This window comes from Cupriavidus sp. FW306-01-F10A (genome assembly GCF_058782785.1).
This window is the reverse complement of sequence record NZ_JBYSYA010000021.1, coordinates 1-55,068: the sequence shown is the minus strand read 5'-3', so window position 1 is coordinate 55,068 and position 55,068 is coordinate 1. Positions and strand designations below refer to the sequence as shown.

The following is a 55,068-nucleotide window of genomic DNA, read 5'->3' as shown; positions in this document are numbered from 1 at the left end:
CTGCGCGGCATCGCCTCGGGCATCGAGAACAGCAATTTCTTCCTTACCACGGAGCACGATGGCCAGACGCGCCAGTATGTGCTGACCATTTTCGAGCGGCTCACGTTCGCGCAGCTGCCGTACTACCTGCACCTGATGGCGCACCTGGCCGAGCGCGGCATCCGCGTGCCCGCGCCGATCCCGGCGCGCGACGGCGAGATCCTGCGCCCGCTCAAGGGCAAGCCCGCCACCATCGTCACGCGCCTGCCCGGAGCATCGCAACTGGCGCCCGACGCGCAGCACTGCGCTGAAGTGGGCGACATGCTGGCACGCATGCACCTGGCCGGCCAGGACTATCCGCGCCAGCAGCCCAACCTGCGCAGCCTGCCCTGGTGGCGGCAGACCGAGCCTGAGATCCTGCCCTTCCTGGATGCCGGCCAGCGCGCGCTGCTGCAGCAGGAGATCGCCCACCAGGCCGCCTTCTTCGCCAGCGCGGACTACGCCGGCCTGGGCTCGGGCCCGTGCCACTGCGACCTGTTCCGCGACAACGCGCTGTTCGAGGAAGACGGCAGCGGACGCCACCGCCTGGGCGGATTCTTCGACTTCTACTTCGCCGGCAACGACAAGTGGCTGTTCGATGTGGCGGTCACCGTCAACGACTGGTGCATCGACCTGGCCAGCGGCGAACTCGACCCCGCGCGCACGCAGGCCTTGCTGCGGGCTTATCATGCCGTGAGGCCGCTGACCGCCACCGAGGCCGCGCACTGGCAGGACATGCTGCGCGCGGGTGCGCTGCGCTTCTGGGTATCGCGACTGTGGGACTTCTACCTGCCGCGCGAGGCCGACATGCTGCAACCGCACGACCCGACCCATTTCGAACGCATCCTGCGCCGGCGCATCGGCGCGGACCCTGCAAGCGCCCCGCTCCCCTGGATCTGATCCGTATGCAACTACTGGAAGTCCCTGCCAAGGAAGGCTACACCTGGTTCCGCCAGGGCATCTGGCTGTTCCGCAAGAACCCGCTGACCTTCCTGATGCTGCTGTTCGTCTACCTGATCGCCGCGCAGCTGGCCATCGTGGTGCCGCTGATCGGCATTATCGCGCTGCTGGTGGTCACCCCCGGCCTGTCGGTCGGCGTGATGACCGCATGCCGCGACGTGATCCAGAACAAGCGGGTGATGCCCACCGTGCTGCTGGCGGGCTTCCGCGCCAACGGCAAGGAAGCCACGCGCAACCTGCTGGTGCTGGGCGGCATCTACGCCGGGCTGGTGTTCATGCTGGGGCTGATCGCCGGCTCGGTGGTCGACATGAGCGCGCTGGTGCCGATCGTGCTGAAGGAAGAAGCGCCGACCGCCGAAGCGGTGCGCCAGCTGTACTACGCCATGCTGATCGGCGCGCTGCTGTACACGCCGATCGCGATGATGTTCTGGTTCGCGCCGCTGCTGGCAGCCTGGCACGGCGTGCCGCCGGTCAAGGCACTGTTCTTCAGCTGGACCGCGTGCTGGCGCAACCGCGGCGCATTCCTCACCTACGCGGTGCTGTTCGCGATGCTGCTGGTGGCGATCCCGTTCTTCCTGGAGGCGGTGTTCAGCGCCTTCGGCGCGGAAACGGTGCTGTCGTTCCTGGTCACGCCGTATTCGCTGCTGATGCTGGCGATCCTGTACTGCTCGTTCTATGCCACGTATCGCGGCTGCTTCAACGTGACGCCGCCGGGGGTGGATCCGGCCGCGCCGGCAACTCCCGGGGCCTGAACAACGGGCGCTCGCTACGCGATTGTGTGCTCCCTCTCCCGCTTGCGGGAGAGGGAGCACACCGCCCTCACGGGCTATTCGCAGAACGTCTTCACCATCTCGTCCGCTGCCAGGCGCAGGTCCGGCACGAATCCCATCAGCTGGTCCATCGTCATGCGTGCCATCGGCACCTGCACGGCAATCGCCGCGCAGGCGCGGCTCCGGTTGCGCATCACCGGCACCGCGACCGCGATCATGCCTTCCAGGTTTTCCTGATTGTTGACCCCCAAACGCCGCTGCCGTGTCTCGGCCAGTTCCGCGTGCAAGGCCTCGGCATTGGTAATGGTGTGCGCCGAGTGCGCGCGCAGCGGCAGGCTGGCAACCAGGCGCTGGCGCTGCGCGCTCGGCAGGAACGCCAGCAACAGCTTGCCGCTGGCGGTGCAGTGCAGCGGCACCCGCGAGCCCGGCTGCAGGTGCATGCGCAGCGGCCATTGCGTTTCCACGCGGTCCAGGTAGACCACGTCGTCGCCGGACAGCATGGTCAGGTTGCAGGTCTCACCGATCTTGTCGACCAGCTGCTGCAGGATCGCATGGCGCGCCGCCGCCGGACCTGCCTGCATCAGCACATTGACGGCCAGCTGCCGCACGCGCGATGAGCACTCGTAGTGGCGGTTGCCGGCCGTGCGCGACACCAGCCACGTGCTTTCCAGCTGCTTGAGGATGCGGTGGACGGTCTGCTTCGGCAGCTCGATCGCCTGCACGATGGCCGCCAGCGACAGCGGTCCGTCGGCCGCGGACAGGATCTCGAGAATGCGGAAGGCGCGCACGGCGGCGGCATTCGAATGATTGCTCATGGATCAAATTTAAAGGATTCCGGGACGCATGGCCGTCCCGAAAACTGAATTCTCGATCGCACCCCGGCTGCGCACTCGCGAAAGCGCACAAATTGGGACGGCCTGTCTGCCCCGCTTCACTAGATTCGATCCAGGGCCGCCGACGGTGCCGCGAAGTGCACGACAAAGCGCGGCGGCCCTGACCGTCCAAACCGCGGAGTCGAATCCATGAGTGTGCAAATACTGCATCGCCGGCAGTCCAACAATTCCGATTTGCCCCTAGCGACGGCATCGCTGCCCGTGCAGCCAGCGCAAGCCGCGGCTGAAGCCGTCGCTGCGGTCGTGGCCCGGGCCAGGCAGGCGCAGCGCGAGTTCGCGCGTGCCGACCAGGCCACCATCGACACGGCAGTCGCCGCAGCCGCGTGGGCCATCATGGAGCCCGCGCGCAACCGCCAGCTGGCCGAGCGTGCCGTCGCCGACACCGGGCTGGGCAATGTCGACGACAAGATCCGCAAGAACCACCGCAAGACGCTGGGCCTGCTGCGCGACCTGCATGGCCGCAGGACGGTGGGCGTGATCGCGCAGGATGCGGCAGCCGGCATCACCGAGATCGCGCGGCCCGTGGGCGTGGTGGCGGCCATTACGCCTTCGACCAATCCCGCGGCCACGCCGGCCAACAAGATCATCAACGCGCTCAAGTGCGGCAACAGCGTGATCGTGGCGCCGTCGCCGAAGGGGCAGGACACCTGCGCGCTGCTGCTGTCGTTCATCCACGCCGAGTTTGCGCGCGCCGGCCTGCCCGCCGACCTGGTCCAGATGCTGCCCGCGCCGGTCTCGAAGGCCGCGACGGCGGCGCTCATGCGGCAGGCCGACCTGGTGGTCGCGACGGGCTCGCAGGCCAACGTGCGCATGGCCTACACCTGCGGCACACCGGCCTTCGGCGTGGGCGCCGGCAATGTGGCATCGATCATCGACGCCAGCGCCACGCTGGATGACGCGGCGGCCAAGGTGGTGCGCTCCAAGACCTTCGACAATGCCACCAGTTGCTCTTCGGAGAACAGCCTGGTCGTGCTCGACGCGGTCTACACACCCATGCTCGACGCCCTGGCGGCGGTCCGCGGCGTGCTGCTCACGGCTTCGGAGAAAGCGCGGCTGCAGGCGCTGATGTGGCGCGACGGCAAGCTCGCCGGCACCTTCACGGGACAGAGCGCGACCCGCATTGCCGAGCTCGCCGGGCTGGAACGCGTGCGCGCGCTGCAGCCCGCGATGCTGCTGGTGGAGGAAGCCGGTGTCGGCAGCGACTACCCCTTCTCCGGCGAGAAGCTCTCGCCCGTGCTGACGCTCTACCGCGCGGCCGACTTCGCGGCGGCGGTCGAGCGCGTGGCGAGCCTGTACGCCTATATGGGCGCCGGGCATTCGGTCAGCCTGCATTCGTCCAACCCACGCCATGCGCTGCAGCTCGGACAGGAACTGCCGGTGGCGCGCGTGATCGTGAACCAGGCGCACTGCTTCGCCACCGGCGGGAATTTCGACAACGGCCTGCCGTTCTCGTTGTCGATGGGCTGCGGCACCTGGGGCGGCAACAACTTCTCGGACAACCTCGGCTGGCGCCAATACCTGAACATCACCCGCATCGCCGTGCCCATCGCCGAGCACGTGCCCGATGAAGCGGACCTGCTGGGCGATTACTTCGCGAGGGTCGGCAAATGAACGCGCGCACGGAACCCGAGGTGTTCGACACGCTTGCAGCGCTGATAGCCGTGCGCGCCGCGCAGTGGCCCGACAAGCCCTACCTGTTGTCCCCGGACAGCGGCCATGCGCTGACGTTCGGCGCGCTGGCGACGGACGCCGGCACGCTCGGCCGCCGCTATGCGGCAGCCGGCCTGGGCAGCGGCCAGACGGTGTCGGTGTACCTGCCCAACGGCGAGCAGACCGCGCGGCTCCTGCTCGGCACCATGGCCTGCGGGCTGGTCGTCAACCCGATCAACCTGCTGTGCCAGCCGGCGCAGCTGCGCTACATCCTGGGGCATTCGGATACGCGGCTGGTCTTCACCTGGCCCGACGGAGAAGCCGCCATCCGCGAAGCCCTGCGCGAGGCCGGGCTGGACGTGCCGGTGCTCGTCACCGCGCCCGACGCCAACAGCCTGCCGGCACTGCCGGCCACGCATGCCGCTGCGTCGCCACTGCCCCCACCGCAGCCTGACGCGCCCGCACTGCTCATGTACACGTCCGGCACCACCGGCACGCCCAAAGGCGTGCTGCTGACGCAGCGCAACCTGGTGGCCAACGGCGCCAACGTCAGCCGCGAGCACTGCCTCGGGCCGGCCGACCGGGTGCTGGCGACGCTGCCGCTGTATCACATCAACGGCCTGGTCGTGACCGCGATCGCGCCGCTGGTGCACGGCGGCTCGGTGGTGATGCCGATGCGCTTTTCCGCCAGCGCGTTCTGGCAGGACAGCGCGCGCCACGGCTGCACCTGGCTGAACGTGGTGCCGACCATCATCGCCTACCTGCTGAACGATCCGCACGGCCAGGCTCCGGCCGGCGTGCGCTTCTGCCGCTCGGCCTCGGCCGCGCTGCCGCCCGAGCATCACCGCGCCTTCGAGGCGCGCTTCGGCATCGGCGTGATCGAGACCATGGGCATGACCGAGACTGCCGCACCGGCGTTCAGCAATCCGCTCGACCCGGGCCAGCGGCGCATCGGCAGCATCGGCAGGCCATCTGGCACGCGCGCACGCGTACTCGGGCGCGACGGCAAGCCGGTGCCTGACGGACAGGTCGGCGAGATCGTGCTGCAGGGCGAGAGCGTGATGGCAGGCTACTACAAGGCGCCGGATATCACGCGCGAGGCCTTTACGCACGATGGCTGGCTGCGCACGGGCGACCTCGGCTACCGCGACGCCGACGGCTATTTCTACATCAGCGGGCGCGCCAAGGAACTGATCATCAAGGGCGGCGAGAACATCGCCCCGCGCGAGATCGACGAGGCCCTGCTGCGCCATCCGGCCGTGCTCGAAGCCGCGGCGGTCGGCGTGCCGGACCCGGCCTACGGGCAGGAGATCGTTGCCTACGTGGTCATGCGCGAGGCCGCGCGCTGTGATGACGCGGCGCTGCGCGCGCATTGCCTGCGCGAGCTGGGCCGCTACAAGACGCCGAAGGAGTTCCGCTTTATCGCCGAGCTGCCGCGCGGCCCGTCCGGCAAGGTGCAACGGCTGAAGCTGCTCGACCACGCCTGAACCTTCCCCCCTTCCACAACCCTCGCCAAGGAGCCTGCCCGACCGGAATCCACCAGACCAGGAGACACGACTCAAGACTGCAGACAGATTGCTCAAGGACGGGGCAGCGCGGCCGGCGCCGCGCCCCCGGCGCGCCGCAAGCGCATGGCTACGGACCGTGCGCCGGCCGCCGCCCCGTCAACACCACGCGCGCGCCGCGCATAGGAGGTGGTTATGAAGCAACGTATCAAGACCCGGCACATGATCCTGGGCGTCATGTGCCTGATGTATTTCATCGCCTATATCGACCGCGTCAACATCTCGGTCGCCGCCCCCCTGATCCGCGAGGAAATGGGGCTGACCACATCGCAGCTGGGGCTGGTGTTCTCGGCCTTTGCCTACCCCTATGCCGCCATGCAGATCCTCGGCGGCTGGATGGCCGACAAGTTCGGGCCCAAGAAGGTGCTGATCGTGCTGTCGCTGATCTGGGGCGTGGCCACCGTGCTGACCGGCTTCGCGGGCAGCGTGCTGATGCTGGTGGTGCTGCGCTTCGTGCTGGGCATCGGCGAAGGCGGCGCGTTCCCGACCGCGACGCGCGCCTTCACCTACTGGATGCCGGTGGCGGAGCGCGGCTTCGCGCAGGGCATCACCCACAGCTTCGCGCGGCTGGGCGGCGCGATCACGCCGCCGGTCGTGCTGGTCATCGTGGCCGCCGCCGGCTGGCGCGAAGCCTTTATCGTGCTGGGCGCTGTCAGCCTCGGCTGGACCTTGCTGTACGCCTTCTTTTTCAAGGATTCGCCCGACAAGCACAGCCGCGTGACCGCGCAGGAGCTGCAGGAGATCGGCTACCGGCAGGGCGACAGCCGGCAGGCCGCCAAGGCGGCCACGCCGTGGCGGCGCCTGTTCCGGCGCATGTGGCTGGTGACCTTCGTCGACTTCTGCTACGGCTGGTCGCTGTGGGTCTACCTGACGTGGCTGCCTTCGTACCTGAAGGAGGCACGCGGCTTCGACCTGAAGCAGCTGGCGCTGTTCACCGCGCTGCCGCTGATGGCCGGCGTGGTCGGCGATACGCTCGGCGGCGTGCTGTCGGACCGGATCTACAAGCGCACCGGCAACCTGCGCCTGGCGCGCGGCGCGGTCCTGTTCGTGGGGCTGGCCGGCTCGCTGATGTTCATCGCGCCGATGACCTTCACGGCCGATGCCGTCAACGCGGTGATCCTGCTGTCGCTGTCGTTCTTCTTCCTGGAGCTGACCAACGCGGTGCTGTGGAGCCTGCCGCTGGACATCGCCGGCAAGTACGCCGGCACCGCGGGCGGCATGATGAACACCGGCTTCGGCGTGGCCGGCATGGTGTCGCCGGTGGTGTTCGGCTACCTGATCGAGCGCACCGGCAGCTATGACCTGCCGTTCATGATCTCGGGGGCGCTGCTCGGGGTTGGCGCGCTGGCGTCGCTGTTCATCAATCCGCTGCTGACGGTGGACAGCCCCGACGAAAAGGCTGGCGAGGTCCGCCACGCCCTGCCCTGAGCCGCCCGGGGCGCGGCATGGCGCGCAGCGAAGCCGGACCCGTTCAGTCGATCGCGTCCAGCTTCGCCACCGACAGCGCCAGCCACTTGGCGCCGTTGCGCTTGAAGTTGATATTGGCGCGTGCGTCGGTGCCCTCGCCTTCCAGCGCGGTGATCACGCCTTCGCCAAACTTGTTGTGGAACACCGACTGCCCCACCCGGAAGCCGGTGCCGGCCTCGCGCTTGGCATCGGCATAGCCGTTGCCGTTGTCCATGCCGCCGGTGGGGCGCGTGCCGGTATAAGGCACGTCCTCGGGCTTGCGGAACCAGTCGCGGCCCCAGGCGCTGTCGCGCTCCTGGCGGCGCACGCCGCCGTAGCCCTGCGCCGGCGGCGTCAGCCACTTGAGCGAGGCCTCGGGCAGTTCCTCGAAGAAGCGTGAGCGCACGTGGTAGCGGGTCTGGCCGTGCAGCATGCGGCTTTGCGCGAACGACATGTAGAGCCGCTTGCGCGCGCGCGTGATCGCCACGTACATCAGGCGGCGCTCTTCCTCCACGCCGTCCGGGTCCATCATGCTGTTCTCGTGCGGGAACAGGCCCTCTTCCATCCCGGTGATGAAGACCACGTCGAACTCCAGCCCCTTGGCCGCATGCACGGTCATCATCTGCACCGCGTCCTGGCCGGCCTGGGCCTGGTTGTCGCCGGCTTCCAGCGAGGCATGGGTCAGGAACGCGACCAGCGGCGTCATCACCACCGGCAGCGCTTCCGGATCCAGCACCTGCTGGGCCTGGTCGCCGTCGGCCAGTGCCGGGGCGGCGGGGCTGCGGTCAACCGGGATCACCGCGGCCAGCGCCTCCAGGCCGTAGCCTTCCTCGACCACGAAGGCCTGCGCGGCGGTCACCAGTTCCTGCAAGTTCTCGATGCGGTCCTGGCCTTCCTTCTCGCCCTGGTAGTGGGTGATCAGGCCGCTGTGGTTGATCACGTACTCGACGGTCTCGGCCAGCGTCATGCGGCGCGTGTCCTCGCGCATCTTCTCTACCAGGCGCGCAAACGCTGCCAGCTTGCTGCCGGCCGCGCCGGGCACGTAGGCCACCGCCTCGGCCAGCGCGCAGTCATACTGGCGCGCCATGTCCTGCAGCACTTCCAGCGAGCGCGCGCCGATGCCGCGCGCCGGGAAGTTGACCACGCGGCCAAAGGCGGCATCGTTGCGCGGGTTCTCCAGCAGCTGCATATAGGCCAGCGCGTGCTTGATTTCGGCGCGCTCGAAGAAGCGCAGGCCGCCATAGACGCGGTACGCGATGCCGGCCGAGAACAGCGCATGCTCGATCACGCGCGACTGCGCGTTGCTGCGGTACAGGATGGCAATCTCGGCGCGGCTGGCGCCCTGCGCGATCTGGTCGCGGATCTCCTCGATGATCCAGGCGGCTTCCTGGCCGTCCGAGCCGCCCTGGAACACCCGCACCGGCTCGCCGTGGCCGGCGTCGGTGCGCAGGTTCTTGCCCAGGCGGCGCGCGTTGTGCGAGATCAGGTGGTTGGCCGAATCCAGGATATGCCCGTGCGAGCGGTAGTTCTGCTCCAGCTTGATCAGCCGGCGCACACGGAACTCGTGCTCGAAGTCGCGCATATTGCCGACGTTGGCGCCGCGGAACGCATAGATGCTCTGGTCGTCGTCGCCTACGGCAAAGACCGCGGCCGGGTTCTGCGTGCCGTAGCCGGCCAGCAGCTTGAGCCACTGGTACTGCAGCACGTTGGTGTCCTGGAACTCGTCGACCAGCACGTGGCGGAAGCGGTGCTGGTAGTGCTGGCGGATGGCGTCGTTGTAGCGCAGCAGCTCGTAGCAGCGCAGCAGCAGCTCGGCAAAGTCGACCACGCCTTCGCGCTGGCACTGCAGGTCGTAGGCGGCGTAGAGGTCGACAAAGCGCTTGTTGAAGTCGTCGTTGGCCTCGACGTCGGCCGGGCGCAGGCCCTGCTCCTTGGCGTTGTTGATGAAGTACTGCAGGTTCTTGGCCGGGTACTTCTCATCGTCGACGTTGAGCGACTTGAGCAGCCGCTTGAGCGCCGAGAGCTGGTCCTGGCTGTCCAGGATGGCAAAGGTCTGGGGCAGCCCGGCGTCGCGGAAATGCGCGCGCAGCATGCGGTTGCACAGGCCGTGGAAGGTGCCGATCCACATGCCGCGGGTGTTGATCGGCAGCATCGACGACAGGCGCGTCTGCATTTCCTTGGCGGCCTTGTTGGTAAAGGTCACCGCCAGGATGCCCGCCGGCGAGACCCGGCCGTTCTGGATCAGCCAGGCGATGCGCGTGGTCAGCACGCGGGTCTTGCCGCTGCCCGCGCCCGCCAGGATCAGCGCCGGTTCGTCAGGCAGGGTGACGGCGGCTAGTTGTTCGGCGTTCAGGTTGGCAAGCAGGTCGGACATCGGATGAGCCTTGTGGATTGACGGCGATTATACCGGCGGGCCCTGTCCTGCAAGTCACATCCGGCGGGGCCGGATGGCCGGGAAATAGGCACCAGCCTGCCACCCCCCGTATAATTTAACGTTTTACTGGCGCAATGCCGGCCGCCGACGGCCGCCGCCTCGCCAGGCGCAGGCCGAAGCACCCTGCGACGACCCCCGACGCCAATATCGACATCCCAGCATGACCGCCCAAGACCAGTCCCTCGCCAAAAGCTTCGAACCCACCGCCATCGAGGCGAAATGGGGCCCCGAGTGGGAGAAGCGCGGCATCGCCAAGCCGACCTTCGACCCTGCCCGCCCGGACTTTGCGATCCAGCTGCCGCCGCCCAATGTGACCGGCACGCTGCATATGGGCCACGCGTTCAACCAGACCATCATGGACGGCCTGGCGCGCCATGCGCGCATGAGCGGCGCCAATACGCTGTGGGTGCCGGGCACAGACCACGCCGGCATCGCCACCCAGATCGTGGTGGAGCGCCAGCTCGAGTCGCAGGGCGTGTCGCGCCATGACCTGGGCCGCGAGAAGTTCACCGAGAAGGTGTGGGCCTGGAAGGAAGAGTCGGGCTCGACCATCACCCGCCAGGTGCGGCGCATGGGCGCTTCGATCGACTGGAGCCGCGAGTACTTCACGATGTCGCCCGAGATGTCGAAGGCGGTCACCGAAGCTTTCGTGCGCCTGCACGAACAGGGCCTGATCTATCGCGGCAAGCGCCTGGTCAACTGGGACCCGGTGCTGGGCACCGCGGTGTCGGACCTGGAAGTCGACAGCGTCGAGGAAGAAGGCTCGCTGTGGCATATCCACTATCCGCTGGTCGAGGCTGACGCCAAGGGCGGCCTGACCCACCTGACCGTGGCCACCACCCGCCCCGAAACCATGCTGGGCGACGTGGCCGTGATGGTCCACCCGGAAGACGAGCGCTATGCGCACCTGATCGGCAAGTTCGTGCAGCTGCCGCTGACCGAGCGCCAGATCCCGGTGATTGCCGACGAGTACGTCGACCGCGAGTTCGGCACCGGCGTGGTCAAGGTGACCCCGGGCCATGACTTCAACGACTATGCGGTGGGCCAGCGCCACAACCTGCCGCAGCTGTCGATCCTGACGCTGGACGCGAAGATCGTTGCCGACGCCCCCGCCGCCTACGCCGGCCTGGACCGCTTCGACGCGCGCCGCGCCATCGTCGAGGACCTGGACAAGCGCGGCCTGCTGGCCGACATCAAGAAGCACAAGCTGATGACCCCGCGCAGCGAGCGCACCGGCAGCGCGATCGAACCGATGCTGACCGACCAGTGGTTCGTCGCCATGAGCAAGCCGGCGCCGGAAGGCACCTTCTACCCGGGCCGCTCGATCGCCGAGGTGGCGCTGGAAGCCGTGCAGAGCGGCGAGATCAAGCTGGTGCCGGAAAACTGGATCAGCACCTACAACCAGTGGCTGGGCAATATCCAGGACTGGTGCATCTCGCGCCAGCTGTGGTGGGGCCACCAGATCCCGGCGTGGTACGACGATGCCGGCAACTGCTTTGTCGGCCGCACCGAAGAAGAAGCGCTGGCCAAGGCAAAGGCCGCCGGCAGCACCGGCAGCCTGCGCCGCGAGGAAGACGTGCTCGACACCTGGTTCTCGTCGGCGCTGGTGCCCTTCTCCTCGCTGGGCTGGCCGGGAGAAACGCCCGAGATGCATCACTTCCTGCCGTCGTCGGTGCTGGTGACCGGCTACGACATCATCTTCTTCTGGGTGGCGCGCATGGTCATGATGACCAAGCACTTCATCGGCAAGGTGCCCTTCCATACCGTCTACGTGCACGGCCTGGTGCGCGATTCGGAAGGCAAGAAGATGAGCAAGTCCGAGGGCAACACGCTGGACCCGGTGGACCTGATCGACGGCATCGACCTCGACACGCTGCTGCAGAAGCGCACCACCGGCCTGCGCCGCCCCAAGGACGCGCCCAAGATCGAAAAGAAGACGAAAAAGGAATTCCCCGAGGGCATTCCCGCCTTCGGCGCCGACGCGCTGCGCTTCACCTTCGCGTCGCTGGCCACGCTGGGCCGCAACGTCAACTTCGATACCGGCCGCTGCGAGGGCTACCGCAACTTCTGCAACAAGCTGTGGAACGCGACCCGCTTCGTGCTGATGAACACCGAAGGCCATGACTGCGGCATGGGCCCGTGCAACAACGACTGCGGCCCGGACGGCTACCTGGATTTCTCGCAGGCCGACCGCTGGATCGTGTCGCTGCTGCAGCGCGTGGAAGCCGAGGTCGAGAAGGGCTTTGCCGAATACCGCTTCGATAATATCGCCAACGCCATCTACAAGTTCGTCTGGGACGAATACTGCGACTGGTACCTGGAACTGGCCAAGGTGCAGATCCAGAACGGCACCGAGGCCCAGCAGCGCGCCACGCGGCGCACGCTGCTGCGCGTGCTCGAGACCGTGCTGCGCCTGGCGCATCCGATCATCCCCTTCATCACCGAAGAGCTGTGGCAGAAGGTGGCCCCGCTGGCCGGCCGCGCCAAGGGTGACGGCTCCGAGACCATCGCGCTGCAGCCCTACCCGCTGCCGGCGGTCGCCAAGATCGACGAGCAAGCCGAGCAATGGGTTGCGCGCCTGAAGGAAGTGATCGATGCCTGCCGCAACCTGCGCGGCGAGATGAACATCTCGCCGGCCCAGCGCATCCCGCTCTATGCTGAGGGTGACAGCACCTTCCTGAAGGCGGCGAGCGCACATATCCAGGCACTTGCGAAACTTTCCGAGGTACGCGTCTTCGAAGATGAAGCTGCCCTGCAGGCTGAAGGCGCCGGCGCGCCGGTCGCCATTGCCGGGGGCAACCACCTGCTGCTGAAGATCGAGATCGATGTCGGCGCCGAGCGCGCGCGCCTGTCGAAGGAAGTCGAGCGCATCGGTGGCGAAATCGGCAAGTGCCGCGCCAAGCTCTCCAACGAGAGCTTTGTCGCCAAGGCACCGCCAGCCGTGGTGGCGCAAGAGACGCAGCGCCTGGCCGATTTCGAGCAGACGCTGGCCAAGCTGCAGGGCCAGCTGCAGCGGCTGCCGGCCTGACGGCACGGCGGCCGCATTCACGCCCCTGCCTGCCGGGGGTTCTGTCCGGCTTCGTCGGACAGAACCGGACAGACGGCGCCCGCAATGGCTGGCAGGGTTATGGACTGGAATCTGAGAGGTACACCTGATATGGAAAATCGCGTCACCAAGGCTGTGTTCCCGGTTGCGGGCCTGGGCACTCGCTTCCTGCCGGCCACCAAGGCCAGCCCCAAGGAAATGCTTCCGGTGGTGGACAAGCCGCTGATCCAGTACGCCGTGGAAGAAGCCATGGCCGCCGGCATTACCGAGATGATCTTTGTCACCGGCCGCTCCAAGCGCGCCATCGAGGACCATTTCGACAAGGCCTTCGAGCTGGAAGTGGAGCTTGAGGCCAAGAACAAGCAGGCGCTGCTGGACGTGGTGCGCTCGATCAAGCCCGCCAACGTGGAGTGCTTCTACGTGCGCCAGCCCGAAGCGCTGGGCCTGGGCCATGCGGTGCTGTGCGCGGCCAAGCTGGTCGGCGACACGCCGTTCGCGGTGATGCTGGCCGATGACCTGATCGACGGCAACCCGCCGGTGATGAAGCAGATGGTGGATACCTTCAACCACTACAATTGCTCGGTGCTGGGGGTCGAGGAGATCACGCCGGAGCAAAGCCGCTCCTACGGCGTGATCGACGGCCGCGAATGGGATGCGGACGTGATCAAGGTCTCGGGCATCATCGAGAAGCCGGCGCCGGAAGACGCGCCGTCCAACCTGGGTGTGGTCGGCCGCTACATCCTGACCCCGCGCATCTTCGAACACCTGCGCGACCTGAAGCCGGGCGCCGGCGGCGAGCTGCAGCTGACCGACGCGATCCAGTCGCTGCTGGGCCAGGAGCAGGTGCTGGCCTACCGCTACCAGGGCCGCCGCTATGACTGCGGCAGCAAGCTGGGCTACCTGAAGGCAACCGTTGAATTTGCCTTGAAGCACCCGGAAGTCGGGACTGAATTCAGCGCCTACCTGGAATCGCGCGAGCACCTGACCGGCATCGGCAGCTGATCGCGCCCTGCCCTGCGGACAGGAAAGGAAGTTCCTGGACGTCTGCAGCCGTGAGAGGCCGCAACCATTCCGGCAAATGCCGGGAGGCCTGCGGCCTCTCCTTATTTGCGCTCAGGCGATGTAGGACACCGTCGGCAGCGCGAACGTTTCGCGCACCTGCACCGCCCGCTGCGTGACCTTCGCGCACGACAGCTCCAGGTGTTCCCGCAACAGCTCAGCGGCCTTGCGCGGCGCGCCTGCGGCGGCGGCCTGCAGCACGGCCATGTGCTCGGAGAGGAAGGGATCTTCCTGCGGCATCGGCGCCGACGCTCCCAGTACATGCTTGCTCAGGGTCAGGATGCAGCGCGTGCGCTGCAGGCTGCCCAGCAGCTCCTTGTTCGGGCACAGCGACAGCAGGCGCACGTGCAGGTCATGCTCCAGCTTGTCCATGGCGGTGCGCGACACCTTCGGGTAGACACGCTGCACCTTGTGCAGGTCTTCCATCATGGCAGCCAGCTCGGCCGCGTCCGCATTGACGATGGCGCCGCGCAGCGCGGCCGGCTCCACCAGTGAGCGCAGCTCGTAGAGATCGTGGATGCGCTGCGCATCCAGCGGGATGATGACCCAGCGCTGGCGCTCGTCCTTCTCCAGGATGCCCAGGCTTTCCAGGCGCAGCAGCACATCGCGCACCACGGTGCGCCCCACGTTGAAATAGCGCGCCAGTTCGACTTCGTTGACACGGTAGCGCCCGAACACCGACAGGTGGACCAGGTTGCGCTCCACCTCGTCGTAGATGACCTCCCAGCCCAGCGTCTTGCGTGCCACGTCCGGCGCGCTGTCCACGCCCAGCATGGCCGCGTCCAGCGGCACGCGCCTGGGCTCGGTGCCGGCCGGGCCGGCGACATAGCCGCGCCCGTCGAAGCGGCTGACCAGGCCTTCGGCCTCCAGCTCGCGCAAGGCCTGCCGCACCGGCGAGCGGGTGGCGCGCAGGATCTCCGCGACCGGCCCTTCCAGCAGCACGGTGCCCTGCTCCAGCGTCCCGTCCAGCATCGCCTTGCGCAGCACCTGGTGGATCAACGCGTAGATCGGCGCATGGCGGCTGGCTTCCTCCGCTTCCAGGCTGGCAGCAAGGGGGGCGACGCGATTTTGGTCTCGTGTCGTCATCGATGGGCTCGGCACTTTGTCTCCAGAACGTGGCGGTCGGTCAGTGTAGCCATGGCGGCACGCCAGGGCATCTCATCGCATTCCATCATACACGGGTATCCACTGATATTGACCATTGCCGGCAATGGTCATATATTTCGTCCCACCACGGCGCGTGTCGCACGCCGCAAGCACGACAACGAAGCCACAACAAGAGACAGGGCGCGCGCCGGCCGCGGCGGCGCCATGAGAAGGAGAAACCCGCGCCGATGGACTACCAGTTTGATTTCAGTTTCCTGTCCACGGGGTGGCGGGACTTGCTCGACGGCGTGTGGCTGACCTTGCGCATGTCGGTCGCCACCATCGTGTTCGGCTTCGTGCTGGGCACGGCGCTGGCCGTGGTGCGCACGCAAGGCCCCGCGTGGGCGCGCCGCTGCGTCACGGTGTATGTGGACGTGATCCGCAATACGCCGCTGGTGATCCAGGCCTTCTGGCTCTTCTTCGGGCTGGCGGCGGTGCAGGTGCGGGTGCCGGCCATGGCGGCGGCGGTGGTGGCGCTGGTCGTGAACGTGTCGGCCTATACCACCGAAATCGTGCGCGCCGGCATCGAGTCGGTGCCGCGCGGCCAGCTCGAGGCCGCTTCCTGCCTGGGGCTGTCGCGCTGGCAGATGCTGCGCCTGGTGGTGTTGCCGCAAGCGGTGGAGCGCATGTATCCGGCGCTGATCAGCCAGTTCGTGCTGATGATGCTGGCCACTTCGATCATGTCGCAGATCTCGGCCGAGGAACTCACCGCGGTGGGCTACCGCATCCAGTCGGAGACCTTCCGCGGCTTCGAGATCTACCTGGTGATCGCGCTCGTCTACCTGCTGCTGTCCTGGCTGCTGCGCCTGTCGATGGCAGGCATCGGCGCCCTGGCCTTTACGCGCCGCCGGCGCCTGCAAACCCCTCTCTGAACCGGAGCGCGCCTCATGCACGGAATCTCTTTCGATCAAGTGTTGTTCATCCTGCGCGGCGCCGGCTGGACCTTGCTGCTGGCAGGCATGGGCTTTGCCGGCGGCGCGCTGGTGGGCGTACCGCTGGCGCTGGCGCGCAGCCGCGGCGGGCGCGCGCTGCGCATGCTCACGGGCGCCTACGTCCAGCTGGTACAGGGCGTGCCGCTGCCGGTGATCATGTTCGTGGTGTATTTCGGCATCAGCGTGGGCGGCTTCGAGCTGCCGGCGCTGGTCGCCGCGGGGATCGCGATGACGGCGTATTCCAGCGCCTACCTCGGCGAGATCTGGAAGGGCTGCATCCAGGCCGTGCCGCGCACGCAGTGGGAGGCCGCCGAATGCCTGGCGCTCACGCCGCTGCAGCGGGCGGTGTACGTGATCCTGCCGCAGGCCGCCCGCATTGCCATTGCGCCCACGGTGAGCTTCTTGGTGCAGATCGTGAAGAACTCGTCGTACGCGGTGGTGATCGGCTTCTTCGACCTGACCTATTCGGCGCGGGTGGTCAACAACTCCACCTTCAAGCCCTTCCTGGTGTTCACCATCGCCGCGGCGCTGTATTTCGCCATCTGCTATCCGCTCTCAATGCTCTCGTACCGCCTGGAGCGCCGCTTCAACAAGGCACGCGCCTGAGCCTGACAGCGCCAAAACCCGACAACAAAGGAACGTCATGGAGACAAGCGTGGACGAAGTGGTCCGCTTCGACAAGGTAAGCAAGTCCTTCGGACAAGTGGAAATCCTCAAGGGCGTGAGCTTCTCGGTGCGCCGCGGCGAGGTGGTGGCCCTGATCGGCCGCAGCGGCTCGGGCAAGAGCACGGCCCTGCGCTGCATCAACGGACTGGAGCGCGTGAGCGGCGGGGCCCTGCATGTGTGCGGCCATGCCATGCACGAGGACGCTGTTGACCTGGGCGCGCTGCGCAAGGAAGTCGGCATCGTGTTCCAGAGCTACAACCTGTTCCCGCACCTGACCGTGGCCGAGAACGTCATGCTGGCACCGCGCAAGGTCAAGGGCATGGGGCGCAAGGAAGCGGGCGAACTGGCCCGCCACGTGCTGCGGCAAGTCGGCATGGAAGAGCGCGCCGACTACTACCCGGAACAGCTCTCCGGCGGCCAGCAGCAGCGCGTCGCCATCGCGCGCTCGCTGGCCATGCAGCCGCGCCTGATGTTGTTCGACGAAGTCACTTCCGCGCTCGATCCCGAGCTTACCGGCGAGGTGCTGCGGGTCATTGAAAAACTGGCCGAAGACGGCATGACCATGGTGCTGGTCACGCACGAGATGTCGTTCGCGCGCTCGGTGGCAGACCAGATCATGTTCATGCACCAGGGCATCGTCTGGGAATGCGGCAGCGGCAGGCTGCTTGACGAACCTGCCACGCCGGAACTGCGCCAGTTCGTCAGCAACGGCCTGTAAGCGCGGCGGCGCCCGCGCAGCAAGAACCCGATTCGATATCCAACAATACGGAGGCAACCTCATGAACTATCGCCGCTATCTCTTTGCCCCACTCGCCGCCCTGCTGCTGGCCGGCACCTCCGCCGCCTCGGCCGACACGCTCGACACCATCAAGCAGCGCAAGAAGATCCTGGTGGCGGTCGATATCAGCGCGCCGCCCTACGGCATGCTGGATGCGCAAGCCAGGCAGAGCGGCTCCGACATCGAGACCGCGCGCCTGCTCGCCAAGGACCTGGGCGTCGAACTTGAGATCGTTCCGGTCACGGGCCCCAACCGCGTGCCCTTCCTCCTCACCCGCAAGGCGGACGTGGTGCTGGCCTCCTTTTCCGTGACGGACGCGCGCAAGAAGGTCATCGATTTCTCCGAGCCGTATGGCGTGATCCCCGTGGTGGTGGGCGGCCCGACCAAGGCCCAGGTCAAGTCCTTCGCCGACCTGTCGGGCAAGACCGTCGCGGTCACGCGCGGCACCACCAGCGACCAGGAACTGAGCCGGGGCGCCAAGGCCGTGGCCGCGGTGAATATCGTGCGCTACGAGGATGACGCGACCACCAATACCGCGGTCTCCACCGGCCAGCAGGACTACCTGGCCGCGGCCATCAGCGTGATCCCGGAGGTCAGGCGCAGCAATCCGTCGCGCGACCTGGAGATCAAGTTCGTGATGCAGACCTTTCCCTATGCGATCGGCCTGCGCAAGGGCGATACCGCCCTCAAGGACTGGCTGGACGGCTGGGTCAGGACCAACCTGAAGAACGGCAGGATCAATGACATCTACAAGCGCCATTTCGGCCTGTCGCTGCCGGCCGAGATGCTGAAATAAGGAACGAGGGAGCCCATCGCATGAACGCACCTGCCAACCCCGGCAAGGCAGCACAGCCGCACGCCGCCTTGCACGTGATCCGGCTGCACCCGGAAGACGACGTCGTCATTGCCCGCGACCAGCTCGTGGCAGGCACCACGCTCGACGCAGAAGACGTGACTGTGCTCGGCCTGGTCCCGCCCGGCCACAAGGTGGCAACGCGCGCCATCGGCGCCGGCGAGGCGGTGCGCCGCTACGGGCAGATCATCGGCTTCGCCAGCCAGGACATCCGTCCCGGCCAGCACGTGCACTCCCACAACCTGGCCATGGGCGACTTCACGCGCGACTATGCCTATGGCGCCGATGCGCGCACGCCGGAGCCGGTGGCAGCGCCGGCCACCTTCGCGGGCATCGTGCGGGCCGATGGCCGCGTGGCCACGCGCAACTACATCGGCATCCTGACCTCCGTGAACTGCTCGGCCACGGTGGCGCGCGCCATTGCCGACCACTTCCGCCGCGACATCCATCCCGAGGCGCTGGCCGCCTATCCCAACGTCGACGGCGTGGTGGCGCTCACGCACGGCGTCGGTTGCGCGGTGGACCCGCAGGGGGAAGGGCTGGCGCTGCTGCAGCGCACGCTGGGCGGCTATGCCTGCCATCCCAACTTCGCCAGCGTGCTGGTGATCGGGCTGGGCTGCGAGACCAACCAGATTTCGGCGCTGCTTGCCACCCAGGGGCTGGCCCACGACGACCGCCTGCAGACCTTCACCATCCAGGACAGCGGCGGCACCACCAGGACCATCGCACGCGGCATCGCCATGATCCAGGAGATGCTGCCCGCCGCGAATGCCGTGCAGCGCCAGCCGGTGCCTGCCAGCCACCTGGTGGTGGGCCTGCAGTGCGGCGGCTCCGACGGCTACTCGGGCATCTCGGCGAACCCGGTGCTGGGCGCGGCGGTAGACCTGCTGGTGCGCCACGGCGGCACCGCCATCCTCTCCGAAACGCCCGAAATCTACGGCGCCGAGCACCTGCTCACGCGCCGCGCACAGACACCGGAAATCGGCCGCAAGCTGGTGGCGCGCATCCGCTGGTGGGAGGACTATTGCGCGCGCCACGGTGCCAGCATGGACAACAACCCGTCGGCAGGCAACAAGGCGGGCGGGCTGACCACCGTGCTGGAAAAATCCCTGGGCGGCATCGCCAAGGGCGGCTCGGCCAACCTGGCCGAGGTCTATGAGTACGCGCAGCCGGTGCGCGCGCGCGGCCTGGTGTTCATGGACACGCCGGGCTACGACCCCATCTCCGCGACTGGCCAGGTCGCGGGGGGCGCCAACCTGATCTGCTTCACCACGGGGCGCGGCTCGGCCTACGGCTGTGCGCCCTCGCCCTCGGTCAAGCTGGCGACCAATACCGCGCTGTGGCAACGCCAGTCAGACGACATGGACCTGAACTGCGGCGCCGTGCTGGACGGCAGCGCCACCATTGGCGGGCTCGGTGAGGAACTGTTCCAGCTGATGCTGGACACGGCCTCCGGCAAGCGTTCACGCAGCGAGCTGCACGGCTACGGTCAGAACGAGTTCGTACCCTGGCAGCTGAGCGCGATCACCTGAGGCCCGCCGGCACGCAGCCGGCGACGCGGCGGCCTATCGGGCCGCCGCGCTCCGTCTTGCCCCGCCTCAGTCCAGGCGGCGGCACATGCAGTGCGTCCAGGCGCCGAAGCGGCGTTGAAATTCCCTGGACAATTCCAGCTCGGTCGGCAACTCGTCCACGGATGTCAGCGAGAAGCCATAGCGCGCAAAAAAGGCCGGATGCTCCGTCGTCAGCAGGACGGCCTTGGTGCAACCGTTAGCGCGGGCGCGCATCAACAGGGCCGCAACCAGATGGGTGGCAATTCTTCGGTCCCGAAAATCGGGAAGCACGCCAACGGTCCTGACGACAAAGGTCTGGTCGAATATTTCCCCGCAGGCACAACCAGCTACGATTTCCCCGAATTCAGCGACATGGCACAGACATGCGGCTGGCTTCACATTTTCAACTGACAACCCACATTGCTGCAGCACTTCCGAAATAGCTTGAATATCGGCAATTCCAGCGGCTCGGATACGGACGTCCCTTGGCATCGCCTCTCCTGAATCACTTGATCAACTTCCGCACCCCACAGTGACCATCACGGCACCAGGCAAGGACGCATTAGTAATTTAGCGCATACATAAAAGACAGCCCAATCCGGGTAAACACATGTGCGGCGGCGCCGGCATTATGGGGAGAATAATGCAGCCCAAAACCGGCGGAAAACGCAATGGGATAATTTTCGCGAGAGATCTCGCACAGGAATAATGCACAACTTGCGATTTGCGCCAAATGTCGGATTGCCGCGCGCCTGGAAAATCGCGGCGATATTCTCGATGCAGAATCCCCAAAGAAAAAAGCCGCGTAATCAGAATTACGCGGCTTTTTTCTTTGGGAGCGGGAGCGCTTCAGCGGCGGCGCATGTAGAACACAAACACCTTGTCCACTTCCGAGTGCGACAGCAGCTCATTGCCGGTCTGCTTGGCAAAGGCCTGGAAATCGCGCGTGGCGCCGGGATCGGTGGCCAGCACCTTGAGCACATCGCCGCTGGCCATGTCGGCCAGGGCCTTCTTGGTGCGCAGGATCGGCAGCGGGCAGTTCAGGCCGCGCGCATCCACTTCTTTCTGGAACTCCATTCGTCTCTTCCTTCGATTCTGGGGGCTGGGCGGCTGGCCGGAGGCCAGCCTCACCAACGGTATTGTAGCGAACCCCCGACCAGGCTGAAGTCGTGCGGGCGGCGCGGGTCCGGAATGTCGGCGCCGGTCTGGCGGTCGAAGAAGCGCACCGGATAGCCGCGCGCGGCCAGCCAGTCGGCCACCGCGAAGCCGGTGCCGGCCGACCAGACACGCACATCCTCCGGCGCCACCAGCTTGTAGTCGGCCAGCTCCTCGGACAGCGCCACGGTGCCGGTCGCCTTGACGTGGTAGGCGATGATCAGCTCGTTCTTGCGCATGAACTCGTAGACGCCGATCAGCGACACCGACTCGGTATCGAGGTTGGTCTCTTCCTTCAGTTCGCGCGCCACGCCCAGCTCGGGCGGCTCGTCGCGCTCCAGGAAGCCCGTCACCAGCGCGAACATGGTCTCCGGCCAGGCGGCATTGCGCGCCAGCAGCAGCTTGTCCTGGTACTCCACCACCGCCGCCAGCACCGGCAGCGGGTTGTTCCAGTGCACGAAGCCGCATTCCTGCTGCACGCAGGCGTGGCGTTCGCGCCCGGACAGCGGCAGCACCTCAAGCGGCGCGCCGCACTGCGGGCAGAATCGGTATTGCATTTGGGGGCTCCTGAAGGGTCTCGTCGTTATAGGTATGGGTGCCGGTCAGGCGCCGCAAGCCGCCCGCATGTCGGCGGCCAGCGCCTCGACCGTCTGCGGCTGCAGGTCCCATGAACACATGAAACGGCAGCCGCCGGCGCCGATAAAGGTATAGAAGCGCCAGCCCCTGGCGCGCAGCGCCTCGATCGCGGGCAGCGGCAGCTCGGCGAACACGGCGTTGGACTGCGTCGGGAACATGATGCGAACGCCCGGAATATCGCTGATGCGCTGCTGCAGCAGTTGCGCCATCGCATTGGCATGGCGCGCGTTGGCGAGCCATACGTCGTTCTCGAGCAAACCCAGCCACGGCGCGGAGATAAAGCGCATCTTCGACGCCAGCTGCCCGGCCTGCTTGACGCGGTAGGCAAAGTCCTCGGCCAGGCGGCGGTCGAAGAACACCACCGCCTCGCCCACCGGCAGGCCGTTCTTGGTGCCGCCGAAGCACAGCACGTCGACGCCGGCGCGCCAGGTGATCTCGGACGGATGCACGCCCAGCGACGCCACCGCGTTGGCAAAGCGCGCGCCGTCCATGTGCACGCGCAGCTGGCGGCGCTTGGCGATGGCAGCGATCGCGCGCACCTCTTCCACGCTGTAGACGGTGCCGACTTCGGTCGACTGCGTCAGCGACACCACCTTGGGCTTGGGGTAATGGATATCGGAGCGGCGCGTCACCAGCGCCTCGACCGCGTCGGGCGTGAGCTTGCCGTCGGCGCCGGGCGCGGTCAGCAGCTTGGAGCCGTTGGAGAAGAACTCCGGGCCGCCGCATTCGTCGGTCTCGATATGCGCCAGCTCGTGGCAGATCACCGAGTGGTATGACTGGCACAGCGCCGACAGCGCCAGCGAGTTGGCCGCCGTGCCGTTGAACACGAAGAACACTTCGCAGTCGGTCTGGAACAGGTCGCGGATACGGTCGCAGACCTTCTGCGTCCAGGTATCGTCGCCGTAGGCCTGCTCATGGCCGCTGGCGTTGGCTTCCAGGAAATACTTGAGCGATTCCGGGCAGAAGCCGGCGTAGTTGTCAGAGGCGAAGTGCTGCATGGTGGTCAGTGTGGGGCTGAATGGAGCCTTACTTCTTGTCGGCCCACAGCTCGCCGCCGGTGGCCCAGTTCTCGCGCTTGATGTCGGTGATGATGATGTCGACGGCCGAGGCCGAGCAGCCCAGGGTCTCGCAGCTGACGCGGGTCACTTCTTCGACAAACTTGCGCTTCTGCTCGATGGTACGGCCTTCAAACATTTCGACGTGGAAAGTCGGCATGCAATGCTCCTTTGATGTATGTGGTTGAGTCGCGGCGGGAAATCGATCCCGCTCAGTCCCGGTATGAAGGATCGATTCTATCCAGTTTGCGCAGCAGCGCGGGCCACTCCATCACGCCTTCGACGGCGCCATTGTCGTAGAGCTGCTCCGAGGTCTTGTCCGCCACGGCCGCGCCGGGCTGCACCAGCGCACCGCCCGCCTGGGCGGCAATCTGGATCTCGCAGGCCTTGATCAGCGTCGCCATCAGCACATAGGCCTCGGCCACGGTGCGGCCCACCGTCAGCGTGCCGTGGTTGCGCAACAGCATGGCCGGATGCGCACCCAGCGATGCGGTCAGCCGCGCGCCCTCGGCCGGGGTGAAGGCCAGGCCTTCGTAGTCGTGGTAGGCCATGCGGCCGTGGAAGCGCATCGCATGCTGCGACAGCGGCAGCAGCCCCTCGGCCTGCGCCGATACGGCAATGCCGGCGGTGTTATGCAGGTGCATCACGCACATCGCGTCGGCGCGCGCCGCATGCACCGCGGCGTGCAGCGCAAAGCCGGTCACATTGACCGGATGCACGGTCGCGCCGACGACCTCGCCGCGGCCGTTGATCTTGACCAGGTCGCTGGCGCGGATCTCGTCGAAGGCAAAGCCGAAGGGGTTGATCAGGAAGTGATCGGGCTCGCCCGGCACCGTGGCGGAGATATGGGTGTAGATCAGGTCGTCCCAGCCCTCGCGCGCGGCCAGGCGGTAGGCGGCGGCCAGGTCGACGCGCACGCGCTGTTCTTCGGCGGAAACGGGCTGGATGGGGGCACCCGCGGCGCGCGCGGGCTGCAAGGCAAAAGACATGGGGTCGCTCCTGCGCCGCCCGGTCTCGCGTGCCGGGTACAGCCCCGGCCTTCTGTGCCGCGCCACGGGCTGCACGCCAGGCGCGGCAGCCGCTCGCGTGGCGCGCCAGGCGGCAAAGGCAATACTTTAGCGCACCTTGCCGATCAGCTCCGGGCAGCCGCGAGCGGCCAGGCGCGGCACATCCAGGCGAACACCAGCGCGCCGAGCAGCAGCGCCGCCGCCGCGCACGCCAGCGAGCCGGCAAAGCCGCCGGTGCGCGCGACCAGCGCGGTCGCCAGCGGCGGCCCGGCGATCTGGCCCAGGCCGTAGGATGCCGTCATCAGGCCCATCAGCCGCGCCGCTTGCGGTCCCCACAGACGCCGCGCCTCGCGCATCGCAAACGCCACCAGCGCGGTGAACGGCAGCCCCGCCAGCAGGCTGCTGAGGGCAAAGCCGGCCACGGTCGGGAACACCACCGCGATCGCCACGCCCAGCGCCTGCATGCCGTACAGCAGCGTCAGCAGCTTGCGGTTGTCGTGCGCCATGCCGACCCGCGTGACCAGGAACGCGCCCACCGTCACGCCCGCGCCGAAGATCGGCCAGAACAGGTCGGCCCAGACCGTGCCGGGCAGCGCCTCGCGCGCAATCACCGGCAGGAAGGTCGCGGTGATGATGTAGCCGAAGCCGGCCAGGCCGTAGGCAAAGGTCAGCGCCCAGGTCTGGGCATCGAGCCGCGCGGCGCCGGTGTCGGCTGCCGCCGGGGATGCCGCCGCCGTCGCCGTCATCGGCACGGCCGGCTGCGCGACGAAGATCCGCCAGACCGCCGCCGCCAGCACCACCGCCAGCGCCGTGAACGCGAGCCAGCCATAGTCCGCATGCCAGCCCGCGCCGACCATGCCGGATGCACCCAGCCCGGTGACCACGATGCCCAGCCCCGGCCCGCAGAAGATCAGCCCGGCGAGTTCCGGCTTGCCCAGTTCCGCCAGCCGCTGCAGGCACCAGCCCGCGGTGTAGACCATCACCACCGCGCTGGCCACGCCCGCGGCGGCGCGCCACAGCGACCATGCCGGCATGCCGCCCGGCAGGGCCATGCCCAGCGTCAGCAGCACGGTTGCGGCCAGGCCCCAGCGCACCATGCGCACCACGTCGGGCCGGATGAACATGCACACTGCGGCGCCGGCGAAGTAGCCGATGTAGTTGACCGTGGCCAGCCAGCCGCCCTGATCCAGCGTGACGGTGCCGTCATGCAGCATCATCGGCAGCAGCGGCGTAAAGGCAAAGCGGCCGATGCCCATCACCACCGCCAGCGACACCAGGCCGGCCATGGCCACCGCCACCGCGCCGGCTTCGCGCCGTGCCGACGCCCGGGTGGCCACGCGCGCAGCGGCGGGGTGTTCAGGGTCGAGGCTGTGGGGGTTCGGCATGGCTGGGGCTGGCGGAGCAGCGGTTGCATTGCGATGCCTGTATGCTACGCTGGCTTCAGCATCCCCAAAAATGAATTATCAAGATGCCATGCATCTTGATAAGAGATGGATAGCCTCAGGAGTTCCGCATGGACCTTGCCGCCCTCGAGATCTTCCGCGCCGTCGTCGAAGCCGGCGGCATCACCCGTGCGGCCGAGCGGCTGCACCGGGTGCAGTCCAATGTCACCACGCGCATCCGCCAGTTGGAGCAGTCGCTCGGGGTCGACCTGTTCGTGCGCGACGGCCGGCGCATGGTGCTGACGCCTTCCGGTCAGACCCTGTTCGACTATGCCTGCCGCATCCTCAGCATGACCGAAGAGGCACGCCAGGCGGTACTGCCGGCGCGGCCGCACGGCCGGCTGCGCATTGCCTCGATGGAGAGCACCGCCGCCAGCCGCCTGCCCAATGTGCTGGCCGCGTACCACCAGGCCTGGCCCGCGGTGCAGCTGGAGCTGGTGACGCTGGCCACGCGCCAGGCGCTGGATGCGCTGGCGAGCTTCGAAGTCGAATGCGCCTTTGTCGCCGAGCCGCTGACCGACCCGGCACTGAGCGCCGTCCCGGTGTTCGAGGAAGAGCTGGTGGTGATCACGCGCGCCCGCCATCGCCCGGTGCGCACCGCGGCCGACCTGGAGGTGCCGACGCTGCTGGCGTTCGAGCCCGGCTGCAACTACCGCGCCCGGCTCGAGAACTGGTATGTGATCGGCGATGCGCCGACGCCGCGCGTGCTGCAACTGAGCTCGTACCATGCCATCGTCGCCTGCGTCGCGGCCGGCATCGGTGCGGCGATCGTGCCGCGCTCGGTGCTGGGGCTGTACCGCGACCTGCCCGCCATCCGCCAGCACAGCCTGGGCGCGGCCGGCCGCGTGCGCACGCTGCTGGCCTGGCATCCGTCCATGGCCAGCGCGGCCTTGCATGCGCTGATCGACACCCTCACCGCCCACTCACCCGGCCCCTCGGCCAGGCCTGACCTGGCGGCGGCCTGAGCGCCCGGCGCGCGGGCCCGAGGCAGCCCGCGTGCAAGATGTGCCCGGTGGCCTACACTTGAAGTGGCGCCATCACGGCACCTTGCGTGCCCCGCCCCTCTCATGAAACCTGCCACCGCGCTGCTGCGGGCCCTTCGGCCGATGTCCGGCCGGCTGCTGGCCGGCCTGGCGCTGGCGTGCGGCGCCGTTGCCCTCGCCGGCCCAGCTGCCCGTGCGGCGCCGCCCTCCGGCGCCTCGGCGCCCGCCGCCACCGTCACGACCACGGCAACCGCGCCGGTCTACGTGATTCCGCTCAAGGGTGCGGTCAGCCCCGCCAGCGCCAGCTTTATCCTGCGCAGCATGGAGCGCGCGCGCGAGGGCGGCGCCCAGCTGGTGGTGCTGGAAATGGACACCCCGGGCGGGCTGGACGCGTCGATGCGCGAGATCATCCAGGCCATCCTGGCCTCGCCGATACCGGTGGCCAGCTACGTCTATCCCGGCGGCGCGCGCGCGGCCAGTGCCGGCACCTACATCCTCTACGCCAGCCATATCGCGGCGATGGCGCCGGGCACCAACCTGGGCGCGGCCACCCCGGTGCAGGTCGGCATCGGCGGGCCGCAGAAGCCAGAGGCCCTGCCCGGCGCCAAGCCCGCCTCCGCCCCCGCCAGCGAGCCAGCGCGGGCCGACGCGATGGAACGCAAGCAAATGCACGATGCCTCGGCCTATATCCGCGGCCTGGCCCAACTGCGCGGACGCAATGCCGAGTGGGCCGAACGCGCGGTGCGCGAGTCGGTCAGCCTGTCGGCCGACGAGGCGCTGGCCCAGCGCGTGGTCGACCTGGTCGCCCCCGACCTGCCCGCGCTGTTGCGCCAGGTTGAAGGCCGCACGATCACCGCTGCCGGCGGCAAGGCCGGCGTGCTGCACACCGCCAATGCGCCGGTGGTGACGCTGGAACCCGACTGGCGCAACCGCTTCCTGGCCGTGATCACCGAGCCCAGCGTGGCGCTGCTGCTGCTGATGATCGGCATCTACGGCCTGATCTTCGAATTCTCCACGCCGGGCATGGTGGTGCCCGGCATTGCCGGCGCGATCTGCCTGCTGGTGGCGCTGTTCGCGCTGCACATGCTGCCCGTGAACTACGCCGGGCTGGCGCTGGTGGCGCTGGGCATCGGCTGCATGGTGGCGGAGCTGTTCCTGCCGACCTTCGGCGCGCTGGGCGTGGGCGGCATCATCGCCTTCGCCTTTGGCGCGGTGATGCTGATCGACACCGACGTGCCGGGCTTCGGCGTGCCGCTGCCGATGGTGGCGGCGATGTCGGCGCTGTCAGCGATTTTCGTGTTCGGCATGTCGGCGATGCTGGTGCGCTCGCGCAAGCGCCCGGTGGTCAGCGGTGCCGACACCCTGGTCGGCGCCCGCGGCGAAATGCTGGACGACCTGCGCGAGGAAGGCTGGGCCACGGTGCGCGGCGAGACCTGGCGCGTGCACAGCGCCAGCTCCTTGCCGCGCGGCACGCCGGTGGTCGTCACCGCGCGCAAGGGCCTGGTGCTTGAGGTGATCGCCGCCGGCAACGCCCCGCTTGTCCCGACCACTCCACCCCAACCGACGCCAGACAAGGGAGCCTGACCATGGCCTACGGATTCAGCTTCGGCGGTTTGATCTTCCTGCTGGCACTGCTGGTGATCACCTCGTTCCGCGTGCTGCGCGAATACGAACGCGGCGTGGTGTTCATGCTCGGACGCTTCTGGCGGGTCAAGGGCCCGGGCCTGGTGCTGCTGATCCCCGCCGTGCAGCAGATGGTCAGGGTAGACCTGCGCACGGTGGTGATGGACGTGCCGCCGCAGGACGTGATTTCGCGCGACAACGTCTCGGTGAAGGTCAATGCGGTGGTGTACTTCCGCGTGGTCGATCCGGAACGCGCCATCATCCAGGTGGCGAACTTCCTGGAAGCCACCAGCCAGCTGGCGCAGACCACGCTGCGCTCGGTGCTGGGCAAGCACGAGCTGGACGAGATGCTGGCCGAGCGCGAGAAGCTCAACCTCGACATCCAGCAGGCGCTGGACGCCCAGACCGACGGCTGGGGCATCAAGGTGTCGAACGTCGAGATCAAGCATGTCGACCTGAACGAAACCATGATCCGCGCGATTGCGCGGCAGGCCGAGGCCGAACGCGAGCGGCGCGCCAAGGTGATCCATGCCGAGGGCGAACTGCAGGCTTCGGTGAAGCTGCTGGAAGCGGCCCAGATGCTGGCGCGCGAGCCGCAGGCCATGCAACTGCGCTACCTGCAGACGCTGACACAGATTGCAGGGGACAAGAGTTCCACCATCGTCTTCCCGCTGCCGATCGACATTTTCAACCGGCTCGCCGGCAAGCCGCCCGGCGACGAGCGCCCATAGAAAATGGCGCCGAAGCGCCATTAGCAGTTGCCGGGCCTGAGGGGGTTGCCCCCCTCAGCCGCTCACACCTTGCCCGCCACCCACTCGCTGACACCAGCCAGCGCCTGCGGCAGCTTGGCCGGCTCGGTGCCGCCAGCCTGGGCCATGTCGGGACGGCCACCACCCTTGCCGCCCACCTGCTGCGCGACAAAGTTGACCAGCTCGCCGGCCTTGACCTTGCCCGTGGCATCGGCGGTGACACCGGCGATCAGGCTGACCTTGCCGTCGGACACCGCACCCAGCACGATGGCCGCGCTCTTCAGCTTGTCCTTGAGCTTGTCCATGGTCTCGCGCAGGGTCTTGACGTCGGCGCCGTCCAGTTGCGCGGCCAGCACCTTCAGGCCCTTGATGTCGACCGCCTGCGCGGCCAGCTCGTCGCCCTGCGAGGCGGCCAGCTTGCTCTTCAGGCGTTCCAGCTCCTTCTCCAGCGCGCGCACCTGGTCCTGCACCTGGCCGATGCGCGGCACCAGCTCCGACGGCTGGGCCTTCAGCACGGCAGCGGCTTCGTTCAGCCTGGCGTCCAGGCCCTGGAGGTAGTGCAGCGCGTTGTCGCCGGTAATGGCTTCCACGCGGCGGATGCCGGCGGCAACGCCGCCTTCCACCACGATCTTGAACAGGCCGATATCGCCGGTGCGGTGCACGTGGGTGCCGCCGCACAGTTCCTTCGAGGTGCCGATCGACAGCACGCGCACGTCGTCGGCGTACTTCTCGCCGAACAGTGCCATCGCGCCGCTCTTGACGGCGTCGTCGAACGGCATGATTTCGGCATGCGTGTCGTCGTTGCGCAGGATCTCGGCGTTGACGATCTCTTCCACGCGGCGGATCTGCTCGTCGGTCAGCGCCGCGTTGTGCGAGAAGTCGAAGCGGGTCTTGTCCGCATCCACCAGCGAGCCCTTCTGCTGCACGTGGCTGCCCAGCACTTCACGCAGGGCCTTGTGCATCAGGTGGGTGGCCGAGTGGTTGCGCACGGTGCGCGCACGGCGCTGCGCGTCGACCTGGGCCGACACGGCATCGCCCACCTTCAGCGCGCCGCCTTCCAGCGTGCCCTGGTGGCCGAACACGTCGGCCTGGATCTTGGTGGTGTCAGCCACGGCGAAGACGGCATTGCCTGCCTTCAGCACGCCCTGGTCGCCGGCCTGGCCGCCGGATTCGGCGTAGAACGGGGTGTTGTCGAGCACCACCACGCCAGTCTGGCCCGGCTGCATGGTGTCGACCGCGGCACCGTCCACGTACAAGGCGGTAACCTTGGCCTGCGGCAGTTCCAGCTTGTCGTAGCCGTGGAACACGGTCTTGTCGCCGGTGTACTCCAGGCCGGCGGCCATCTTGAACTTGCCCGCGGCGCGGGCCTGCTCGCGCTGGCGGTTCATGGCCGCGTCGAAGGCGGCCTCGTCCACGCCGATTTCCTGCTCGCGGCACACGTCCTGCGTCAGGTCCAGCGGGAAGCCGAAAGTGTCGTGCAGCTTGAACGCCAGTTCGCCGTCCAGCGTCTTGCCGCCCTTGAGCTTCAGGTCGGCCAGCGCGGCGTCAAGGATCGACATGCCGTTCTCGATGGTCTCGAAGAAGCGCTCTTCCTCGGCCTTCAGCACTTCGGTCACGCGCGACTGGGCTTCGGCCAGTTCGGGATAAGCCTGGCCCATCTGCTCGACCAGATCGGCCACCATCTTGTGGAAGAACGGGGTCTTCTGGCCCAGCTTGTAGCCGTGGCGGATGGCGCGGCGGATGATCCGGCGCAGCACGTAGCCGCGGCCTTCGTTGCCGGGGATCACGCCGTCGACGATCAGAAACGAGCACGCGCGGATATGGTCGGCGATGACCTTCAGCGAGTTCTGGTTCAGGTTGTCGATATGGGTTTCACGCGCGGCGGCCTTGATCAGCGCCTGGAACAGGTCGATCTCATAGTTGCTGTGCACGTGCTGCAGCACCGCGGCAATGCGCTCCAGGCCCATGCCGGTGTCCACGCACGGCTTGGGCAGCGGCGTCATATTGCCCTGCTCGTCGCGGTTGAACTGCATGAACACCAGGTTCCACACCTCGATGTAGCGGTCGCCGTCTTCCTCGGGCGATCCCGGGGGGCCGCCCCAAACGTCCGGGCCGTGGTCGTAGAAGATCTCCGAGCACGGGCCGCACGGGCCGGTGTCGGCCATCTGCCAGAAGTTGTCCGACGCATAGCGCGCGCCCTTGTTGTCGCCGATGCGCACGATGCGCTCGGCCGGCACGCCCACTTCCTTGGCCCAGATGTCGTAGGCCTCGTCATCTTCCGCGTAGACCGTCACCCACAGCTTCTCGGCCGGCAGCTGGTAGGTCTTGGTCAGCAGTTCCCACGCGTACAGGATGGCATCGCGCTTGAAGTAGTCGCCAAACGAGAAGTTGCCCAGCATCTCGAAGAACGTATGGTGGCGCGCGGTGTAGCCCACGTTCTCGAGGTCATTGTGCTTGCCGCCGGCGCGCACCGAGCGCTGCGCCGAGGTGGCGCGGGTGTACGGGCGCTTGTCGGTGCCCAGGAACACGTCCTTGAACTGCACCATGCCGGAGTTGGTGAACAGCAGCGTCGGGTCGTTCGCCGGCACCAGGCTGGACGAGCGGACCACGGTATGGCCCTTCGATTCGAAGAACTGCAGGAACTTGCTGCGAATGTCTGAGACTTTCATGGGATGGCGGACGCTTACCCTGGCGTGGCCGGGCGCGACGAATCAGTATTGGATTTGCAAACCGTTGATTATACGGGCAAGGCAGCTTGCCGGGCACGTCAGGCATGGCGCCGGGGAGCCGGCCGGCTATCGCCCAAATCCCATCGCCACAAGCGCCTTATAAGTCACTCGAAGCCACACCGGCGATTTGCCGGTGGTACATTGCAGGCAACCCGTGCCGGCCCCTGTTTCCAGGGGCGCGCCCGCCCCCCCTCGCCGTTGCGACCGATCCCCCGCCTTACCCACTGCATTGACTACCGCCATGGGAGCTTTAAGCCATCTCCGCGTCCTCGACCTGACCCGCGTCCTTGCCGGGCCATGGTGCGCCCAGAACCTTGCCGATTTCGGCGCCGACGTGATCAAGATCGAGCGCCCCGGCGCCGGCGACGATACCCGCACCTGGGGCCCGCCCTGGCTCAAGGACGAGGACGGCCGCGACACCGCCGAGGCCGCCTACTACCTGGCCGCCAACCGCAACAAGCGCTCGGTGACGTGCGACATCAGCACGCCGCAAGGCCAGCAGATCGTGCGCGAGCTGGCGGCGCAGAGCGACGTGGTGCTGGAGAACTACAAGGTCGGCCAGCTCAGGAAGTACGGCCTGGACTATGAGTCGCTCAGGCAGGTCAAGCCCGACCTGATCTACTGCTCGGTCACCGGCTTCGGCCAGACCGGCCCGTACGCCGCGCGCCCGGGCTATGACTTCATCATCCAGGGCATGGGCGGCTTCATGAGCCTGACCGGCGAGCGCGACGACCTGCCCGGCGGCGGCCCGCAGAAGGCCGGCGTGGCCATTTCCGACCTGATGACCGGCCAGTACGCCACCATCGCCGTGCTGGCGGCGCTGGCGCACCGCGACCGCACCGGCGAGGGCCAGTACATCGACATGGCACTGCTGGACGTGCAGGTGGCGATGCTGGCCAACATGAACACCAACTACCTGGCCAGCGGCCAGGCGCCGCGCCGCTGGGGCAATGCGCACCCCAATATCGTCCCCTACCAGACCTTCCAGGCCGCCGATGGCTGGATCATCGTGGCGGTGGGCAACGACGGGCAGTTCCGCAAGTTCGTCACCGACGGCGGCAAGCCCGAGTTGGCCGACGACCCGCGCTTTGCCACCAACCCGCAGCGCGTGGCCAACCGCGACGTGCTGGTGCCGATCCTGGCCGAGATGGTGCGCCCGCGCACCCGCGCCCAGTGGATCCGCGACCTGGAGGCCGCCGGCGTGCCGTGCGGCCCGATCAACACCCTCGACGACGTGTTCGAGGACGACCAGGTCAAGGCGCGCGGCCTGCGCGTGGACCTGCCCCACCCCAGCGCCGGCGAGGTCAAGCTGGTGGGCAGCCCGATCAAGATGAGCGCCACGCCGCCGCAGGCGCTGCGCCACCCGCCGCTGCTGGGCGAGCACACCGACACGGTGCTGGCTGACACGCTGGGCTACAGCCCTGAGCAGATCGAAGCACTGCGTGCAAAGGGTGTGCTGTAAGATTCTCCTCCTGCCGGCGGGCGGCCCTGGTGCCCCCGCCGGTGCCTTCCCGAAGCAATTCAGTCCCACTGAAGCAAAGGCAAAGGAGAATCCATGCTGACCGACGCCATACTGTCCTTCCTGCATTTCCTTGCGATCTTCGTCCTGATCACCCTGATGGCCGCCGAGGCCGTGGTGCTGCGCCCGGAAATCACGCCGGCCGCGGTGCGGCGCCTGTCGCTGTACGACCTGTTCTATTTCCTGTCGGCGATGGTGGTGCTGGGCACCGGCCTGCTGCGCCTGTTCTACGGTGCCAAGGGCGCCGACTTCTACCTGCACAACCCGTGGTTCCATGCCAAGGTGGGCGTGTTCGTGCTGATCGCGCTGTGCTCGCTGCCGCCGACCTTCGCCATTGCGCGCTGGCGCAAGCAGGCGCGCCGGCTGCCGGATTACGTGCCGCCGCCGTCCGAGTTGAAAGCCGCCCGCCGCTGGGTGATGATCGAAGCCCACCTGGTGATCCTGCTGCCGCTGTGCGCGGTCATGATGGCGCGGGGCATCGGCGCCAGATAAGAATCCCAATCCCCTGAAGTCCGAGACATGCTGAAGAAACTGCTTGCCGCCGCGCTGACCGCGGCCCTGCTGCCCGCCGCCGCCGTGGCGGCCACCAATGCCTACCCGACCAAGCCGGTCCGCTTCGTGGTGCCCTACCCCGCCGGCGGCCCGCTCGACACCGTCGCGCGCGCCATCGGCGAGAAGCTGCGCGACAGCCTGGGCCAGCCGGTGGTGGTCGAGAACAAGCCCGGCGCCGGCGGCAACCTGGGCGCGGACTACGTCGCCAAGCAGCCGGCCGACGGCTACACCATCGTCATGGGCGCGGTGGCCACGCACGCCATCAACCCGACGCTGTTCAGCAAGATGCCGTACGACCCGGTGAAAGACTTCGCGCCGATCACGCTGGTGGCCGACGTCCCCAACGTGCTGGTGATGCACCCGGGCAAGGCCGCCGACCTGCACATCAACAACGTGCGCGACCTGGTCGCGTACGCGCGCAAGAATCCGGGCAAGCTGGACTACGCCTCGGGCGGCAACGGCAGCGCCGGCCACCTGTCGGGCGAGCTGTTCAAGAGCATGGCGAAGGTCAGCATGGTCCATATCCCCTACAACGGCGCCGCACCGGCGCAGTTGTCGGTGCTGTCGGGCCAGACCGACCTGATCTTCGACAACCTGGCTTCGGCCTCGGCCAATATCAAGGCGGGCAAGCTGAAGGCCTTTGCGGTCACCACCGCCAGCCGCGCCGCGGCCTTCCCGGAACTGCCGACCATTGCGGAAGCCGGCAAGGGGCTGGGCCTGGAAGGCTTCGACATCTCGACGTGGTTCGGCGTGTTCGCGCCGGCCAACACCCCGCGCGAGATCGTCGAGCGGCTTAACCATGAGATCGTGGCAATCCTGAAGACCGACGAGATGAAGGCACGCCTGGCCCGCATCGGCGCACAGCCGGCACCGACCACGCCCGAGCAGTTCGCGGCGCGGATCCAGCGCGAGCTGAAGAAATACGCGCAGATCGTGAAGGTATCCGGGGCGAAGGTGGATTGAAGACAAGGCGGCCATGGCCGCCTTTTTTGTCATTACTCCGCCTCGGCACCCTCCCCGCTCCGCTCTGCCCCGTCCTTGCGCCGGCGCGGCCATAGCCGCCCGCCCGAATCCCCGTCCAGCCGCGGCAGCAGCAACCCCACCTGCAGGATCTGCGCGCCTTCCATGCGCGTCACCGTCAGCGGCAGGCCAGCGATCGCGACGCTGTCGCCCTCCACCGGCGGCGAGGTGAAGGCACGCTGCATCGCAGTTTCCAGCGTCAGCGGCTCCTCGTCCGGGGTCAGCGCGCGCGTGCCGTACAGCGCCGCGACGTCGCGCAGCAGCGCATCGCCCGACAACAGGAAATCATGCGAGGCCTGCTCCCAGGTGGGCGCGCGGCCCAGCGCCTGGAACAGCGCGGACAGCATCGGCAGGGTCGTCACCGGCGCCAGCACCGAGACGCTGTCGCCGGCGCGCAGCACGGTCTGGTCCAGCGCCGCCAGCGCATCGTCGCGCGCCACCGTCAGCAGCCGGCAGCGCGGCGGCAGCTCCAGCTGGTCGGCGCGCACGTTCTCCACTGGCGCGTTGGGCCCTACTTCGAACTGCATCACCTCCAGGATCGGCGCGCGCGTGCCGCGCAGGCGCGACCGCGCCAGCGGCTCGGGGTAGCCGGGGCGCCGCACACGCGCCAGGCGCGCGGCCACCGACACCGTGGTGCCCTGGAACAGCAGGCTGGCCAGCACCACGGCAAAGGCGATGCGGAACAGCAGCCCCGCTTGCGGCACCTCGCGCAGCAGCGGAAACAGCGCCAGCACGATCGGCACCGCACCGCGCAGGCCCATCCAGGCGATAAAGCCAGTCTCGCGCGCATTGAAGCGGAACGGCAGCAGCGCCAGCCACACCGCCACCGGCCGCGCCACCAGCATCAGGAAGGCCGCCACCGCCACCGCCGGGCCGGCCACCTCCCAGATCCGGTGCGGCGACACCAGCAGGCCCAGCAGCAGGAACATGGCCGACTGCGCCAGCCAGGCCATGCCGTCCATGGCGCGCATGGTGTCCGACGTCACCGCGCGCTCGCGGTTACCGATCAGCATGCCGGTCAGGTACACCGCCAGGAAACCGCTGCCGCCGGCGCTCTGCACCAGCGCGAACACCATGGCGCCGCCCGAGCACAGCAGGATCGCCTGCAGCCCTTCGGCCACGCGGATGCGCTCCAGCACGCGGGCCAGGCAATAGCCGAGCGCCAGGCCGAGCACGCCGCCCACGCCGAACTGCACCAGCAGCCGCGTGACCAGGCCCAGCGGCGTCAGGCCGTCAGGCGCGGTCAGCCATTCGATCAGCGTCAGGGTCAGGAAGATCGCCATCGGGTCGTTGATGCCGGACTCGATCTCGAGCACGCTCGCCACCCGCTCCTTCAGCCGGATGCCGCTGCTATTGAGCATCGAGAACACCGCGGCGGCGTCGGTCGAGCCGACGATGGCGCCAAGCAGCAGCCCGAGCCGCCAGTCGATGCCCAGCAGCCACGCGGCGAACACGCCGACCAGCGCTGCCGTCACCAGCACCCCCACGGTCGCCAGCGACAGCGAAGGTTTCAGCGCCACCCGGAAGGTGGCAAAGCGCGTGCGCAGCCCGCCATCGAGCAGGATCACCGCCAGCGCCAGGTTGCCGACCAGGAAGCTGAGCCAGGTATCGGAGAAACGGATGCCGCCCGGCCCGTCCACGCCGGCCAGCATGCCCACGGCCAGGAAGACCAGCAGGAACGGCACGCCCAGGCGTGCCGAGAAAGCCCCCAGCACGATGCCCAGCGACATCACGACGGCGCCGATCAGAATGATGTGGTCAATGCTCTCCAAACCGCTCCTCGCGTTGCGTAGTGGTTCCTTGCGGAACCTTTCAAACCTTTCAGCGGCGGGTAGCGCCGCGCGGCGCAAGACCGCCCCGGATAATAGCGCAGCGACTGGGGCTTCTGCCCGCCAGGCCGCTCCCAGCTTGGCTTGGCGGCACTTTTAAGCGCTCTTTCACTAGGGGATACCCTCAGCATGACCCTGTTTGCAGACATCTGAAAGGTAGCTGAAAGGTCGCCCCCTTAACTTCCACCCTGCCCGTAGGAGGGCGCCCGCAAACTGCCGCATTGATGCAATGCAACAAAGGCAGCGGAAGGGAACCCTCCTGAGATTTCAAGCAGTCTTATCGAGGAGATTCACTTTGCGCATACGTAGCCAAAAGGACTTCGCCTCCGGCCTGATGTTCATCCTGGTCGGATTCGGCTTTTCCTGGGTCGCGCGCGGTTATTCCATGGGAACCGCCGCAAAAATGGGACCGGGATACTTCCCGTTCTGGCTCGGCATCGTGCTCGCCCTGCTGGGCGTGCTGGTGCTGTGGGGCTCGTTGTCTTCCAAGTCGGAAGAAGACAACCTGGCCCGCTGGGACATCAAGACGCTCTTGTGGATCCTCGGTTCGGTGGTGCTGTTCGGCCTGCTGCTCAAGCCGCTGGGCATGGTGCTGTCGGTGCTGGTGCTGGTGCTGGTGTCGTCGATGGCCAGCCATGAATTCAGCTGGAAGGGTGCCATCCTCAACGCCATCATCCTGGTGCTGATCAGCCTGGGCGCGTTCGTCTACGGCATCAACCTGCAGATGCCGGTGTGGCCGGCTTTCCTGGCAAGCTAAGGAGGCCGCCAACATGGAACTTCTAACCAACCTGGGTCTGGGCTTCTCCACCGCCCTGACCTTCCAGAACCTCGCGTACGCCTTCCTGGGCTGCGTGCTGGGCACCCTGATCGGCGTGCTGCCGGGCCTGGGGCCGCTGGCCACCATCGCCATGCTGCTGCCGGTGACCTACACGCTGCCCCCGGTGGCCGCGCTGATCATGCTGGCCGGTATCTACTACGGCGCCCAGTACGGCGGCTCGACCACCGCCATCCTGGTGAACCTGCCTGGTGAATCGTCCTCGGTGGTAACAACCATCGACGGCTACCAGATGGCAAGGCGAGGACGAGCGGGGGTGGCGCTGGCCACAGCCGGGCTGGGCTCGTTCTTCGCCGGCTGCGTCGCCACCATGATCCTGGCCGCCTTTGCCGCGCCGCTGTCGGAACTGGCGTTCAAGTTCGGCCCCGCCGAATACTTCTCGCTGATGGTGCTGGGCCTGATCGGCGCCGTGGTGCTGGCTTCGGGTTCGCTGGTCAAGGCCATCGCCATGATCGTGCTGGGCCTGCTGCTGGGCCTGGTCGGCACCGACGTGAACTCGGGCGCGGCGCGCTTCTCGTTCGACGTGCCGGAACTGACCGACGGCCTGAACTTCGTCTCGGTGGCAATGGGTATCTTCGGCTTTGCTGAAATCATCGCCAACCTGGAGCAGAAGGAACACCGCGAGACCTTCACCGACCACATCACCAACCTGTTCCCGACCAAGGAAGACTTCAAGCGCATGATCCCGGCGGTGCTGCGTGGCACGCTGCTGGGCTCGGCACTGGGCATCCTGCCGGGCGGCGGTGCATCGCTGGCTTCGTTTGCTGCCTACTCGCTGGAGAAGAAGACCTCCAAGTATCCGCAGGAATTCGGCAAGGGTGCGATCGAAGGCGTGGCGGGACCGGAATCGGCCAACAACGCGGCTTCGCAGACCTCCTTCATCCCGCTGCTGACGCTGGGCATTCCGCCCAACGCGGTGATGGCGCTGATGGTGGGTGCGATGACCATCCACAACATCCAGCCCGGCCCGCAGGTGATGACCAGCAACCCGGCGCTGTTCTGGGGCCTGATCGCCTCGATGTGGATCGGCAACCTGATGCTGATCGTGCTGAACCTGCCGCTGATCGGTATCTGGGTGAAGCTGCTGAAGGTGCCTTACCGCTACCTGTACCCGGCCATCCTGACGTTCTGCTGCATCGGCGTGTACTCGGTCCAGAACACCACCTTCGACGTGTTCCAGACCGCGGCCTTCGGCGTGGTGGGCTACCTGTTCATCAAGCTCAAGTGCGAACCCGCGCCGCTGCTGCTCGGCTTCGTGCTGGGGCCGATGATGGAAGAGAACTTCCGCCGCTCGCTGCTGCTGTCGCGTGGTGACTTCAGCGTGTTCGTGACGCGCCCGCTGTCGCTGGGCCTGCTGATCGCCGCTGCCGTGCTGGTGCTGATCGTGGCGATGCCGTCGATCAAGGCCAAGCGCGAGGAAGCGTTCCAGGAAGAATAAGCAGGGAATATCGCCGGCCCCGGGGCCGGCGGCACAACACACTAAGGGCACCGCAAGGTGCCCTTTTTTTTTTGCGCTTGCCGGCTACGTTTTGGCTCGGCCCCACCGCCACCCGACCCCCGACGACCTATATTGGTAGGACTCGGACAACGGTCGCGCTGCGCGCGTCGGAGGTTGAAATCATGACCATGTCTACCACGCTGGCGAGATGCCTGAGCAAGAAGCAGAGCCAGTTCGACACCGTCCGGCACCCCTACAGCCTCGGCAGCATGGCCACTGCGCAGGCCGCACACATTCCCGGAGACCGCCTGGCCAAGACCGTCCTGCTGGAAGACGGCAGCGGCTACGTCACTGCCGTGATTCCTTCGACTCACCACCTGAAACTGTCGGAGCTCTGCGAGCAGACCGGCCGCAAGCTGTCGCTGGCGCATGAGGATGGCGTGCGCGAAGTGTTCCGCGACTGCGACCACGGCGCGCTCCCGCCGGTCGGCATGGCCTACGGCACGCAGACCTGGCTCGACGACAGCCTGCTGACGCACCCCGACGTCTACTTCGAGGCGGGCGACCACCAGGAACTGGTGCACATGAGCACCGGGCAGTTCCTCGACCTGATGGCCGATGCGCGGCGCGGGCATTTTGCGCACAGGATGATGTAGGGTCCTGCCCTGGCAGGCCACGCGGCCGGCGCTTGCCGGCCGCTTTTCTTTCGCGTTGGAGATCGCTTCACCAGGCCGCTCGCGCGCGCATGGCAAAAAGCTGCCGTCGCCGGCCACGGTGACCGGCGAAGGATCTTCTTTCACCTCACGGACCCGGCCCCGTCAGGGGAATGACAGCCCTGACGGGACCCGGCGACCGCTCAGGCGACGTCGAACCGGTCGAGGTTCATCACCTTGACCCAGGCGGCGACGAAGTCCCGGACGAATTTCTCCTGCGCGTCCTCGCTTGCATAGACCTCGCAAAGCGCCCGCAACTGGGCATGCGAACCGAACACCAGGTCGACCCGGGTACCGGTCCACTTCTTCGCACCGGTCTTGCGGTCAAGCCCCTCGAACACTTCCCGGGCTTCCGACAGCGGCTTCCATTCCGTGCTCATGTCGAGCAGGTTGCGGAAGAAGTCATTGGTCAGCGTTTCCGGCCGGTCGGTGAAGACGCCGTGCGCATCCTGCCCGGTATGGATGTTCAGCACGCGCAGCCCGCCGATCAGCACCGTCATCTCGGGCGCTGTCAGGGTCAGCAATTGCGCCTTGTCGATCAGCAGCGCCTCCGCCGGGATGCTGTACTTCTGCTTGAGGAAGTTGCGGAAGCCGTCCGCCTTCGGCTCGAGCGCGCCGACCGACTGCACGTCGGTCTGTTCCTGCGAGGCATCCATGCGGCCCGGCGTGAACGGCACGGTCACTTGATGTCCGGCCTTCTGCGCGGCCTGCTCGATCCCGGCACTACCGGCCAGCACGATCAGGTCGGCGAGCGAAATCTTCTTGCCGCCGGACTGCGCGCCGTTGAACTCAGCCTGGATTCCTTCGAGCACCTTCAGCATCTTGGCCAGCCGCTCGGGTTCGTTGGCTGCCCAGTCCTTCTGCGGCGCCAGTCGGATGCGCGCCCCATTGGCGCCACCACGCTTGTCCGAACCGCGGAAGGTGGAGGCCGAGGCCCAGGCGGTCTGCACCAGTTGCGAGACCGGCAGCCCCGACGCCAGGATCTTCTGCTTGAGCGCGGCGACGTCCTGCTCGTTGACCAGCGGATGGTCGACCGCCGGGATGGGATCCTGCCAGATCAGCTCTTCGGCCGGCACTTCCGGGCCGAGGTAGCGCGCGCGCGGGCCCATGTCGCGGTGGGTCAGCTTGAACCAGGCGCGGGCAAAGGCATCGGCGAGCTGGTCAGGATTCTCCAGGAAGCGCCGCGAGATCTTCTCGTAGACCGGATCGAAACGCAGCGACAGGTCCGTGGTCAGCATCATTGGCCGCAGCTTCTTCGAGGGATCGTAAGCGTGCGGGATGGTTTCCCCGCCATCCTTGGCCACCCACTGGTTGGCACCAGCGGGACTCTTGGTCGGTTCCCATTCGTGGCCGAACAGGTTCTCCAGATAGCTGTTGCCCCACTTCGTCGGCGTATTGCTCCAGGTCACCTCCAGCCCGCTGGTGATGGTGTCGGCGCCCTTGCCGGTGCCAAAGGCGCTTGACCATCCCAGGCCCTGGAGTTCAAGGTCGGCGCCCTCGGGCTCGGCCCCGATGTTGTCCCCTGCGGGACCGGCACCGTGCGTCTTGCCGAAGGCATGCCCGCCGGCAATCAGCGCGACGGTCTCCTCGTCGTCCATGGCCATGCGCGCGAACGTTTCACGGATGTCGTGTGCCGCCGCGAGCGGGTCCGGGTTGCCTTCCGGGCCTTCCGGGTTCACATAGATCAGGCCCATCTGCACGGCGGCCAGCGGGTTCTCCAGGTTGCGTTCCTGGTCGGTGCGGCTGGCCTCGGCGCCATGCAATTCCTCGTCGGCGATGATCACGCCCTCGTCGTCGTACTTGCCGGCGGCACCCTTGCCGTAGCGAAAGTCACCGCCCAGCCAGGTCTTTTCATTGCCCCAGTACACATCCAGGTCCGGCTCCCAGGTATCTTCGCGGCCACCGCCGAAGCCGAAGGTCTTGAAGCCCATGGTCTCGAGCGCGACGTTGCCGCTCAGGATCATCAGGTCGGCCCAGGAGATCTTCTGGCCGTACTTTTGCTTGATCGGCCATAGCAGGCGGCGCGCCTTGTCCAGGCTGACGTTGTCCGGCCAGCTGTTGATCGGCGCGAAACGCTGCTGGCCGCGCCCACCGCCCCCGCGGCCATCGCCAATGCGGTACGTGCCGGCACTGTGCCAGGCCATGCGGATGAGCAGCGGACCATAGTGGCCGAAGTCCGCCGGCCACCAGTCCTGCGATTGCGTCATCAGCGCCGCCAGGTCCTTCTTCACCGCCGCCAGGTCGAGGCTCTTGAAGGCTTCCGCGTAGTTGAAGTCCGCGCCGAGCGGGTTGGACTTGCTGGAATGCTGGCTGAGCAGGTCCAGGCGCAATTGCTTTGGCCACCAGTCGCGATTCGTGGTACCGCCGCCGGCGGCATGAGTGACGGGACACTTTGCTTCGTTAGACATGCGTTCTCTCCTTGTGGGACGTACTGAACACGCCTGCAGCGATGGCATCGGGTCGCTGTTGCATCAGCGATCCCGCTCCGGCGGAGCTTGCGAATCCACGCCGGGAATCTCCTTCAAAAGCATGCCGGCTGACTTCTGCCGGTGCGCTGGGCATGCTCCGACGCGGTAGGTCGGGCGCCGCCCCATGGCAATGCGGCCGCGTCAGCGGCAGTCCGCAACCCCAATATATGCACAGCTGAGCGCCAGGAGAATGCGTTTCTGACTATCCTCCCGATAGACCCTGGTTATGGCGTGGACGCAACCCGCACTAGGCGCCAAACAGCTCGCTGCAGGCCGCCCGCACCGCCGCGGTCACCTGCCCGCGCCCGTGGTCGCGCCGTTCCAGCATGCCGATGTGACGCATCACCGGCTCGCCGTTGACCAGCAGCGGCAGGATGCGCAGCGCCTCGTCGTCGCGCCAGCGCGCGCGGCGCAGCAGCGGCACCACGGTCACGCCGACCTCCTGCCGCACCAGTTCCACCAGCGCCTCGATCGCGTTCAGCTCCAGGAACTCGTTGACCTTCAGGTGCGCGCGGCGCAGCGCGCGCTCGACCAGCACGCCGGTGCGCTGGCTGCGGTCGAAGCGCAGGTAGGGATTGGTGGCGAGCGCCTCGCGCGCGTCGCGGCCCGGGCTGCCGCGTGCCGCGATCGCCACCAGCGGCTCCTGGTACAGCGGCGTCCAGCGCAGCGTGCCGGGCACGCGCGCGGCGCCCTCCACCAGGATGGCGGCATCCAGCTCGCCGGCCTCGACCTGTGCCGCCAGTTCGATCGACTTGGCGCCGACCAGGCGCACGTCGAGCGCAGGATAAGTGCGCTTCATATGCGCCACCGCATGTGACAGCCCGCCCATCACCGACACTACCGCACCCACTGCCACCGCACCCGCCATGGCTTCGTCCGAGGCCAGCGGCAGGCGCATCTCTTCATACAGCGCCAGCATGCGTCGCGCCAGCGGCAGCAGCGCGCGGCCGTCGGCATTGAGCACGGCCACGCGGCCGTTGCGGTCGAACAGCTCGCGGCGCAATTCGGTCTCAAGCGCGCGCATCTGCAGGCTGACGGCGGCCTGGGTCAGCGCCACCTGGCCGGCAGCGGCGGCAAAGGAGCCGTGCTCGGCCACGGCAACGAAGGTACGGAGGAAGCGGACAGTGCTCATCGGTGCACGCAAGGGAAGAGTCAGGCATATGCCGGCAAGGCGCGATCCTTAAGATTTCCTTGTGACATTGGAAAGAAATATTAGCTTTCTTTGTGACCGACAGCACGGAATAATGAAGGCAGGCTCATGAATCGGGGCCAATCGCCTGACACCGGAGACAAGAATGAAATCCTGGCTGCGCCGCTTCGGCATCGGCCTTGGCTGCGGGCTTTGCCTGGCCGCCACGCCCGCACTGGCCGATACCTATCCCAGCAAGCCGATCCGCCTGATCGTGCCCTTCCCGGCCAGCGGCGCGACCGACCTGCTGGCACGCGCCATCGCGCAGAAGGTGGGCGCCAGCCTGGGCCAGCAGATCGTGGTCGACAACCGCCCCGGCGCCGGCGGCGCGATCGGCTCGGACATGGCCGCCAAGGCAGCGCCCGACGGCTATACGCTGCTGATCGCCACCACCAGCACGCATTCGATCGGGCCGTATATCAACACTCGCCTGCCATACAACACCGAGACCGACTTCACCCCGGTCAGCCAGGTGGCGATCGCCACCAACCTGCTGGTGGTGCCGAACGGCCTGCCGGCGAAGAACGTGCGCGAGCTGATCGACTACGCCAAGAAGCATCCCGGCGAGCTGAACTACGCCTCCAGCGGCAACGGCACCGTGGTGCACCTGACCGCCGAGGCCTTCAAGGCGCAGGCGGGCGTGTTCATCACCCACATCCCCTACCGCGGCACCGCGCTGGCCGTGCCGGACCTGATCTCGGGCAAGGTGCAGGTGCTGTTCGACAGCATCGTGTCGGGCCTGCCGCATGTGAAGGACGGCAAGCTCAAGGCACTGGCAGTGACCAGCGCCAAGCGCTCACCGCTGGCACCGGAAATCCCCACCGCGAGTGAGTCGGGCCTGCCCGGCTTCGAGTCCGATACCTGGTTCGGCATCTATGGCCCCAAGGGCCTGCCGGCGGATATCGTCAACCGCCTGAATGCCGAGTTCAACAAGGCCATCCAGTCGCCCGAGGTCAAGGAACGCCTGGGCAAGCTGGGCGCCGAGCCGGTCGGCGGCACGCCGGCGCAGTTCGCCGCGATGGTGAAGAAGGACAGCGCGCGCTGGGGCAAGCTGATCAGGGATCGCAAGATCACGGCAGAATAAGGGCCGCAGAATTTGCGCTACAGGCGCACCGAGCACAAGGACACAGACAAGCATGCAGAACTTCAACTGGACCAACCCCTACCCCTCCGTGCGCATCCCGCTGTTTGCGCGCAACGTGGTTTCCACCTCGCACCCGCTGGCTGCGCAGGCCGGCCTGCGCATGCTGCTCAAGGGCGGCAATGCGGTCGATGCCGCCATCGCCGCGGCCGCCGCCATCACCATCGTCGAGCCGGTGTCGTGCGGCCTGGGCAGCGATGCCTTTGCCATCCTGTGGGACGGCAAGGAACTGCACGGCCTGAACTCGTCGGGCGTGGCCCCGGCGGCCTGGAGCCCGGAATACTTCAAGAACAAGTACGGCACCGATGCCAACGGCCTGGCCAACCGCCCGATCCGCGGCTGGGACTCGGTCACCGTGCCCGGCGTGGTCGCCGGCTGGGCCGCGCTGCATGAGCGCTTCGGCAAGCTGCCGTTCGCCGACCTGATGGAGCCGGCAATCGAGATCGCCGAGCGCGGCTATGCCGTGCCGCCGGTGGTGGCGCACAAGTGGGCCGCCGCGGTGCCTGAACTGAAGGACCAGCCCGGCTATGCCGAGACCTTCATGCCCAATGGCCGCGCCCCCGCGGTGGGCGAGAAGTTCACCATGAAGGCTGCCGCCGAAACCCTGCGCAAGATCGGCGCGACCCGTGGCCGCGCCTACTATGAAGGCGAGATCGCCGAGCAGATTGCCGCCTTCAGCCAGCAGTGCGGCGGCGCCATGACGCTCGATGACCTGCGCAACTACCGCCCCGACTGGGTCAAGCCGATCAGCAAGTCCTACCGCGGCTACGAGCTGCACGAGATCCCGCCCAACGGCCAGGGCATCGCCGCGCTGATCGCGCTGGGCATCCTGGACCAGTTCGACATGGCTTCGATCCCGGTGGACTCGGTCGATTCCCAGCACCTGCAGATCGAGGCAATGAAGCTGGCCTTTGCCGACCTCTACCGCTACGTAGCCGACCCGCGCAGCATGGAAGTCACGCCGGAGGCAATGCTCGATGACGCGTACCTGAAGTCGCGCGCGAAGCTGATCGACATGCAGCGCGCCACGCATTTCGACTTCGGCATGCCGAAGGTGGGCGGCACCATCTACCTGACCGCCGCCGACGAGAACGGCATGATGATCTCGTTCATCCAGTCCAACTACATGGGCTTCGGCTCGGGCGTGGTGGTGCCGGGCACCGGCATCAGCCTGCAGAACCGCGGCGTGGGCTTCTCGATGGACCCGAAGTCGGCCAACGTGGTCGCGGGCGGCAAGCGTCCGTTCCACACCATCATCCCGGCCTTCCTGACCAAGGACGGCCAGCCGGTGATGAGCTTCGGCGTGATGGGCGGCGACATGCAGCCGCAGGGCCACCTGCAGACCGTGGTGCGCATGCTGGACTACAACCAGCAGCCGCAGGCCGCGTGCTGCGCGCCGCGCTGGAAGGTCAACCGCGACTTCACGCTGGACGTGGAAAGCACCATGGACCCGGCCACGGTCGAGGGCCTGAAGGCGCGCGGCCACCAGCTCAAGTCAGTGGACGATCCGTACATGGACTTCGGCTCGGGCCAGTTCATCTGGCGCCTGTCGGAAGATGCCGAGCACGGCTATGTCGCCGCCAGCGACAGCCGGCGCGATGGGCAGGCGGTGGGGTTCTGAAGCGCAAGAAGGGAGCGCGGTTTTGGGTGCACCAAAGCCGCCGGAACTAGCCTAAGCAAGGTGTTCTCCCTCTCCCGCAAGCGGGCGAGGGGAGCCTCCTGCAAGCGGCGCCGCGAACAACTCCGCCTTCCGAACTGGCCCGCCCACAAACCCGCCAACTGTCCATGGCCCGCTGGCCCGGTCTACGTACACTGTGACGGAAGATACCCGGAGCCCCCGCGCCATGACCACCTACGCCTTCCGCCTGCTCAACGTCTTTGCCGAAGCCACCTTCGGTGGCAATCCGCTATGCGTGTTCGACGATGCGCGCGGCATGGACGAGGCCACCATGCAGGCGCTGGCGCTGCAGTTCAACCTGTCGGAAACCACCTTTATCCTGCCGTCGGAACGTGCCAGCGCGCGGGTGCGCATCTTCACGCCGGGCTATGAGATGCGCTTCGCCGGCCATCCGACGCTGGGCACCGCGCACGTTGTGCGCAACCTGGCCGGAACCGGCGACGCGCTGACGCTGGAGTTCGCGGCGGGCGTGGTGCCGGTGACCGCGCAGGGCGATGTCTGGACCTTCACCGCCCCCCACAGCGGCAAGCCGAAGACCGCGCCGGTGGGCCTGTCCGATGCCGACATCGCCAGCCTGCTCGGCCTGCGGGAACACGACCTGCTGGTGTCGCCGATGTGGGTCGACACCGGCGCCGACCAGCTGCTGGTGGCAGTGCGCAGCACCGATGCCGTGCGCCGCGCCAACCCCGACAGCGCGCGACTGCAGATCTGGCCGCAGAGCAGCCTGGGCCGCAAGACCGCCTACGTCTTTGCCTTCGACCCGGAGCAGCCCGGCCGCGTGCGGTCGCGCTACTTCTTCACCAAGCAGGGCGGCGGCGTGGCCGAGGACCCGGGCACGGGCTCGGCCTGCGCCAACCTGGGCGGCTGGCTGCTGGCCACCGGCCACGCGCTGCCGGCCGAGTATGCGATCGACCAGGGCGAGGCCGTTGGCCGCCCCTGCCGGCTGCGCCTGAAGGCCGATGCCGAAGGCGCCATCCGCGTGGGCGGCCGCGTGCTGGAGATCGGCCGGGGTACCGTGACCGTGTAACGGCATCTGCGCTACATTGACGGTTTCGCCCCCGCCGACCCACGCCCCGCCTGCCATGACCTCGCACGCCATCACCACGCTGGCCGAACTGGAAGCGCTCTACGCGCAACCGGCGGCCCCGTCGCTGTCCAAGGAAGTCGACTACCTGCACCCGCACTACCGCGCCTTTATCGAGGCGGCGCCCTTCTGCCTGCTGTCGACGGTGGGCGAGGACTGGGCCGAATGCTCGCCGCGCGGCGATGCGCCGGGCTTTGTGCAGGTGCTGGACGAACGCACGCTGCTGCTGCCCGACCGGCGCGGCAACAACCGCATCGACAGCCTGCGCAATATCGTTGCCGATCCGCGCGTGGGGCTGCTGTTCGTGATCCCCGGCATCAACGAGACCATCCGCGTCAACGGCAGCGCGCAGATCAGCGTCGACCCGGCGCTGGTCGCGCGCTGCGTGGTCGACGGCAAGGCCCCGACCACGGTGCTGGTGGTCACGGTGCAGTCAGTGTTCTTCCAGTGCGCCCGCGCGCTGATCCGCTCGCGGCTGTGGGCAGCGGATGCGCAGGTGGCGCGCCAGTCGCTGCCGAGCAACGGCGAGATCCTGGCCACGCTGACCGACAACGCCATCGACGGCGCCGCCTACGACCGCGAACTGCCCGAGCGGCAGCGCACCACGCTCTATTAGCCTAACCGCGCGGCAGCCACTGCGGCGCGTGCGTGCCGAGCGGCTCGGACGGCAAGGTCCAGCGCGCCGGCGTTTCCGACAGATGCGCCGCATGGCGCACCACCGTCAGCATGCCGAAGCCCGACGGCACCGCCTCGAGCAGGTCGGCCACGTCGTCGATCTTCTGCTCGGGCGCCTTGAGCCCGCCCGGCACGCGCCCCAGGCCGCGCAGCCACTGCCCCACCTGCGCCAGCGACACCCGCACATGCCAGCTGCCGCCCTCCAGCGCGCGCCGGTGCAGCGCGGCCATCGCGCCGAAGGCCAGCAGGTAGCCCGCGGCGTGGTCCAGCACCTGCGCCGGCAACGGGCGCGGCGTGTCGCTGCCGGCCGCCTGCGCTTCGGCATCGTTGAAGCCGGTGGCGCTCTGCACCAGCGAATCGAAGCCGCGCTTGTGCGACCACGGCCCCACATGGCCATAGGCGCTCAGCGACACATAGACGATGCCCGGACGCGCGCGCGCCGCGGCCTCCGGCCCCACGCCCAGCTCGGCCAGGCCGCCGGGGCGGTAGCCCTGCACCATCACGTCGGCACCGTGCAGCAGCTTGTGCAGCGTGCGCTTGTCATCGGGATCGCGCAGGTCCAGCTGGCAGCTGCGCTTGCCGCGGCCGGTGTCGATCACCAGCGGCGGGATCGACGGCAGGTGCGAGGCGGTGACCAGCAGCACGTCGGCGCCATGCGCGGCCAGCGTGCGGCCCGCCACCGGGCCGGCGATGATGCGGGTGAAATCGAGCACGCGCACGCCCGACAGCGGCTGCGCATCCGCGGATGCGGGCGCCGGCAACGGTTGCGGCGGGGCGTCGCCGATGCGCTCCAGCGTCACCGGCGGCAGGCCGCGCAAGGCGGCCGCCTGCGGATGGCGGTCCCATTCCTCGAAGCTGCGCAATGCCGCAACCACCAGGCCCGCGTCGGACGCCGCGGTCTCGAAGGCTTCGGCGTCCCGCTTTTCCAGTGCGGCCTGCACGGCCGCCTTGTCATTGGCGCAGCCCAGCAAGCGCACCACGCCGTCGCGGTGGTGCGGGAAATTGGTATGCAGGCGCACCCAGCGGCCGTCGCCGCAGCGGTAGATGCCGGCCAGCCTGTCCCACAGCTCGGGCGCGGGGCCACCATCGACGCGCAGGTAGCGTTCGCTGCGGAATTCGGTGATGGCGTGGCGCATGTCGACGCTGACGTCCTGCCAGCGGCCGGTGCGGCTGTGCCACAGCGCGGCGGCTGCCAGCGCCGCCGCGCCAAGGCTGGCCTGGGCGGCGGTGCCCACAGCAAAGCTCGACGGCAGCACCGGCTCGGCGCCGTCCAGCTTCAGGTGCGCCAGCGCCTCGGCGGGCAGGCCGGCATCGCGCCACAGCGCGGCAACGACTTCAGAGGGCTCAAGCGGCACTGGCGCCGCATCGGGTTGGGCGTTCATGGGCATTCCTGCAGCGATGGACCACAGCCGGTCACCACGGGCCGGCACGCTCCCATGCTACTCCGACACATCACTTTCGTCGCAGCCAGGCGCATCCGCGCGGACGCAAATCCGGGACAAGGGCGGAAATCCGCGGCGGCTCGCGGCGTGCGGCGGCTCCGGCACGGTAAAATCCCGTTATTGGCATTCCGCCACGCAATCTGACGACCCGGCCCCAAGCACCCAGACGCATCAGGCCGGCCAACCGGCGCCATCATGAGCCACGACAACAAGCCTACCGACAGCACCCCCGCCGCCTCCAACTTCCTGCGCAGCATCATCGACCAGGATCTCGCCGCCAGCACCTATGCCGGCCGCCAGGACAAGGCCGGCGAACCGCTGCCGACCGTCATCACCCGCTTCCCGCCGGAGCCCAACGGCTACCTGCATATCGGCCACGCCAAGAGCATCTGCCTGAACTTCGGGCTGGCGCGCGACTATGGCGGCCGCTGCCACCTGCGCTTTGACGACACCAACCCGGTCAAGGAAGACACCGAATACGTCGATTCGATCATCGACGCGGTGCACTGGCTCGGCTTTTCCTGGGACAGCGAGGGCAAGGACGGCACCAGACAGCCGCACCTGTACTACGCCAGCGACTACTTCGACCAGCTCTACGCCTTTGCCGAGACCCTGATCGAGCGCGGCGCCGCCTACATCGACAGCCAGACCGCCGAGCAGATCGCCGCCAGCCGCGGCAATTTCTCCGAGCCGGGCAAGCCCTCGCCCTACCGCGAGCGCAGCGTCGAAGAGAACCTGCAGCTGTTCCGCGACATGCGCGCCGGCAAGTACGGCGACGGCGAGCACGTGCTGCGCGCGAAGATCGACATGAGCGCGCCCAATATCGTGATGCGCGACCCGGTGCTCTACCGCATCCGCCATGCCCATCACCACCGCACGGGCGACAAGTGGTGCATCTACCCGATGTACGACTTCACGCATTGCATCTCGGACGCGCTCGAGAACATCACGCATTCGCTGTGCACGCTGGAGTTCGAGAACAACCGCCCGCTGTACGACTGGGTGCTTGAGCACCTGCGCGACAGCGGCGTGTTCCGCGACCCGCTGCCGCACCAGTATGAGTTCGCGCGCCTGAACCTGACCTACGCCATCACCAGCAAGCGCAAGCTCAAGCAGCTGGTCGATGAAAAGCGCGTGGACGGCTGGGACGATCCGCGCATGCCCACGCTGGTGGGCGTGCGCCGGCGCGGTTACACCCCGGAATCGATCCAGCTGTTCTGCGACCGCGTGGGCGTGGCCAAGGCCGACAGCTGGATCGACATGAGCACCCTCGAAGGCGCGGTGCGCGACGACCTGGACGGCCGTGCCGCGCGCGGCGTGGCCGTGCTGGACCCGCTGCGCCTGGTGATCGACAACTACCCCGAAGGCCAGAGCGAAGAATGCTCGGCACCGGTGCACCCGAAAAAGCCCGAACTGGGCCGCCGCGTGTTCCCGCTGTCGCGCGAGCTGTGGATCGAGCGCGAGGACTTCAACGAGACCCCGCCCAAGGGCTACTTCCGCCTGTTCCCGGGCAACAAGGTGCGGCTGAAGTACGGCTACGTTATCGAGTGCACCGGCGTGGACAAGGATGCCGACGGCAACGTGATCGCCGTGCACGCCAGCTACCTGCCCGAAACCAAGAGCGGCACGCCGGGCGCCGACAGCGTCAAGGTCAAGGGCGTGATCCACTGGGTCAGCGCGGCGCACGCGTACGAGGCCGAAGTGCGCCTGTACGACCGCCTGTTCAACGACCCCAACCCGGATGCCGGCGGCAAGAACTTCCTGGATGCGCTCAACCCGGATTCCAAGCAGGTGATCACCGCCTACCTGGAGCCGGGCCTGCGCGAGGCCCAGCCCGAAGACCGCTTCCAGTTCGAGCGCCATGGCTACTTCGTCGCCGACCGCACCGATTCGCAGCCGGGCAAGCCGGTCTTCAACCGCATCGTCGGTCTGAAAGACAGCTGGGGCAAGTGATGGCCAAACCTGGCAAGGCAGCCGTGCAAACCATCACCTTCCCGCTCGAGGGCGAGTTCATCGCGCTCAATGACCTGCTCAAGCTGGCGGGCGTGTGCGACAGCGGCGGCGCCGGCAAGGCGCTGGTCGCCGCCGGCGAAGTCTCGGTGGACGGCGCGCCCGAATCGCGCAAGACTGCCAAGATCCGCGCCGGGCAGGTGGTGGGCCTGGCGGGCATCGAGATCCGCGTGGTCGCCGCCTGACCGCGCGGGCCAGGCCGGCGGCGCCAGTGACGGCGGCGCCGGCATTGCAACCGAAAGGACTGGACTATGCCGATCGCTTTCTGGTGCGTGCTGCTGGCCGGCATCCTGCCGCTGGTGACGGTGGCCATCGCCAAGGCCAGCGCGCCTGGCTATGACAACCATGACCCGCGCGGCTGGCTGGAGCAGCAGTCCGGCCGCGCGCGCCGCGCCGACATGGCGCACCGCAACCACTTCGAGGCCTTCCCCTTCTTTGCCGCCGCCGTGCTGGCCGCCAGCCACCTGCAGGCGCCGCAGGCCCGCATCGACGAGCTGGCCGTGGTCTTCATCGTGGCCCGCGTGCTCTACACCGTGTGCTACGTGACCGACCGCGCCACGCTGCGCACGCTGTGCTGGACCGTCGGCTACCTGTCGGTGGTGGGGATGTTCCTGCTGCCCGTGTTCGTCCACTGAACGCCGACTGAGCCATGGCCGCACGCGCGCTGGCACTTGCTGCCGCCCTGGGCATCGCCGCCGCGCAGGCGGCGCCGCTTGAATACACCATCGATCCGGCGCACACCACCGTCTATTTCTCCGCCAGCCATTTCGAGCGCAGTTCGGTGCGCGGGCGCTTTGGCAAGATCGACGGGCGCCTGGTCTATGACGCGGACAGCGGCGCCGGCGCACTCGACGTGATCGTGGACCTGGCCTCGGTCGATACCGGCAACCGCACCCTGGACGGCGTGCTGCGCTCGGCACAATTCTTCGATGCCGCCCAGCACCCGGTGGCGCGGCTGCGTGCGGACCGCTTCCTGATGGAAGGCGGCCGGCTGGCGGCGGTCGAAGGCGAGCTGACGCTGCACGGCGTCACGCAGCCGCTGCGCCTGCAGGCCGAGCGCTTCCGCTGCGGCGAGGTCACCCTGTTCGGCGTGAGCCGGCAGGTCTGCGGCGGGGACTTCCGTGCCGAGGTGCCGCGCAGTGCCTTTGGCATGACCCGCTTCCTGCCCGAGGTAGGCGACACCGTGACGCTGCAAGTGGCGGTCGAGGCATCGCCCGCGGGCAGCACCCCGCGCTAACCCTATTCGTCACCTCCGGCGCAAATTTCTCTTGTAGAATCAGCGCTTTGCCCAATTCCCGGCACGCTCGCCTGCGTGTGCCTGATGGGGGCGCGCGAGACCGAGACCATGTTCGATATCCATTCCGGCGACATCGTGGCCGCCGCACTGGCAGCTGCCGGTGCTTGCCTGGCCTGCAGCATTCCAGGCGACTTCCTGCGCCGCTTCCCGCTGTGGGCAGTGCAAACCTACGGCCGCGGCGCGCTGCTGATGCCGTTCCTGGCGATGATGGTCGGCACCTGGCTGTTCCGCCTCGGGGTGGCCGGCCAGATCGACACCACCGCCGGGCAGGCGCTGATCGTTGCCGCCGGCTTCCTGGGCACGCTGCTGCTGTCGGCGCTGCTGCGCTTCTACCTCAAGGAATACCGCAAGCGCTGAGCCACTGCGCCAGTATGCCGTGCCCGCAGGCGGTGTCCGGCAAATGGCGTATGATGCGGCCTTTTGCGTCTCCCGCACCCCAGCCGGGGCGCCTGCCGCTCACTTCACCTCATGGCGCTCAAATCCACCATCTTCAAAGCTGACCTGTCGGTCTCCGACATGGACCGGCCCTACTACGGCAGCCACAGCCTGACCATCGCCCAGCACCCGTCCGAGAATGACGCGCGCATGATGGTGCGCCTGCTGGCCTTTGCCTGCGAAGCCACCGAAACGCTGGCCTTCACGCGCGGCCTGGACGAACCCGACGAACCCGACCTGTGGGACAAGCGCCTGACCGGCGACATCGCCCACTGGGTCGAACTGGGCCAGCCCGACGAAGCGCGCCTGAAGCGCGCCGCCGCGCGGGCCGAGCGCGTGACCGTCTATACCTACAATGCGGCCAGCGCGCGCGAATGGTGGAAGGGCATGGCGGGCAAGGCCGGCAAGCTGCGCAACGTCACCGTCTACAATGTCCCGGCGGAAGCGGTCGAAGCCCTGGCCGCGCTGGCGCAGCGCGCCATGCGCCTGTCGGTGACGATCCAGGACGGCGACATCTGGGTGGCCGACGACGACCGCAATGTGCAACTGACGCTGGATGTGCTCCAGCGCGCCCAAGCCTGAACGCAGCCGCGCTGCGTTCTCCTCTCACCACGTCTGTTCCCATCGGAAGGAAATACGCCATGCAAACCACGCCCTCTGGCCTGCAATACGAAGACACCACCGTCGGCGCCGGCGCCGAAGCCACCGCCGGCAAGCACGTCACCGTGCACTACACCGGCTGGCTGTACGAGAACGGCCAGGCTGGCCGCAAGTTTGATTCGAGCAAGGACCGCAACGACCCGTTCGTGTTCCCGCTGGGTGCCGGCCATGTGATCCGCGGCTGGGACGAAGGCGTGCAGGGCATGAAGGTGGGCGGCGTGCGCCGCCTGGTGATCCCGGCCGACCTCGGCTACGGTGCCCGCGGCGCCGGCGGCGTGATCCCGCCGAACGCTACCCTGCTGTTTGAAGTGGAACTGCTGGCGGTCTAACCCGGCAGCAAGGTTGTCGCGCCTGCACAGGCAGGGGCGACAACCGCGGCAACTACCCGTCTTGCTGGCGCTCCCGCGCCTCAGAACCCGATCGCGGCGTTGCCGACATCGACGCGGACCTTGTCCCGGTCCAGCAGCCGCGCCGCATGGCGGGCATAGTCCTGCGCCCAGGCAGGATCGCCGGAGAAGCGCGCCTCTCCGGAAAACTTGGCGACATTCAGGATCTTGTCGATCACCAGCACCTTGCCGACCGGGCTCGACGCCTGGCAGTCCAGCTCGGTATATTCCCGGTCGAACCAGCGCCACGCGGCGTCCTCGGTGACCGCGGCCAGCTCGTCCGTGCCGATCGTGAAGTCATATTCCTTGCCACTGCCGAACACCACCGTAAGCGTGCGTGCCATCGCGGGTTCCCCCTGTGAATTGAGGCCACCATTGTAAGGACATGGCAGCCGCGCCGGCCAGCAATTCACGTGCGCCTGATCGCGGACAAAGGTGCGGCAGCACGCGTCCGCGGCGAGTGACAGAGGCGGCACGCCGCGCCAAACGTTGTCAGGCGCCCACACCCGTGCCGGTTGCTCAGGCAATTCTGAGAAAAACTGGCACTTATGTCATTTCCCCCACCTTCCCGTGGCGCCGCTTTGATTTATGCTTCCACCATGGCCATCACGCGACAGGACCTCGAATCCGACCGTCTGCGCACCTCGCTGTGCAGTACTCCGGTCGCGTCCTCGCTGCTGCCGGAAGCCGTGCTCGAGCAGTCCCTTTCCGACACGCTGGCGCGCCGCCCGGAAGATCCCGCGCTTGGCGGCGATGTCTGGCTGTTCGGCTATGGTTCGCTGATCTGGAACCCGATGGTGGTGCACACCGAGCGCCAGCGTGCCACCGTACACGGCTACCACCGTGGCTTCTACCTCTATTCCCGCATCAACCGGGGCACCTGGGACAACCCGGGCCTGGTGCTGGGCCTGGACCGGGGCGGCTGCTGCCACGGCATGGTGTTCCGCATCCCCAGCCATGTGGTCGAGCAGGAATTCCGCGTGCTGTGGCGCCGCGAGATGCTGACCGGGGCCTACCATCCGCGCTGGCTGCGCATCCGCACCGGGGATGCCGGCGCGCCTGAGCAGCGCGCCCTCGCCTTCGTCATGAACCGAACGCACGAGGCCTACGCCGGCCGGCTGCCGGATCCCAGCGTGGTCGAGCGCCTGCGCCACGCTGCCGGACTGTACGGCCCCGCGCGCGAATACCTGCAGCAGACCTTGCTGGGCCTGGCCACCAACGGCGTCGACGATCCCTACCTGGGCCGGCTCTGGCGCCAGCTGCAGGCCGACGATGCCGCCGACGCCGAGCGCGCTGCGCACGCCGCCCGCGATGACGCAGCGCCCCTGCCGGCCAGCCCCCACGAAACCGTCTGAGCCAAGGAGCTGCCGCCATGACGCGCCCCGCCGCACGCACCCGCAGACAGGCACTCAACGAGCTGCTGGGCCTGATGGGATTGCTGATGGGGGGCGGCCTGCTGGCGGCCCAGGGCGGGCAGACCCTGGCGGCACGGCCCGCCGGCGGCGCGGCCAGCCAGCCCGCCGCCCGAGCGCCGCGCAGCGCGGCCATTCAG

At 67.7% G+C, this 55,068-nt stretch carries 49 protein-coding genes and 1 pseudogene (1 of these 50 only partly in view); 34 read left to right on the top strand and 16 right to left on the bottom strand.

The window, feature by feature from the left end:
- On the top strand, positions 1-918 hold the 3' portion of the coding sequence (locus tag AC3WLF_RS24590) for a homoserine kinase (protein ID WP_492318724.1). The gene continues 78 nt to the left of window position 1, outside the view; only the last 918 of its 996 coding nucleotides appear in the window; the start codon falls outside the window, past its left edge; the stop codon is at positions 916-918.
- 5 nt (positions 919-923) lie between these two features.
- Positions 924-1,730, top strand: coding sequence for a BPSS1780 family membrane protein (locus tag AC3WLF_RS24585; RefSeq protein WP_492318725.1), 807 nt, complete (start codon positions 924-926; stop codon positions 1,728-1,730).
- Between the two features lie 74 nt (positions 1,731-1,804).
- On the opposite strand, the gene AC3WLF_RS24580 is transcribed toward AC3WLF_RS24585, so the two are convergent.
- On the bottom strand, positions 1,805-2,563 hold the full coding sequence (locus AC3WLF_RS24580; RefSeq protein WP_010813655.1) for an IclR family transcriptional regulator: 759 nt from the start codon (positions 2,561-2,563) through the stop codon (positions 1,805-1,807).
- A 207-nt stretch (positions 2,564-2,770) separates the two neighbouring features.
- Here AC3WLF_RS24580 and sauS point away from each other — a divergent pair, with 207 nt between their 5' ends.
- The 3 genes from sauS (at position 2,771) to AC3WLF_RS24565 (ending at position 7,284) form a co-directional block, all read left to right on the top strand.
- Positions 2,771-4,252 carry an acylating sulfoacetaldehyde dehydrogenase gene (sauS, locus tag AC3WLF_RS24575; RefSeq protein ID WP_492358949.1) on the top strand — a complete coding sequence of 494 codons (1,482 nt, stop codon included), beginning with the start codon at positions 2,771-2,773 and terminating at the stop codon, positions 4,250-4,252.
- Positions 4,249-5,778, top strand: coding sequence for an acyl--CoA ligase (locus AC3WLF_RS24570; protein WP_492351550.1), 1,530 nt, complete (start codon positions 4,249-4,251; stop codon positions 5,776-5,778). Before sauS ends, AC3WLF_RS24570 begins: the two co-directional genes overlap by 4 nt.
- A gap of 213 nt (positions 5,779-5,991) precedes the next feature.
- Positions 5,992-7,284 (top strand): MFS transporter, encoded by a 1,293-nt coding sequence (locus AC3WLF_RS24565; protein WP_492318728.1) that lies wholly within the window; start codon positions 5,992-5,994, stop codon positions 7,282-7,284.
- Positions 7,285-7,327: 43 nt separating this feature from the next.
- Here AC3WLF_RS24565 and AC3WLF_RS24560 read toward each other — a convergent pair whose 3' ends face one another.
- Positions 7,328-9,676 (bottom strand): UvrD-helicase domain-containing protein, encoded by a 2,349-nt coding sequence (locus AC3WLF_RS24560; protein ID WP_492318729.1) that lies wholly within the window; start codon positions 9,674-9,676, stop codon positions 7,328-7,330.
- A gap of 220 nt (positions 9,677-9,896) precedes the next feature.
- Between AC3WLF_RS24560 and AC3WLF_RS24555 the strand changes: the two genes are divergently transcribed.
- Together AC3WLF_RS24555 and galU are read left to right on the top strand one after the other, a co-directional pair.
- Positions 9,897-12,764: a valine--tRNA ligase gene (locus AC3WLF_RS24555; RefSeq protein WP_492351549.1), complete on the top strand. Its 2,868-nt coding sequence runs from the start codon at positions 9,897-9,899 to the stop codon at positions 12,762-12,764.
- Positions 12,765-12,893: 129 nt separating this feature from the next.
- Positions 12,894-13,784 carry a UTP--glucose-1-phosphate uridylyltransferase GalU gene (gene galU / locus AC3WLF_RS24550; RefSeq protein WP_011615814.1) on the top strand — a complete coding sequence of 297 codons (891 nt, stop codon included), beginning with the start codon at positions 12,894-12,896 and terminating at the stop codon, positions 13,782-13,784.
- Between the two features lie 111 nt (positions 13,785-13,895).
- Here the strand turns inward: galU and AC3WLF_RS24545 are convergent, their stop codons facing one another.
- Positions 13,896-14,927 (bottom strand): GntR family transcriptional regulator, encoded by a 1,032-nt coding sequence (locus AC3WLF_RS24545; RefSeq protein WP_492318731.1) that lies wholly within the window; start codon positions 14,925-14,927, stop codon positions 13,896-13,898.
- Between the two features lie 248 nt (positions 14,928-15,175).
- On the opposite strand from AC3WLF_RS24545, the gene AC3WLF_RS24540 reads away from it, so the two are divergent.
- The 5 genes from AC3WLF_RS24540 to AC3WLF_RS24520 all read left to right on the top strand — a co-directional run bounded on the left by AC3WLF_RS24540 (position 15,176) and on the right by AC3WLF_RS24520 (position 19,748).
- Positions 15,176-15,859, top strand: a complete 684-nt coding sequence (locus AC3WLF_RS24540; RefSeq protein WP_010813663.1) for an amino acid ABC transporter permease — start codon at positions 15,176-15,178, stop codon at positions 15,857-15,859.
- A 15-nt stretch (positions 15,860-15,874) separates the two neighbouring features.
- Entirely contained in the window at positions 15,875-16,525 is a 651-nt protein-coding gene (locus tag AC3WLF_RS24535; RefSeq protein WP_492318733.1) for an amino acid ABC transporter permease, read from the top strand.
- A 49-nt stretch (positions 16,526-16,574) separates the two neighbouring features.
- Positions 16,575-17,303: an amino acid ABC transporter ATP-binding protein gene (locus AC3WLF_RS24530; protein ID WP_269446640.1), complete on the top strand. Its 729-nt coding sequence runs from the start codon at positions 16,575-16,577 to the stop codon at positions 17,301-17,303.
- Between the two features lie 61 nt (positions 17,304-17,364).
- Complete coding sequence (locus AC3WLF_RS24525; RefSeq protein ID WP_492351546.1) at positions 17,365-18,159, top strand: transporter substrate-binding domain-containing protein; 795 nt, start codon at positions 17,365-17,367, stop codon at positions 18,157-18,159.
- Positions 18,160-18,179: 20 nt separating this feature from the next.
- A complete protein-coding gene (locus AC3WLF_RS24520) occupies positions 18,180-19,748 on the top strand; it encodes a UxaA family hydrolase (protein ID WP_492358948.1) in 1,569 nt (522 codons plus the stop codon).
- Between the two features lie 66 nt (positions 19,749-19,814).
- Here the strand turns inward: AC3WLF_RS24520 and AC3WLF_RS24515 are convergent, their stop codons facing one another.
- From AC3WLF_RS24515 to AC3WLF_RS24485, 7 genes are all read right to left on the bottom strand, one after another.
- A complete protein-coding gene (locus AC3WLF_RS24515; RefSeq protein ID WP_492358947.1) occupies positions 19,815-20,258 on the bottom strand; it encodes a GNAT family N-acetyltransferase in 444 nt (147 codons plus the stop codon).
- 357 nt (positions 20,259-20,615) lie between these two features.
- Positions 20,616-20,843 (bottom strand): sulfurtransferase TusA family protein, encoded by a 228-nt coding sequence (locus AC3WLF_RS24510; RefSeq protein ID WP_010813669.1) that lies wholly within the window; start codon positions 20,841-20,843, stop codon positions 20,616-20,618.
- 50 nt (positions 20,844-20,893) lie between these two features.
- Positions 20,894-21,478, bottom strand: a complete 585-nt coding sequence (locus AC3WLF_RS24505) for an NUDIX domain-containing protein (protein WP_010813670.1) — start codon at positions 21,476-21,478, stop codon at positions 20,894-20,896.
- Positions 21,479-21,523: 45 nt separating this feature from the next.
- Positions 21,524-22,555 carry a threonine aldolase family protein gene (locus tag AC3WLF_RS24500; protein ID WP_058696664.1) on the bottom strand — a complete coding sequence of 344 codons (1,032 nt, stop codon included), beginning with the start codon at positions 22,553-22,555 and terminating at the stop codon, positions 21,524-21,526.
- 28 nt (positions 22,556-22,583) lie between these two features.
- Positions 22,584-22,772 (bottom strand): 4-oxalocrotonate tautomerase, encoded by a 189-nt coding sequence (locus AC3WLF_RS24495; protein WP_010813672.1) that lies wholly within the window; start codon positions 22,770-22,772, stop codon positions 22,584-22,586.
- Positions 22,773-22,824: 52 nt separating this feature from the next.
- On the bottom strand, positions 22,825-23,601 hold the full coding sequence (locus AC3WLF_RS24490) for a class II aldolase/adducin family protein (RefSeq protein ID WP_492318739.1): 777 nt from the start codon (positions 23,599-23,601) through the stop codon (positions 22,825-22,827).
- Between the two features lie 143 nt (positions 23,602-23,744).
- Entirely contained in the window at positions 23,745-25,004 is a 1,260-nt protein-coding gene (locus tag AC3WLF_RS24485; RefSeq protein ID WP_492358946.1) for a YbfB/YjiJ family MFS transporter, read from the bottom strand.
- Between the two features lie 128 nt (positions 25,005-25,132).
- Between AC3WLF_RS24485 and AC3WLF_RS24480 the strand changes: the two genes are divergently transcribed.
- From AC3WLF_RS24480 to AC3WLF_RS24470, 3 genes are all read left to right on the top strand, one after another.
- A complete protein-coding gene (locus tag AC3WLF_RS24480) occupies positions 25,133-26,026 on the top strand; it encodes a LysR family transcriptional regulator (RefSeq protein WP_492358945.1) in 894 nt (297 codons plus the stop codon).
- Between the two features lie 102 nt (positions 26,027-26,128).
- On the top strand, positions 26,129-27,628 hold the full coding sequence (locus AC3WLF_RS24475) for an NfeD family protein (protein ID WP_492356987.1): 1,500 nt from the start codon (positions 26,129-26,131) through the stop codon (positions 27,626-27,628).
- 2 nt (positions 27,629-27,630) lie between these two features.
- Positions 27,631-28,398, top strand: a complete 768-nt coding sequence (locus AC3WLF_RS24470; RefSeq protein ID WP_492318742.1) for a slipin family protein — start codon at positions 27,631-27,633, stop codon at positions 28,396-28,398.
- A gap of 62 nt (positions 28,399-28,460) precedes the next feature.
- On the opposite strand, the gene alaS is transcribed toward AC3WLF_RS24470, so the two are convergent.
- Positions 28,461-31,085 (bottom strand): alanine--tRNA ligase, encoded by a 2,625-nt coding sequence (alaS, locus tag AC3WLF_RS24465; protein WP_492356985.1) that lies wholly within the window; start codon positions 31,083-31,085, stop codon positions 28,461-28,463.
- 301 nt (positions 31,086-31,386) lie between these two features.
- On the opposite strand from alaS, the gene AC3WLF_RS24460 reads away from it, so the two are divergent.
- The 3 genes from AC3WLF_RS24460 to AC3WLF_RS24450 all read left to right on the top strand — a co-directional run bounded on the left by AC3WLF_RS24460 (position 31,387) and on the right by AC3WLF_RS24450 (position 34,179).
- Entirely contained in the window at positions 31,387-32,607 is a 1,221-nt protein-coding gene (locus tag AC3WLF_RS24460; protein ID WP_492318744.1) for a CaiB/BaiF CoA transferase family protein, read from the top strand.
- 93 nt (positions 32,608-32,700) lie between these two features.
- Positions 32,701-33,156 carry a DUF2214 family protein gene (locus tag AC3WLF_RS24455; protein WP_011615824.1) on the top strand — a complete coding sequence of 152 codons (456 nt, stop codon included), beginning with the start codon at positions 32,701-32,703 and terminating at the stop codon, positions 33,154-33,156.
- 27 nt (positions 33,157-33,183) lie between these two features.
- Positions 33,184-34,179 (top strand): Bug family tripartite tricarboxylate transporter substrate binding protein, encoded by a 996-nt coding sequence (locus AC3WLF_RS24450; protein WP_492351540.1) that lies wholly within the window; start codon positions 33,184-33,186, stop codon positions 34,177-34,179.
- Between the two features lie 32 nt (positions 34,180-34,211).
- On the opposite strand, the gene AC3WLF_RS24445 is transcribed toward AC3WLF_RS24450, so the two are convergent.
- Positions 34,212-36,008, bottom strand: a complete 1,797-nt coding sequence (locus AC3WLF_RS24445; protein WP_492318745.1) for a potassium/proton antiporter — start codon at positions 36,006-36,008, stop codon at positions 34,212-34,214.
- 352 nt (positions 36,009-36,360) lie between these two features.
- Here AC3WLF_RS24445 and AC3WLF_RS24440 point away from each other — a divergent pair, with 352 nt between their 5' ends.
- The 3 genes from AC3WLF_RS24440 to AC3WLF_RS24430 all read left to right on the top strand — a co-directional run bounded on the left by AC3WLF_RS24440 (position 36,361) and on the right by AC3WLF_RS24430 (position 38,994).
- Positions 36,361-36,822: a tripartite tricarboxylate transporter TctB family protein gene (locus tag AC3WLF_RS24440; protein WP_010813683.1), complete on the top strand. Its 462-nt coding sequence runs from the start codon at positions 36,361-36,363 to the stop codon at positions 36,820-36,822.
- A gap of 13 nt (positions 36,823-36,835) precedes the next feature.
- Positions 36,836-38,338 carry a tripartite tricarboxylate transporter permease gene (locus AC3WLF_RS24435; protein WP_492318746.1) on the top strand — a complete coding sequence of 501 codons (1,503 nt, stop codon included), beginning with the start codon at positions 36,836-36,838 and terminating at the stop codon, positions 38,336-38,338.
- A gap of 182 nt (positions 38,339-38,520) precedes the next feature.
- On the top strand, positions 38,521-38,994 hold the full coding sequence (locus AC3WLF_RS24430; RefSeq protein WP_492351539.1) for an aminoacyl-tRNA deacylase: 474 nt from the start codon (positions 38,521-38,523) through the stop codon (positions 38,992-38,994).
- 200 nt (positions 38,995-39,194) lie between these two features.
- Here AC3WLF_RS24430 and katG read toward each other — a convergent pair whose 3' ends face one another.
- Both katG and AC3WLF_RS24420 read right to left on the bottom strand, forming a co-directional pair.
- Positions 39,195-41,459, bottom strand: a complete 2,265-nt coding sequence (gene katG, locus AC3WLF_RS24425; protein WP_492358944.1) for a catalase/peroxidase HPI — start codon at positions 41,457-41,459, stop codon at positions 39,195-39,197.
- 307 nt (positions 41,460-41,766) lie between these two features.
- A complete protein-coding gene (locus tag AC3WLF_RS24420; RefSeq protein WP_492318749.1) occupies positions 41,767-42,651 on the bottom strand; it encodes a LysR substrate-binding domain-containing protein in 885 nt (294 codons plus the stop codon).
- 163 nt (positions 42,652-42,814) lie between these two features.
- Here AC3WLF_RS24420 and AC3WLF_RS24415 point away from each other — a divergent pair, with 163 nt between their 5' ends.
- The 4 genes from AC3WLF_RS24415 (at position 42,815) to AC3WLF_RS24400 (ending at position 47,227) form a co-directional block, all read left to right on the top strand.
- Positions 42,815-43,792: a Bug family tripartite tricarboxylate transporter substrate binding protein gene (locus tag AC3WLF_RS24415; RefSeq protein WP_492318750.1), complete on the top strand. Its 978-nt coding sequence runs from the start codon at positions 42,815-42,817 to the stop codon at positions 43,790-43,792.
- A 52-nt stretch (positions 43,793-43,844) separates the two neighbouring features.
- Positions 43,845-45,470, top strand: coding sequence for a gamma-glutamyltransferase (ggt, locus tag AC3WLF_RS24410; protein WP_492318751.1), 1,626 nt, complete (start codon positions 43,845-43,847; stop codon positions 45,468-45,470).
- A gap of 223 nt (positions 45,471-45,693) precedes the next feature.
- Complete coding sequence (locus AC3WLF_RS24405) at positions 45,694-46,554, top strand: PhzF family phenazine biosynthesis protein (protein WP_492318752.1); 861 nt, start codon at positions 45,694-45,696, stop codon at positions 46,552-46,554.
- Between the two features lie 55 nt (positions 46,555-46,609).
- Entirely contained in the window at positions 46,610-47,227 is a 618-nt protein-coding gene (locus tag AC3WLF_RS24400) for a pyridoxamine 5'-phosphate oxidase family protein (RefSeq protein WP_492351535.1), read from the top strand.
- 1 nt (position 47,228) lies between these two features.
- On the opposite strand, the gene AC3WLF_RS24395 is transcribed toward AC3WLF_RS24400, so the two are convergent.
- A complete protein-coding gene (locus AC3WLF_RS24395; protein ID WP_492358943.1) occupies positions 47,229-48,668 on the bottom strand; it encodes a CoA transferase in 1,440 nt (479 codons plus the stop codon).
- A 255-nt stretch (positions 48,669-48,923) separates the two neighbouring features.
- Here AC3WLF_RS24395 and AC3WLF_RS24390 point away from each other — a divergent pair, with 255 nt between their 5' ends.
- The 7 genes from AC3WLF_RS24390 (at position 48,924) to AC3WLF_RS24360 (ending at position 53,459) form a co-directional block, all read left to right on the top strand.
- Complete coding sequence (locus AC3WLF_RS24390; protein ID WP_492318755.1) at positions 48,924-50,681, top strand: glutamine--tRNA ligase/YqeY domain fusion protein; 1,758 nt, start codon at positions 48,924-48,926, stop codon at positions 50,679-50,681.
- Positions 50,681-50,923, top strand: coding sequence for an RNA-binding S4 domain-containing protein (locus AC3WLF_RS24385; protein WP_010813694.1), 243 nt, complete (start codon positions 50,681-50,683; stop codon positions 50,921-50,923). Before AC3WLF_RS24390 ends, AC3WLF_RS24385 begins: the two co-directional genes overlap by 1 nt.
- A gap of 66 nt (positions 50,924-50,989) precedes the next feature.
- Positions 50,990-51,373: an MAPEG family protein gene (locus AC3WLF_RS24380; protein WP_492318756.1), complete on the top strand. Its 384-nt coding sequence runs from the start codon at positions 50,990-50,992 to the stop codon at positions 51,371-51,373.
- 14 nt (positions 51,374-51,387) lie between these two features.
- Positions 51,388-51,975 carry a YceI family protein gene (locus AC3WLF_RS24375; RefSeq protein ID WP_492358942.1) on the top strand — a complete coding sequence of 196 codons (588 nt, stop codon included), beginning with the start codon at positions 51,388-51,390 and terminating at the stop codon, positions 51,973-51,975.
- A gap of 108 nt (positions 51,976-52,083) precedes the next feature.
- Positions 52,084-52,392 (top strand): hypothetical protein, encoded by a 309-nt coding sequence (locus tag AC3WLF_RS24370; protein WP_492318758.1) that lies wholly within the window; start codon positions 52,084-52,086, stop codon positions 52,390-52,392.
- A gap of 111 nt (positions 52,393-52,503) precedes the next feature.
- On the top strand, positions 52,504-53,052 hold the full coding sequence (locus AC3WLF_RS24365; RefSeq protein ID WP_010813698.1) for a YaeQ family protein: 549 nt from the start codon (positions 52,504-52,506) through the stop codon (positions 53,050-53,052).
- A 59-nt stretch (positions 53,053-53,111) separates the two neighbouring features.
- Entirely contained in the window at positions 53,112-53,459 is a 348-nt protein-coding gene (locus AC3WLF_RS24360; protein ID WP_010813699.1) for an FKBP-type peptidyl-prolyl cis-trans isomerase, read from the top strand.
- Between the two features lie 80 nt (positions 53,460-53,539).
- Here the strand turns inward: AC3WLF_RS24360 and AC3WLF_RS24355 are convergent, their stop codons facing one another.
- On the bottom strand, positions 53,540-53,860 hold the full coding sequence (locus AC3WLF_RS24355; protein WP_013957577.1) for a hypothetical protein: 321 nt from the start codon (positions 53,858-53,860) through the stop codon (positions 53,540-53,542).
- A gap of 204 nt (positions 53,861-54,064) precedes the next feature.
- Here AC3WLF_RS24355 and AC3WLF_RS24350 point away from each other — a divergent pair, with 204 nt between their 5' ends.
- Together AC3WLF_RS24350 and AC3WLF_RS24345 are read left to right on the top strand one after the other, a co-directional pair.
- The gene (locus AC3WLF_RS24350) at positions 54,065-54,871 is read left to right on the top strand and encodes a gamma-glutamylcyclotransferase (protein WP_492318759.1); all 807 of its coding nucleotides are present in this window, start codon (positions 54,065-54,067) and stop codon (positions 54,869-54,871) included.
- 17 nt (positions 54,872-54,888) lie between these two features.
- A pseudogene (locus tag AC3WLF_RS24345) lies at positions 54,889-55,068 on the top strand (ankyrin repeat domain-containing protein); the annotation flags it as partial.

What these genes read in the sequence shown, in the direction of transcription:
- AC3WLF_RS24585 (WP_492318725.1), top strand. Translation starts at nt 924, where the DNA reads ATGCAACTACTGGAAGTCCCTGCCAAGGAAGGCTACACCTGGTTCCGC.
- AC3WLF_RS24580 (WP_010813655.1), bottom strand. Translation starts at nt 2,563, where the DNA reads ATGAGCAATCATTCGAATGCCGCCGCCGTGCGCGCCTTCCGCATTCTC.
- sauS (WP_492358949.1), top strand. Translation starts at nt 2,771, where the DNA reads ATGAGTGTGCAAATACTGCATCGCCGGCAGTCCAACAATTCCGATTTG.
- AC3WLF_RS24570 (WP_492351550.1), top strand. Translation starts at nt 4,249, where the DNA reads ATGAACGCGCGCACGGAACCCGAGGTGTTCGACACGCTTGCAGCGCTG.
- AC3WLF_RS24565 (WP_492318728.1), top strand. Translation starts at nt 5,992, where the DNA reads ATGAAGCAACGTATCAAGACCCGGCACATGATCCTGGGCGTCATGTGC.
- AC3WLF_RS24560 (WP_492318729.1), bottom strand. Translation starts at nt 9,676, where the DNA reads ATGTCCGACCTGCTTGCCAACCTGAACGCCGAACAACTAGCCGCCGTC.
- AC3WLF_RS24555 (WP_492351549.1), top strand. Translation starts at nt 9,897, where the DNA reads ATGACCGCCCAAGACCAGTCCCTCGCCAAAAGCTTCGAACCCACCGCC.
- galU (WP_011615814.1), top strand. Translation starts at nt 12,894, where the DNA reads ATGGAAAATCGCGTCACCAAGGCTGTGTTCCCGGTTGCGGGCCTGGGC.
- AC3WLF_RS24545 (WP_492318731.1), bottom strand. Translation starts at nt 14,927, where the DNA reads ATGACGACACGAGACCAAAATCGCGTCGCCCCCCTTGCTGCCAGCCTG.
- AC3WLF_RS24540 (WP_010813663.1), top strand. Translation starts at nt 15,176, where the DNA reads ATGGACTACCAGTTTGATTTCAGTTTCCTGTCCACGGGGTGGCGGGAC.
- AC3WLF_RS24535 (WP_492318733.1), top strand. Translation starts at nt 15,875, where the DNA reads ATGCACGGAATCTCTTTCGATCAAGTGTTGTTCATCCTGCGCGGCGCC.
- AC3WLF_RS24525 (WP_492351546.1), top strand. Translation starts at nt 17,365, where the DNA reads ATGAACTATCGCCGCTATCTCTTTGCCCCACTCGCCGCCCTGCTGCTG.
- AC3WLF_RS24520 (WP_492358948.1), top strand. Translation starts at nt 18,180, where the DNA reads ATGAACGCACCTGCCAACCCCGGCAAGGCAGCACAGCCGCACGCCGCC.
- AC3WLF_RS24515 (WP_492358947.1), bottom strand. Translation starts at nt 20,258, where the DNA reads ATGCCAAGGGACGTCCGTATCCGAGCCGCTGGAATTGCCGATATTCAA.
- AC3WLF_RS24510 (WP_010813669.1), bottom strand. Translation starts at nt 20,843, where the DNA reads ATGGAGTTCCAGAAAGAAGTGGATGCGCGCGGCCTGAACTGCCCGCTG.
- AC3WLF_RS24505 (WP_010813670.1), bottom strand. Translation starts at nt 21,478, where the DNA reads ATGCAATACCGATTCTGCCCGCAGTGCGGCGCGCCGCTTGAGGTGCTG.
- AC3WLF_RS24500 (WP_058696664.1), bottom strand. Translation starts at nt 22,555, where the DNA reads ATGCAGCACTTCGCCTCTGACAACTACGCCGGCTTCTGCCCGGAATCG.
- AC3WLF_RS24495 (WP_010813672.1), bottom strand. Translation starts at nt 22,772, where the DNA reads ATGCCGACTTTCCACGTCGAAATGTTTGAAGGCCGTACCATCGAGCAG.
- AC3WLF_RS24490 (WP_492318739.1), bottom strand. Translation starts at nt 23,601, where the DNA reads ATGTCTTTTGCCTTGCAGCCCGCGCGCGCCGCGGGTGCCCCCATCCAG.
- AC3WLF_RS24485 (WP_492358946.1), bottom strand. Translation starts at nt 25,004, where the DNA reads ATGCCGAACCCCCACAGCCTCGACCCTGAACACCCCGCCGCTGCGCGC.
- AC3WLF_RS24480 (WP_492358945.1), top strand. Translation starts at nt 25,133, where the DNA reads ATGGACCTTGCCGCCCTCGAGATCTTCCGCGCCGTCGTCGAAGCCGGC.
- AC3WLF_RS24475 (WP_492356987.1), top strand. Translation starts at nt 26,129, where the DNA reads ATGAAACCTGCCACCGCGCTGCTGCGGGCCCTTCGGCCGATGTCCGGC.
- AC3WLF_RS24470 (WP_492318742.1), top strand. Translation starts at nt 27,631, where the DNA reads ATGGCCTACGGATTCAGCTTCGGCGGTTTGATCTTCCTGCTGGCACTG.
- alaS (WP_492356985.1), bottom strand. Translation starts at nt 31,085, where the DNA reads ATGAAAGTCTCAGACATTCGCAGCAAGTTCCTGCAGTTCTTCGAATCG.
- AC3WLF_RS24460 (WP_492318744.1), top strand. Translation starts at nt 31,387, where the DNA reads ATGGGAGCTTTAAGCCATCTCCGCGTCCTCGACCTGACCCGCGTCCTT.
- AC3WLF_RS24455 (WP_011615824.1), top strand. Translation starts at nt 32,701, where the DNA reads ATGCTGACCGACGCCATACTGTCCTTCCTGCATTTCCTTGCGATCTTC.
- AC3WLF_RS24450 (WP_492351540.1), top strand. Translation starts at nt 33,184, where the DNA reads ATGCTGAAGAAACTGCTTGCCGCCGCGCTGACCGCGGCCCTGCTGCCC.
- AC3WLF_RS24435 (WP_492318746.1), top strand. Translation starts at nt 36,836, where the DNA reads ATGGAACTTCTAACCAACCTGGGTCTGGGCTTCTCCACCGCCCTGACC.
- AC3WLF_RS24430 (WP_492351539.1), top strand. Translation starts at nt 38,521, where the DNA reads ATGACCATGTCTACCACGCTGGCGAGATGCCTGAGCAAGAAGCAGAGC.
- katG (WP_492358944.1), bottom strand. Translation starts at nt 41,459, where the DNA reads ATGTCTAACGAAGCAAAGTGTCCCGTCACTCATGCCGCCGGCGGCGGT.
- AC3WLF_RS24420 (WP_492318749.1), bottom strand. Translation starts at nt 42,651, where the DNA reads ATGAGCACTGTCCGCTTCCTCCGTACCTTCGTTGCCGTGGCCGAGCAC.
- AC3WLF_RS24415 (WP_492318750.1), top strand. Translation starts at nt 42,815, where the DNA reads ATGAAATCCTGGCTGCGCCGCTTCGGCATCGGCCTTGGCTGCGGGCTT.
- ggt (WP_492318751.1), top strand. Translation starts at nt 43,845, where the DNA reads ATGCAGAACTTCAACTGGACCAACCCCTACCCCTCCGTGCGCATCCCG.
- AC3WLF_RS24405 (WP_492318752.1), top strand. Translation starts at nt 45,694, where the DNA reads ATGACCACCTACGCCTTCCGCCTGCTCAACGTCTTTGCCGAAGCCACC.
- AC3WLF_RS24400 (WP_492351535.1), top strand. Translation starts at nt 46,610, where the DNA reads ATGACCTCGCACGCCATCACCACGCTGGCCGAACTGGAAGCGCTCTAC.
- AC3WLF_RS24395 (WP_492358943.1), bottom strand. Translation starts at nt 48,668, where the DNA reads ATGAACGCCCAACCCGATGCGGCGCCAGTGCCGCTTGAGCCCTCTGAA.
- AC3WLF_RS24390 (WP_492318755.1), top strand. Translation starts at nt 48,924, where the DNA reads ATGAGCCACGACAACAAGCCTACCGACAGCACCCCCGCCGCCTCCAAC.
- AC3WLF_RS24385 (WP_010813694.1), top strand. Translation starts at nt 50,681, where the DNA reads ATGGCCAAACCTGGCAAGGCAGCCGTGCAAACCATCACCTTCCCGCTC.
- AC3WLF_RS24380 (WP_492318756.1), top strand. Translation starts at nt 50,990, where the DNA reads ATGCCGATCGCTTTCTGGTGCGTGCTGCTGGCCGGCATCCTGCCGCTG.
- AC3WLF_RS24375 (WP_492358942.1), top strand. Translation starts at nt 51,388, where the DNA reads ATGGCCGCACGCGCGCTGGCACTTGCTGCCGCCCTGGGCATCGCCGCC.
- AC3WLF_RS24370 (WP_492318758.1), top strand. Translation starts at nt 52,084, where the DNA reads ATGTTCGATATCCATTCCGGCGACATCGTGGCCGCCGCACTGGCAGCT.
- AC3WLF_RS24365 (WP_010813698.1), top strand. Translation starts at nt 52,504, where the DNA reads ATGGCGCTCAAATCCACCATCTTCAAAGCTGACCTGTCGGTCTCCGAC.
- AC3WLF_RS24360 (WP_010813699.1), top strand. Translation starts at nt 53,112, where the DNA reads ATGCAAACCACGCCCTCTGGCCTGCAATACGAAGACACCACCGTCGGC.
- AC3WLF_RS24355 (WP_013957577.1), bottom strand. Translation starts at nt 53,860, where the DNA reads ATGGCACGCACGCTTACGGTGGTGTTCGGCAGTGGCAAGGAATATGAC.
- AC3WLF_RS24350 (WP_492318759.1), top strand. Translation starts at nt 54,065, where the DNA reads ATGTCATTTCCCCCACCTTCCCGTGGCGCCGCTTTGATTTATGCTTCC.